Annotated in this window: 49 protein-coding genes and 1 pseudogene (1 of these 50 running past the window's edge); 31 read left to right on the forward strand and 19 right to left on the reverse strand. The window is 57.8% G+C overall.

Translation table 11 applies throughout. The features are described from left to right. Positions 1-96: 96 nt before the first annotated feature. From recC to ACM6IV_RS01000, 6 genes are all read left to right on the forward strand, one after another. Positions 97-3,549 carry an exodeoxyribonuclease V subunit gamma gene (recC, locus tag ACM6IV_RS00975; protein ID WP_414868369.1) on the forward strand — a complete coding sequence of 1,151 codons (3,453 nt, stop codon included), beginning with the start codon at positions 97-99 and terminating at the stop codon, positions 3,547-3,549. Then, positions 3,546-7,235 carry an exodeoxyribonuclease V subunit beta gene (recB, locus tag ACM6IV_RS00980; protein ID WP_414868370.1) on the forward strand — a complete coding sequence of 1,230 codons (3,690 nt, stop codon included), beginning with the start codon at positions 3,546-3,548 and terminating at the stop codon, positions 7,233-7,235. Before recC ends, recB begins: the two co-directional genes overlap by 4 nt. Beyond that, complete coding sequence (gene recD, locus ACM6IV_RS00985) at positions 7,232-9,340, forward strand: exodeoxyribonuclease V subunit alpha (protein WP_414868371.1); 2,109 nt, start codon at positions 7,232-7,234, stop codon at positions 9,338-9,340. The genes recB and recD overlap by 4 nt, the downstream gene beginning before the upstream one ends. Positions 9,341-9,459: 119 nt before the next feature. After that, positions 9,460-10,035 (forward strand): YfiR family protein, encoded by a 576-nt coding sequence (locus tag ACM6IV_RS00990; protein ID WP_414868372.1) that lies wholly within the window; start codon positions 9,460-9,462, stop codon positions 10,033-10,035. Continuing rightward, positions 10,032-11,300, forward strand: coding sequence for a diguanylate cyclase domain-containing protein (locus tag ACM6IV_RS00995; RefSeq protein ID WP_414868373.1), 1,269 nt, complete (start codon positions 10,032-10,034; stop codon positions 11,298-11,300). Before ACM6IV_RS00990 ends, ACM6IV_RS00995 begins: the two co-directional genes overlap by 4 nt. Before the next feature lie 47 nt (positions 11,301-11,347). Continuing rightward, a complete protein-coding gene (locus tag ACM6IV_RS01000; RefSeq protein WP_414868457.1) occupies positions 11,348-11,800 on the forward strand; it encodes an OmpA family protein in 453 nt (150 codons plus the stop codon). Here the strand turns inward: ACM6IV_RS01000 and ACM6IV_RS01005 are convergent. After that, entirely contained in the window at positions 11,797-12,744 is a 948-nt protein-coding gene (locus ACM6IV_RS01005; RefSeq protein WP_320414507.1) for a LysR family transcriptional regulator, read from the reverse strand. The genes ACM6IV_RS01000 and ACM6IV_RS01005 overlap by 4 nt on opposite strands. A gap of 149 nt (positions 12,745-12,893) precedes the next feature. Between ACM6IV_RS01005 and ACM6IV_RS01010 the strand changes: the two genes are divergently transcribed. Continuing rightward, positions 12,894-14,420: a CoA-acylating methylmalonate-semialdehyde dehydrogenase gene (locus tag ACM6IV_RS01010; RefSeq protein ID WP_414868374.1), complete on the forward strand. Its 1,527-nt coding sequence runs from the start codon at positions 12,894-12,896 to the stop codon at positions 14,418-14,420. Positions 14,421-14,429: 9 nt separating this feature from the next. Continuing rightward, positions 14,430-15,332: a 3-hydroxyisobutyrate dehydrogenase gene (gene mmsB / locus ACM6IV_RS01015; RefSeq protein WP_414868375.1), complete on the forward strand. Its 903-nt coding sequence runs from the start codon at positions 14,430-14,432 to the stop codon at positions 15,330-15,332. Positions 15,333-15,493: 161 nt separating this feature from the next. Here mmsB and ACM6IV_RS01020 read toward each other — a convergent pair whose 3' ends face one another. Together ACM6IV_RS01020 and ACM6IV_RS01025 are read right to left on the reverse strand one after the other, a co-directional pair. After that, entirely contained in the window at positions 15,494-15,844 is a 351-nt protein-coding gene (locus ACM6IV_RS01020) for a cupin domain-containing protein (protein WP_103303269.1), read from the reverse strand. Between the two features lie 165 nt (positions 15,845-16,009). Next, complete coding sequence (locus ACM6IV_RS01025) at positions 16,010-16,891, reverse strand: LysR substrate-binding domain-containing protein (RefSeq protein WP_414868376.1); 882 nt, start codon at positions 16,889-16,891, stop codon at positions 16,010-16,012. Between the two features lie 213 nt (positions 16,892-17,104). On the opposite strand from ACM6IV_RS01025, the gene ACM6IV_RS01030 reads away from it, so the two are divergent. After that, positions 17,105-17,869: a sulfite exporter TauE/SafE family protein gene (locus ACM6IV_RS01030; RefSeq protein WP_414868377.1), complete on the forward strand. Its 765-nt coding sequence runs from the start codon at positions 17,105-17,107 to the stop codon at positions 17,867-17,869. Here ACM6IV_RS01030 and ACM6IV_RS01035 read toward each other — a convergent pair. Further along, entirely contained in the window at positions 17,859-18,173 is a 315-nt protein-coding gene (locus tag ACM6IV_RS01035) for a putative quinol monooxygenase (protein ID WP_414868378.1), read from the reverse strand. The two genes, ACM6IV_RS01030 and ACM6IV_RS01035, sit on opposite strands and share 11 nt — an antisense overlap. A gap of 183 nt (positions 18,174-18,356) precedes the next feature. Here ACM6IV_RS01035 and ACM6IV_RS01040 point away from each other — a divergent pair, with 183 nt between their 5' ends. From ACM6IV_RS01040 to ACM6IV_RS01070, 7 genes are all read left to right on the forward strand, one after another. Beyond that, the gene (locus ACM6IV_RS01040; protein ID WP_095119572.1) at positions 18,357-18,947 is read left to right on the forward strand and encodes an NAD(P)H-dependent oxidoreductase; all 591 of its coding nucleotides are present in this window, start codon (positions 18,357-18,359) and stop codon (positions 18,945-18,947) included. A gap of 60 nt (positions 18,948-19,007) precedes the next feature. Then, positions 19,008-19,919: a LysR substrate-binding domain-containing protein gene (locus ACM6IV_RS01045; RefSeq protein WP_414868379.1), complete on the forward strand. Its 912-nt coding sequence runs from the start codon at positions 19,008-19,010 to the stop codon at positions 19,917-19,919. Positions 19,920-20,022: 103 nt separating this feature from the next. After that, positions 20,023-20,916, forward strand: coding sequence for an NAD-dependent epimerase/dehydratase family protein (locus tag ACM6IV_RS01050; RefSeq protein ID WP_414868380.1), 894 nt, complete (start codon positions 20,023-20,025; stop codon positions 20,914-20,916). A 340-nt stretch (positions 20,917-21,256) separates the two neighbouring features. Beyond that, positions 21,257-22,606, forward strand: coding sequence for a GntP family permease (locus ACM6IV_RS01055; protein ID WP_414868381.1), 1,350 nt, complete (start codon positions 21,257-21,259; stop codon positions 22,604-22,606). Positions 22,607-22,621: 15 nt separating this feature from the next. After that, positions 22,622-23,482 (forward strand): MurR/RpiR family transcriptional regulator, encoded by an 861-nt coding sequence (locus ACM6IV_RS01060; protein WP_414868382.1) that lies wholly within the window; start codon positions 22,622-22,624, stop codon positions 23,480-23,482. 1 nt (position 23,483) lies between these two features. Further along, positions 23,484-24,941, forward strand: a complete 1,458-nt coding sequence (locus ACM6IV_RS01065) for a D-aminoacylase (RefSeq protein WP_414868383.1) — start codon at positions 23,484-23,486, stop codon at positions 24,939-24,941. Between the two features lie 151 nt (positions 24,942-25,092). Then, positions 25,093-25,461: a glyoxalase superfamily protein gene (locus tag ACM6IV_RS01070; protein WP_095051026.1), complete on the forward strand. Its 369-nt coding sequence runs from the start codon at positions 25,093-25,095 to the stop codon at positions 25,459-25,461. Positions 25,462-25,712: 251 nt separating this feature from the next. Here ACM6IV_RS01070 and ACM6IV_RS01075 read toward each other — a convergent pair whose 3' ends face one another. The 4 genes and pseudogenes from ACM6IV_RS01075 to ACM6IV_RS01090 form a co-directional block, all read right to left on the reverse strand. Further along, positions 25,713-26,078, reverse strand: a complete 366-nt coding sequence (locus ACM6IV_RS01075) for a DUF6124 family protein (RefSeq protein WP_414868384.1) — start codon at positions 26,076-26,078, stop codon at positions 25,713-25,715. A 513-nt stretch (positions 26,079-26,591) separates the two neighbouring features. Continuing rightward, a complete protein-coding gene (locus tag ACM6IV_RS01080) occupies positions 26,592-27,608 on the reverse strand; it encodes an AraC family transcriptional regulator ligand-binding domain-containing protein (protein ID WP_414868385.1) in 1,017 nt (338 codons plus the stop codon). Between the two features lie 374 nt (positions 27,609-27,982). Beyond that, positions 27,983-28,846, reverse strand: a complete 864-nt coding sequence (locus ACM6IV_RS01085; protein WP_370593494.1) for a methyl-accepting chemotaxis protein — start codon at positions 28,844-28,846, stop codon at positions 27,983-27,985. Continuing rightward, a pseudogene (locus ACM6IV_RS01090) lies at positions 28,841-29,902 on the reverse strand (methyl-accepting chemotaxis protein); the annotation flags it as partial. The gene ACM6IV_RS01085 and the pseudogene ACM6IV_RS01090, both read right to left, overlap by 6 nt. A 247-nt stretch (positions 29,903-30,149) precedes the next feature. On the opposite strand from ACM6IV_RS01090, the gene ACM6IV_RS01095 reads away from it, so the two are divergent. Further along, entirely contained in the window at positions 30,150-30,821 is a 672-nt protein-coding gene (locus ACM6IV_RS01095; RefSeq protein ID WP_414868386.1) for a histidine phosphatase family protein, read from the forward strand. Positions 30,822-30,903: 82 nt separating this feature from the next. Here ACM6IV_RS01095 and ACM6IV_RS01100 read toward each other — a convergent pair whose 3' ends face one another. From ACM6IV_RS01100 to ACM6IV_RS01110, 3 genes are all read right to left on the reverse strand, one after another. Then, positions 30,904-32,343, reverse strand: coding sequence for an ArnT family glycosyltransferase (locus tag ACM6IV_RS01100; protein WP_414868387.1), 1,440 nt, complete (start codon positions 32,341-32,343; stop codon positions 30,904-30,906). A gap of 68 nt (positions 32,344-32,411) precedes the next feature. After that, positions 32,412-32,999: a ribosomal protein S5-alanine N-acetyltransferase gene (gene rimJ / locus ACM6IV_RS01105; RefSeq protein ID WP_414868388.1), complete on the reverse strand. Its 588-nt coding sequence runs from the start codon at positions 32,997-32,999 to the stop codon at positions 32,412-32,414. Between the two features lie 238 nt (positions 33,000-33,237). After that, positions 33,238-33,612: a DUF6124 family protein gene (locus ACM6IV_RS01110; RefSeq protein WP_414868389.1), complete on the reverse strand. Its 375-nt coding sequence runs from the start codon at positions 33,610-33,612 to the stop codon at positions 33,238-33,240. A 313-nt stretch (positions 33,613-33,925) separates the two neighbouring features. On the opposite strand from ACM6IV_RS01110, the gene ACM6IV_RS01115 reads away from it, so the two are divergent. Further along, positions 33,926-34,966 (forward strand): EamA family transporter, encoded by a 1,041-nt coding sequence (locus ACM6IV_RS01115; protein ID WP_414868390.1) that lies wholly within the window; start codon positions 33,926-33,928, stop codon positions 34,964-34,966. A gap of 266 nt (positions 34,967-35,232) precedes the next feature. On the opposite strand, the gene ACM6IV_RS01120 is transcribed toward ACM6IV_RS01115, so the two are convergent. Further along, complete coding sequence (locus tag ACM6IV_RS01120; protein ID WP_414868391.1) at positions 35,233-35,904, reverse strand: hypothetical protein; 672 nt, start codon at positions 35,902-35,904, stop codon at positions 35,233-35,235. A gap of 150 nt (positions 35,905-36,054) precedes the next feature. Here ACM6IV_RS01120 and ACM6IV_RS01125 point away from each other — a divergent pair, with 150 nt between their 5' ends. The 11 genes from ACM6IV_RS01125 (at position 36,055) to ACM6IV_RS01175 (ending at position 50,127) form a co-directional block, all read left to right on the forward strand. Further along, positions 36,055-37,422, forward strand: coding sequence for a hypothetical protein (locus ACM6IV_RS01125; protein ID WP_414868392.1), 1,368 nt, complete (start codon positions 36,055-36,057; stop codon positions 37,420-37,422). Between the two features lie 61 nt (positions 37,423-37,483). After that, positions 37,484-37,687 carry a helix-turn-helix transcriptional regulator gene (locus ACM6IV_RS01130; protein WP_414868393.1) on the forward strand — a complete coding sequence of 68 codons (204 nt, stop codon included), beginning with the start codon at positions 37,484-37,486 and terminating at the stop codon, positions 37,685-37,687. 48 nt (positions 37,688-37,735) lie between these two features. After that, positions 37,736-37,909: a hypothetical protein gene (locus ACM6IV_RS01135; protein WP_414868394.1), complete on the forward strand. Its 174-nt coding sequence runs from the start codon at positions 37,736-37,738 to the stop codon at positions 37,907-37,909. Positions 37,910-38,055: 146 nt separating this feature from the next. Then, on the forward strand, positions 38,056-39,045 hold the full coding sequence (locus ACM6IV_RS01140) for an inovirus-type Gp2 protein (RefSeq protein ID WP_414868395.1): 990 nt from the start codon (positions 38,056-38,058) through the stop codon (positions 39,043-39,045). Between the two features lie 204 nt (positions 39,046-39,249). Next, complete coding sequence (locus ACM6IV_RS01145) at positions 39,250-39,498, forward strand: hypothetical protein (RefSeq protein WP_414868396.1); 249 nt, start codon at positions 39,250-39,252, stop codon at positions 39,496-39,498. A gap of 207 nt (positions 39,499-39,705) precedes the next feature. Further along, the gene (locus ACM6IV_RS01150) at positions 39,706-39,909 is read left to right on the forward strand and encodes a helix-turn-helix domain-containing protein (protein WP_414868397.1); all 204 of its coding nucleotides are present in this window, start codon (positions 39,706-39,708) and stop codon (positions 39,907-39,909) included. Continuing rightward, positions 39,906-42,638 (forward strand): DEAD/DEAH box helicase family protein, encoded by a 2,733-nt coding sequence (locus tag ACM6IV_RS01155; RefSeq protein ID WP_414868398.1) that lies wholly within the window; start codon positions 39,906-39,908, stop codon positions 42,636-42,638. Before ACM6IV_RS01150 ends, ACM6IV_RS01155 begins: the two co-directional genes overlap by 4 nt. Before the next feature lie 20 nt (positions 42,639-42,658). Next, positions 42,659-45,112, forward strand: a complete 2,454-nt coding sequence (locus tag ACM6IV_RS01160; protein ID WP_414868399.1) for a type I restriction-modification system subunit M — start codon at positions 42,659-42,661, stop codon at positions 45,110-45,112. Continuing rightward, positions 45,109-47,034 carry a restriction endonuclease subunit S gene (locus ACM6IV_RS01165; protein ID WP_414868400.1) on the forward strand — a complete coding sequence of 642 codons (1,926 nt, stop codon included), beginning with the start codon at positions 45,109-45,111 and terminating at the stop codon, positions 47,032-47,034. Before ACM6IV_RS01160 ends, ACM6IV_RS01165 begins: the two co-directional genes overlap by 4 nt. Next, positions 47,034-49,040: a hypothetical protein gene (locus ACM6IV_RS01170; protein ID WP_414868401.1), complete on the forward strand. Its 2,007-nt coding sequence runs from the start codon at positions 47,034-47,036 to the stop codon at positions 49,038-49,040. The genes ACM6IV_RS01165 and ACM6IV_RS01170 overlap by 1 nt, the downstream gene beginning before the upstream one ends. Continuing rightward, positions 49,030-50,127 carry a hypothetical protein gene (locus ACM6IV_RS01175; RefSeq protein WP_414868402.1) on the forward strand — a complete coding sequence of 366 codons (1,098 nt, stop codon included), beginning with the start codon at positions 49,030-49,032 and terminating at the stop codon, positions 50,125-50,127. Before ACM6IV_RS01170 ends, ACM6IV_RS01175 begins: the two co-directional genes overlap by 11 nt. Before the next feature lie 185 nt (positions 50,128-50,312). Here ACM6IV_RS01175 and ACM6IV_RS01180 read toward each other — a convergent pair whose 3' ends face one another. The 3 genes from ACM6IV_RS01180 to ACM6IV_RS01190 all read right to left on the reverse strand — a co-directional run bounded on the left by ACM6IV_RS01180 (position 50,313) and on the right by ACM6IV_RS01190 (position 52,284). Next, the gene (locus tag ACM6IV_RS01180) at positions 50,313-51,008 is read right to left on the reverse strand and encodes a hypothetical protein (RefSeq protein ID WP_414868403.1); all 696 of its coding nucleotides are present in this window, start codon (positions 51,006-51,008) and stop codon (positions 50,313-50,315) included. A gap of 197 nt (positions 51,009-51,205) precedes the next feature. Next, positions 51,206-51,835: a histidine phosphatase family protein gene (locus tag ACM6IV_RS01185; RefSeq protein ID WP_414868404.1), complete on the reverse strand. Its 630-nt coding sequence runs from the start codon at positions 51,833-51,835 to the stop codon at positions 51,206-51,208. 95 nt (positions 51,836-51,930) lie between these two features. Beyond that, positions 51,931-52,284 (reverse strand): hypothetical protein, encoded by a 354-nt coding sequence (locus ACM6IV_RS01190; protein WP_248161622.1) that lies wholly within the window; start codon positions 52,282-52,284, stop codon positions 51,931-51,933. Between the two features lie 138 nt (positions 52,285-52,422). On the opposite strand from ACM6IV_RS01190, the gene ACM6IV_RS01195 reads away from it, so the two are divergent. Further along, complete coding sequence (locus tag ACM6IV_RS01195) at positions 52,423-52,770, forward strand: helix-turn-helix domain-containing protein (RefSeq protein ID WP_032803722.1); 348 nt, start codon at positions 52,423-52,425, stop codon at positions 52,768-52,770. Between the two features lie 621 nt (positions 52,771-53,391). On the opposite strand, the gene ACM6IV_RS01200 is transcribed toward ACM6IV_RS01195, so the two are convergent. The 4 genes from ACM6IV_RS01200 to ACM6IV_RS01215 form a co-directional block, all read right to left on the reverse strand. After that, a complete protein-coding gene (locus ACM6IV_RS01200) occupies positions 53,392-54,285 on the reverse strand; it encodes a hydrolase or metal-binding protein (RefSeq protein WP_414868405.1) in 894 nt (297 codons plus the stop codon). A gap of 74 nt (positions 54,286-54,359) precedes the next feature. Beyond that, positions 54,360-55,364 carry a YqaJ viral recombinase family protein gene (locus tag ACM6IV_RS01205; protein WP_414868406.1) on the reverse strand — a complete coding sequence of 335 codons (1,005 nt, stop codon included), beginning with the start codon at positions 55,362-55,364 and terminating at the stop codon, positions 54,360-54,362. A gap of 79 nt (positions 55,365-55,443) precedes the next feature. After that, complete coding sequence (locus tag ACM6IV_RS01210) at positions 55,444-56,412, reverse strand: DUF932 domain-containing protein (protein WP_414868407.1); 969 nt, start codon at positions 56,410-56,412, stop codon at positions 55,444-55,446. 92 nt (positions 56,413-56,504) lie between these two features. Further along, entirely contained in the window at positions 56,505-56,777 is a 273-nt protein-coding gene (locus tag ACM6IV_RS01215; protein WP_405649015.1) for a hypothetical protein, read from the reverse strand. A 452-nt stretch (positions 56,778-57,229) separates the two neighbouring features. Between ACM6IV_RS01215 and ACM6IV_RS01220 the strand changes: the two genes are divergently transcribed. Next, positions 57,230-57,671, forward strand: the beginning of a protein-coding gene (locus ACM6IV_RS01220; RefSeq protein ID WP_414868408.1) for a DEAD/DEAH box helicase. It continues 2,498 nt past the right edge of the window; the window shows 442 of its 2,940 coding nt (coding positions 1-442); its start codon is at positions 57,230-57,232; its stop codon lies beyond the right edge, outside the window.

Below are 57,671 nucleotides of genomic sequence, written 5' to 3' on the forward strand. Positions count from 1 at the left end.
GTTCGTACAGCATTCGCGGACGCCGTCCGGCTGTCATACCCTGCCGACAATGCTAAGGTTCTGCCCTGGCTTTTGTACTTTTCCAAGGAAACCTTTATGCCGGACGCCCAGTCCCTCAACGCTGCATTCATGGTGGTCCAGAGCAATAGCCTGGACGAACTGCGCAGCCTTGTGATCAGCATAATGCGGCGCTATCCACTGGCCCCCCTGGAAAACGAAATCGCTCTGGTGCAGAGCAACGGTATCGCCCAGTGGCTCAAATTGGCTTTGGCAGAAGATCCAGAGGATGACGACCTCGGAGGTTGCGGCATCGCGGCAGCAATTGATGTGCAACTGCCGGGCAGTTTCATGTGGCAGCTTTACCGCATGGTATTGGGTCGAGATGAAATTCCTCCCAAGTCCCTGCTCGATAAAGCCCCGCTGACCTGGCGCCTAATGCGTCTGCTCCCTCAAGTCATTGATCGTCCGCATTTCGAGCCGTTGCAACGCTTCCTTACCCACGACACTGACCTGCGCAAGCGCTATCAATTGTCCGAACGCTTGGCGGATCTGTTCGACCAATATCAGGTGTACCGGGCCGACTGGCTTGAAGACTGGGCCGAAGGCCGGCATCAATTACGCAACGTCAGGGGAGAAATAAAGCCACTGCCCCCGGCCAGTTGCTGGCAGGCAGAACTGTGGCGTGCGCTGCTGGATGACGTGGGCGAGCAAGGTATGGCGCAGAGTCGTGCCGGCGTTCACCAACGGTTTATCGAGCGCATCAACAATCTCACCGAAGCGCCTGCGGGATTGCCTTCGCGAGTAATCGTTTTCGGGATTTCTTCGCTGCCAGCCCAAGTGCTTGAGGCGCTAGCCGGGCTTGCGCGTTTCAGTCAGGTCCTGCTGTGTGTACACAACCCGTGCCGGCACCACTGGGCCGATATTGTTGCCGACAAAGATCTGCTGCGGCATCAATACAAGCGCCAATCGCGCAAGGCCGGGATGCCCGCAGTGCTGGACCCTGAAGCGCTGCATCAACACGCCCATCCACTTTTGGCTGCATGGGGTAAACAAGGCCGAGACTACATCAATCTGCTCGACAGTTATGACGATCCCAATAGCTATCGGGCGGCTTTCCGAGACGGTCGCATAGACCTATTCAGCGAAACTCAGCCACACAACCTGCTCAATCAATTGCAGGACGATATCCTGGAGTTGCGCCCACTCAATGAAACCCGTGCGCACTGGCCTGCTGTCGATCTGGCGCAGGACGAGTCGATCCGTTTTCACATTGCCCATAGCGCTCAACGTGAAGTCGAAATACTGCATGACCAGCTCCTGGCGCGTTTCAGTGCCAATCCGGATCTGCGTCCCCGCGATGTAATTGTGATGGTGCCTGACGTCGATAGCTACGCGCCGCATATCCGCGCGGTATTTGGTCAGCTTGAGCGCCATGATTCACGGTTTATCCCCTTCACATTGGCGGATCAGGGGCAACGTGGCCGTGATCCGCTGCTGATCGCGGTTGAACACCTGCTCAAGCTTCCTGACAGTCGTTTCCCGGTCAGTGAAATCCTTGATCTACTCGATGTTCCCGCACTTCGCGCACGCTTTGGTGTGGAGGAACGCGATCTGCCAACGCTGCACCGCTGGATCGAAGGCGCGGGCGTGCGCTGGGGTATGAATGCCGAGCAACGCGCGGGCTTGGGATTGCCCCAAGAACTTGAGCAAAACAGTTGGCATTTCGGTCTGCGTCGCATGCTTCTGGGCTACGCCGTCGGCAGTGCCAACGCGTGTGAAGGTATTGAGCCCTACGATGAAATCGGTGGACTCGACGCCGCTCTGATCGGGCCGTTGGTGGCTCTGCTCGATGCCCTGGAACTCGCTCACCAACAACTCACCCAACCCGCTCAACCCCAGGAATGGGGCTACCGGTTGCAGGCGCTGATGCAACTGTTCTTCAAGGCCAGCAACGAGCATGACGACTACTTGTTGACCCAACTCGAAGAGCTGCGCGAAACCTGGCTGGAAACGTGTGGGGCGGTGGGCCTGGCGGATGAGCTACCACTGACAGTGGTTCGCGAAGCCTGGCTCGCTGGTCTGGACCAAGGGCGATTGTCTCAGCGTTTTTTGGCCGGTGCCGTAAATTTTTGTACGCTGATGCCCATGCGTGCGATTCCATTCAAACTGGTCTGCCTGCTGGGAATGAACGACGGCGACTATCCCCGCGCACAGCCGCCGCTGGACTTCGATCTCATGGGCAGCGACTACCGCCCGGGAGATCGATCGCGGCGTGAAGACGACCGTTATCTTTTGCTCGAGGCACTGTTGTCGGCACGCAATCAGCTCTATATCAGTTGGGTTGGTCGCAGCATTCGCGACAACAGCGAGCGACCGGCTTCCGTGTTGATCGGCCAGTTGCGCGATCACATCGCCAGCGGTTGGCGATTGCTCGATGAAAATGGCGATCTGCTGAGTGCCATGACGCAGGAGCATCCGCTGCAACCGTTCAGTGCACGCTATTTTCATGAGGGCGATCAACTGTTCAGCTATGCCAGCGAATGGCAGGTTTTGCATCAACAACATGAGCCTCAAAACGAAGCGCAGTTACTCACTCCCTATGTACAAGAAGAGCCATTGAGCCTGGCATTGTTGCAGGACTTTTTGCGCAATCCGGTCCGGCACTTTTTCACCCAACGTCTGAAGGTGTATTTCGAGGCCGCCGACGCACCGCTGGCCGACGAAGAGCCCTTCGTATTGGATGCATTGCAGCGTTACACGCTCAGCGACAGCCTGCTCGAAGCCGCTCTCAGGCAACCGGACAATGTCGAGCAGGCGCTGACTGCCCAGGCCCGGCGTCTGCAGAACAGCGGCCTGTTGCCAATGGCCGGGTTTGGCGAGTGCCTGCAACGAGAGCTGATCGAGCCCCTTCCGGATCTGCTGCAGCGTTATCAACAACTGCTGACACTGTGGCCGACCCCGTTGACCAGTGCGTTGCCGGTCAACCTTGAATTGCAGGGCTTGCGACTTGACGGCTGGCTCGCCGGTTTGCATCAGCGGACCGACGGTGGCCTGTTGTCGGTCACGACCATTCCCAACAGCATTGGCTCGATCAAAAGTCGTAAATGGCATCGTCTGACCAAACCTTGGGTCAATCATCTGGTGGCCTGCGCCAGCGGACTTTCCCTGAGCACCGCGTTGGTGGCCAGCGATGACACGCTGTTGCTTGAACCGACGGAGCCAGATCGAGCGATACGTTTCCTCGGTGATTTGCTCCTCGCCTGGCAGGCCGGAATGCGCCAACCATTGCCGGTCGCAGTAAAAACCGCCTTCGCGTGGCTCTCTCAGAGCGACCCGCTGAAGGCCGATGCGGCCGCGCGTAAAGTCTATGAAGGTGACGGGCAGACCAGCGAAGGTGAGCGGCGTGAGAGCCCGGCGTTGTCACGGCAATTTGCCGACTTCGAGGCATTGCTCGCCGACGAGACGTTCTCCGGTTGGTGTGACGCCTTGTATCGCCCGCTGTTTGAAGCGCCTTGGCGTTCGCTGTCCACCGAAGGGGCTCGGGCATGAGTACAAAGACACCCCTTGCACTGGCCTTTCCGCTTCAGGGCAGCCAGTTGATCGAAGCCAGTGCCGGTACCGGTAAAACCTTCACCATCTCGGCTTTGTATCTACGGCTTATCCTCGGTCATGGTGACGAAGCAAGCGGGTTCGGCCGTGAATTGCTGCCACCACAGATTCTCGTGGTGACCTTCACCGATGCCGCGACCAAGGAACTGCGTGAGCGCATACGCACGCGTCTGGCTGAGGCCGCTCGATTCTTTCGTGACGAAACGCCTGCGCCCGACGCATTGATCACCGAATTGCGTGACCAGTTCGACCCTCAACAATGGCCCGGTTGTGCCAACCGCCTCGATGTCGCCGCGCAATGGATGGACGAAGCCGCCGTTTCGACCATCCACAGTTGGTGTCAACGCATGCTGCGCGAGCATGCGTTCGACAGCGGCAGCTTGTTCACTCAATCCCTGGAAACCGACCACAGCGATTTGCTCGGCGAAGTGCTGCGCGATTACTGGCGGCTGTTCTGTTACCCGATGCAGGGCGATGCCTTGAATTGGGTTCGCAGCAACTGGGGTGGACCTGCAGCGTTGTTGCCCCGCGTGCGCGGCCTGTTCGCCAGTGAGCGTGACAGCGATGAGGGCAAGGCGCCTGCGGAGTTGATCGATGAGTGCTTGCAAGAACGCCGTGCGGCGTTGATCGAACTGAAAATGCCTTGGCGCCAGTGGGCAGACGAGTTGCTTGCCATCTGCCAACAAGGCGTTGCGAGCAAAGCCGTCGACGGGCGCAAGATGCAGGCGCGGTACTTCGAACCGTGGTTCGAAAAGCTCAAGGCATGGGCAGAAGACGAGACCCTGGAGCAACTGGATATCGGCACCGGTTTCACCCGACTGACTCCCGACGGCATGGCCGAGGCCTGGAAGGGACAATCCCCAAGCCATCCGGGCCTGGACGCCATGCCGCAGCTCAAGTCGAGCCTCGATGCATTGCCGACCCCCGATGCTGCTGTGCTGCAACATGCCGCCAAATGGGTGGGTGCACGCTTTGAAGAAGAGAAGCGGCGTCGTGCCGAGATGGGCTTCGACGACATGTTGTTGCGCCTGGATGCCGCTCTGCAATCCGAGGGTGGCGAACGTCTTGCGACGTTGATTCGCGAGCAGTTCCCGGTCGCGCTGATCGACGAGTTCCAGGATACCGACCCGGTGCAGTACCGGATCTTCGAAAGTATCTATCGCATCGAAGACAACAGTCCTGAGACCGGCCTGTTTCTGATCGGTGATCCGAAGCAGGCGATCTACGCCTTCCGCGGCGCAGATATCTACACCTACCTGCGTGCGCGTCAGGCCACCACCGGCCGGCTGCATACGCTGGGCACCAACTTCCGTTCCAGCCACGGCATGGTCAGCGCGGTCAATCATGTGTTCGCCCGCGCCGAGTCCCGAGAGCTGGGCCGCGGTGCGTTCTTGTTCCGCGAGAAAAACGGCGACAACCCGGTGCCGTTCCTCCCCGTCGAATCTCAGGGTCGCAAGGAACAGCTGCAAGTTGCCGGGCAAGCTGTCGCGGCGTTGAATGTCTGGCATTTGTCCACCGACCAGCCGCTGTCGGGCGCGGTTTATCGTCAGCAGTTGGCAGCCGCGTGCGCGAGCGAAATCACCGCGTTGCTCAACGGCGGGCAAAATGCTAGCGCAGGGTTCACTCAGGACGGCAAAAACTTCAGGGGCCTGAGGCCGTCCGACATCGCGATTCTCGTGCGTGATGGTAAAGAGGCCCAGGCTGTACGCGGTGAGCTCGCTGCGCGCGGTGTGCGCAGCGTTTATCTGTCGGACAAGGATTCGGTATTCGCGGCGCAAGAGGCCCACGACTTGCTGTCCTGGCTCAAGGCTTGTGCCGAGCCGGATGTCGAACGCTCCCTGAAAGCCGCATTAGCGTGTATCACCCTGAACCTGCCATTGGCTGAACTGGAGCGTCTGAACCAGGACGAACTGGTCTGGGAAACCCGGGTCATGCAGTTCCGTGGCTATCGCGAGCTATGGCGCAAGCAAGGCGTGCTGCCGATGTTGCGCCGCCTGCTGCACGACTTTCATCTGCCGCAAACCTTGATGACACGCACGGATGGCGAGCGTGTCCTGACCAACCTTTTGCACCTGTCGGAATTGATGCAGCAAGCAGCAGCGGAGCTGGACGGTGAACAAGCGCTGATCCGCCATTTGGCCGAACTGCTGGCAGTGTCCGGCCAAGCCGGCGAAGAGCAGATTCTGCGTCTGGAAAGTGATGAGCAACTGGTCAAGGTCGTGACCATCCACAAGTCCAAAGGCCTGGAATATCCCTTGGTGTTCTTGCCGTTCATTTGTTCGGCAAAACCCGTGGATGGCAGTCGCTTGCCACTGCATTACCACGATGCCGAGGGCAAGGCTCAGGTGAGCCTGAAACCAACCGCCGAGCTGATTGCGCAAGCGGACGATGAGCGTCTGGCCGAAGACTTGCGCTTGCTCTATGTGGCGCTGACCCGCGCGCAGCATGCCTGTTGGCTGGGTGTGACGGATCTCAAACGAGGCAATAACAACAGCTCGGTGCTGCACCTTTCGGCGCTGGGTTATCTGCTCGGTGGCGGCGCATCGCTGGGGGAGTCCAGCGAATTGAAACGCTGGCTGCAAGATCTGCAACAAGACTGCCCGGCCATCCATATCGATGAAATGCCCCAACCCACCGACGAGCATTACCAGCCTCCGCATAATGACGCCGTGCTGAGTGCCACGCTGCTGCCCAAGCGCAAGGCCAGCGAAAACTGGTGGATCGCCTCCTACAGCGCTCTGCGCATCAGCGACGTGTTGAGTGTCGGCAGCGATGAAGCACCAGACAGCCCGCAAGCACAAAAGCTGTTTGATGACGAACGCCTCGACCCCGATGCACCGCGGGAGATCATGGCCGGCGGTGCCGACATTCACCGTTTCCCACGTGGTCCCAATCCGGGAACGTTTCTCCACGGGTTGCTGGAGTGGGCCGGTGATGATGGCTTTGCCGTTTCCCGCGAGGCGCTGGAAGACGCCATTGCCCGGCGCTGCAACCTGCGCGGCTGGGAAGGCTGGATTACCACCTTGAGTGACTGGTTGCAGCATCTGCTCAAATCGCCACTGCCGATTGCAGGTGGACAGCCGCCGGTTGTTCTCGAACAACTGAAGCAGTATCGGGTCGAGATGGAGTTCTGGTTCGCCAGCCATAAAGTCGATGTAGTCAAACTCGACGAACTGGTGCGGCAGCACACCCACCGGGGCGTGGCCCGCGTGGCAGCCGAACCGGTGCAACTCAACGGTATGTTCAAAGGCTTCATCGATCTGACGTTTGAGCACGATGGCCGTTATTACGTGGCGGACTACAAATCCAACTGGCTCGGTGAGGATGATCAGGCGTATACCGAGCAGGCCATGGAACAGTCGATCCTCGACAACCGCTATGACCTGCAATACGTGTTGTACCTGCTGGCATTGCATCGCCAGCTCAAGGCGCGGCTGCCTGATTACGATTACGATCGCCATGTCGGCGGCGCGTTATATCTGTTCCTGCGTGGCACGCGTGCTGACAGTCGTGGTGTGTATTTCGCCCGTCCACCGCGTGAACTGATCGAGCGTCTCGACCGTATGTTCCAAGGAAAACCCGAACCCAAGTCCGAACCCGCCTGGGAACAGGGAGTCCTGCTATGAGCCGCACCTTTGCCGATCTGCTCCCTACGCCGCTGGCGGCCGATAGTCTGTCGAGGCTTGCGCCACTGACCAGCGCCGATGACCTGTTGATCTTGCTAACGCGTTGGGTCGAGCGTGGCTGGCTGCGCGCGCTGGACAAAGCATTCGTTGCGTTGCTGCACGAACTTGAACGCGACACAGATCCGCTGGTGTTGCTCGCTGCCGCCCTGACCAGCCATCAACTTGGCCATGGTCATGTCTGTCTTGATCTATACGAAACTTTGAAAGCGCCCGATTTCGCGCTGTCGCTGCCCCCCGAAGGTGACGTGCAAGGGGGTGTGTTGTTGCTTCCTTCGCAATTGCTCGAGGCGCTCGACGGTGCTCACTGGTGCAAGGTTTTGGCCGGCAGCTCGTTGGTCGCACTGGCGGCGGACTCCAGTGATTTCGCACAGCAACGCCCACTGGTGTTGTCGGGCAAACGCTTGTATCTGCGACGCTACTGGGCCTACGAACGGCGCATTGATGCGGCGTTGCGCCAGCGCCTGCAGCAGGTCGAACCGACACCGCAAGATCTGCCGCAGCGTTTGAACGAGTTATTCGGCTCAACCAGAACCGGTGAGGTGATCGACTGGCAGAAACTCGCCTGTGCCCTTGCCACTCGCGGCGCCTTCAGCATTGTCACCGGTGGTCCGGGCACTGGCAAAACCACCACCGTGGTGCGTTTGCTGGCCCTGCTGCAAGCACCTGCCGTCGCCATTGGTCATCCGCTGCGAATTCGTCTGGCGGCACCGACAGGCAAGGCCGCGGCGCGGTTGACCGAGTCCATCAGCCAGCAAGTGCAGTCGCTGGAAGTCACCGAAGAGGTGCGGGCGAAAATTCCTTGCGACGTCACCACCGTGCATCGTCTGCTGGGTAGCCGTCCAGGCACCCGCCATTTCCGCCACCACGCCGGCAATCGCTTGCCACTGGATGTGCTGGTGGTCGACGAAGCTTCGATGATCGACCTGGAAATGATGGCCAATCTGCTCGATGCCTTGCCAGCCCATGCACGCCTAGTCTTGCTCGGTGACAAGGATCAATTGGCCTCTGTGGAAGCCGGTGCAGTGCTGGGGGATTTGTGCCGTGACGCCGAGGGTGGCTGGTACAGCCCGCAGACCCGACAATGGCTGGAGTGGGTCAGCGGCGAATCGTTGCAAGACAGCGGCTTGCATGAGGACGTCGAGGGCGCTCACCCACTGGCGCAGCAAGTGGTAATGCTGCGCCACTCCCGGCGTTTCGGTGAGGGCAGCGGGATCGGTCAGCTTGCGCGTCGGGTCAACCAGCAGTTGCCGGATGAAGCACGGCAGTTGCTCGCAACCGGGCAATACGACGATGTGTATTCGCTGCCGCTCAAGGGCGAACAGGATCACAAACTGGAGCGACTGTTGCTGGAAGGGCATGGCGATGGCCCGCAAGGTTACCGCCATTATCTGAGTGTGCTGCGTGATCGGCGTCCACCCTCGGGCCAGCCACTCGAACATCCGGACTGGGTCATTTGGGCCCGCGAAGTCTTGCAAGCCTTCGACACCTTCCAGTTACTGTGTGCCGTGCGCAAAGGGCCGTGGGGTGTCGAAGGTCTGAATCAACGCATCACCGCCGCATTGCTCAAAGCACGTCTGATCGAAAACGATCAGCAATGGTACGAAGGCCGTCCGGTCCTGATGACTCGCAACGACTATGGTCTGGGCTTGATGAACGGCGACATCGGGATCGCCCTCAAACTGCCTGAACGCGAAGGGGCGGACGCGGGCAAACCGGTGTTGCGCGTGGCGTTCCCGCGCAACGACGGTCAGGGCGGCGTGCGCTTCATATTGCCAAGCCGCCTCAACGACGTCGAAACCGTCTACGCCATGACAGTGCACAAGTCCCAAGGCTCGGAGTTTGCCCACACGGCGCTGCTCCTGCCGGATGCCTTGAACCCGGTACTGACCAAAGAATTGATCTACACCGGCATCACCCGGGCCAAACACTGGTTCACCCTGATCGAATCCCGACCTGGGGTGTTCGAGGAGGCGGTGCAGCGTAAGGTCAAACGTCTGAGCGGGCTGATGCTGGAACTGGAGGAGGGGAGCGTGCCTGCGAGGTGAGAGTCACGACGATTGGCGGCGATTACTGACCGACCGGTCAGAGGTCGCTGTCTCGCTGGCGTTTCAGCGCTGTGCTATCGTTGCGGCATCATTTCGGTACGATCCAAGAGAATCCCTGCATGAAGGTGTCTGTCTGGGCGACGGGGCGCGTAGTTGTCTGCAAGCACGTGTTGCTTGTCGCTCTGCTCTGGTTGTTGACGGGGGCGGCGGTCGCGCAGGTGCAAGTGCCGACGGGCATGGCCGAACAACGAGCCAAATCTGTCACGCAGGTCGTTCTTGGTATTCTCAGCTACGCGCGCTGGCCGGTGGAACCGGCGCAATTGCGCCTGTGCATCGTCGGCCCCACCGAATACACCGACGATCTGGTCAAAGGCACCACTCAAGCCACGGGCCGCCCGGTCACCGTACGTCGCCTGCTGGCCGATAATCCGGCCATCGCCAGCGAATGCGATGCGGTGTACATCGGCAAACTCACGGCGGATGAACGCACTCGCTTGTTCGCTTCGCTGATCGGTCATCCGGTGCTGAGCATCAGCGAAGGTGGCGATCAGTGCACCGTTGGCAGTCTGTTCTGTCTGCGCGTCGGTGATGAACAGGTGTCCTTCGAGGTCAACCTCGACTCCGTTGCCCGCAGCGGCGTGCGTATTCACCCGAGCGTGCTGCAATTGTCGCGTCGCAAACCGGCGGCGCCATGAAACTGTTCCGAGCGAAAAACCGCCCAACCCTGGGTTCGGTCATTGGCCGAGGGCATTTGACGGTCGCGCTGGTGGGCGTGGCAATGGCCAGTGTGTCCCTGACATTACTGGGTGTACTGGCGCTACGGGTGTATGCCGATCACAACCTGCATTTGATCGCTCGTTCGATCAGCTACACCGTGGAAGCGGCGGTGGTGTTCAACGACAAGACGGCCGCCACCGAAGCGCTGGCCCTGATTGCTTCTACCGAAGAAGTTGCGCAAGCCCAGGTGCTGGACAGCCAGGGACAACTGCTGGCGCACTGGCAGCGCCCGGAAAACGGCTTGTTCTCTGAGCTGCAAATGCAGGTCACAAGCGCAATTCTGGAAAAACCCATCAGCCTGCCGATCGAGCACCAGAACCGCGAAATCGGCCGTGTGTTGCTCACCGGCCATGGCGGCAGCCTGATGCGTTTTCTGCTCAGCGGTCTGGCGGGGATCATCCTCTGTACCGCGATCAGCGCCTGGGTCGCGCTCTATCTGGCGCGGCGCCAGTTACGCGGCATCACCGGTCCCCTGCGCAGCCTTGCCGCCGTGGCCCACGCCGCGCGCAGCGAACGAGCACTGGACCGCCGCGTGCCGCCGGCGCAAATCGCGGAACTCGACAACCTCGGCAATGACTTCAATGCCCTGCTTGACGAACTGGAGTCATGGCAGACCCATCTGCAAAACGAAAACGAAACGCTGGCGCACCAGGCGACTCACGACAGCCTGACCGGTCTGCCAAATCGCGCCTTTTTTGAAGGCCGGTTGATCCGCGCGTTGCGCAATGCCGGCAAACACGATGAGCGCGTGGCCGTGTTGTTTCTCGACAGTGACCGCTTCAAAGGCATCAACGACAACTTTGGCCACGCCGCCGGTGATGCGGTGCTGGTGGCGGTGGCCAATCGCGTTCGTGCGCAGTTGCGCGAAGAGGATCTGGTGGCGCGGCTGGGCGGTGACGAGTTCGCTGTTCTGCTCACCCCGTTGTATGAGGTCGAAGATGCCGAGCGCATCGCTGACAAGATCCTTACCAGCATGGACATGCCCATCGCGCTGCCCGGCGACACCAGTGTCGTGACCTCGCTCAGTATCGGCATTGCGGTTTTTCCCGATCATGGGGTCACGCCGGGGGCCTTGCTCGAAGCTGCCGACGCGGCGATGTATCAGGCCAAGCGTCTGTCGCGCGGCGCCCAATTCACGGCCGGGACGGAGCACCCGGTCGATTCCGTTCAAACCAGGAGCTGACTCTCGTGTCCACACTGTCCTTTCGATCTTTTTACGCTGTGCTGTTGATGGCCGTCCTGGCCCTGACCGGTTGCCAGACCGCGCCGCAAAAAGGCCTGAGCCCGGCGCAAGTCGCGGTCCTCAAGCAACAGGGCTTTGAACTGACCGATGAAGGCTGGGAGTTTGGCCTGTCCGGCAAAGTGCTGTTTGGCAGCGACGTCGAAAGCCTGAACCAGCAAAGCACCGAGATCGTTGAACGCATCGGCAAGGCATTGCTGGGTGTCGGCATCGAGCGGGTGCGGGTCGATGGCCACACCGACGCATCGGGCAAGGAAACCTACAACCAGCAACTGTCGTTGCGCCGCGCGAAAAGTGTCGCCAACGTACTGGGCACGGTCGGCATGAAACAAGAGAACATCCAGTTGCAGGGCCTGGGCAGCCAAGAGCCGGTGGCGTCCAACGATACGGCGGCCGGCCGCACGGAAAACCGCCGGGTGTCGATAGTGGTCAGTGCCGACTAATCGGCGAACTGCATGTCGCGGGTCTGCCCCATCAACAGACCCTGATTACGCTCAGTCACCTCACGGATGTAATCCCACAACAACGTAATCCGCTTCAACTTGCGCAGATCTTCCCGGCAGTACATCCAGAACTGCCGAGTGATGTCGATGTCCTCCGGTAATACCGGCAGCAGGCGTGGATCCTGCGCGGCCAGGAAGCACGGCAGAATCGCCAATGAACGCCCTTGCTGCGCCGCGACGAATTGCGCAATCACGCTGGTACTGCGCAGATGCGCGCTGGCGCCGGGCAGCACGTTCGCCAGGTACAGCAGCTCCGAGCTGAACGCCAGGTCGTCTACATAACTGATGAATTGATGCTTGCTCAAATCCGCCGGGCGGCGGATCGGTGGGTGTTGGTCCAGATAGTCCTGGGTTGCGTAGAGCTGCAAGCGGTAGTCGCACAGTTTGCAGCATACGTACGGCCCGTGCTCCGGGCGCTCCAACGCAATGACGATGTCGGCCTCACGCTTGGACAGGCTGATGAAGTGCGGCAGCGGCAGGATGTCCACCGAGATCGCCGGGTAGGCGTCGACGAAATGGCTCAACTGCGGGGTGATGAAAAAACTGCCGAAGCCTTCGGTGCAGCCCATGCGCACATGCCCGGACAGCGCCACGCCAGAGCCGGACACCTGCTCGCAGGCCATGTGCAATGTGCTTTCGATCGACTCGGCATAACCGAGCAGGCGCTGGCCTTCGGTGGTCAGAACAAAGCCGCTGGTGCGCGACTTCTCGAACAGCAAAGTCCCCAATGCCGCTTCCAGCGAACTGATCCGTCGCGACACCGTGGTGTAGTCGACAGCCAGCCGTTTGGCGGCGGTGCTGGCCTTGCGGGTGCGGGCGACTTCGAGGAAAAACTTGAGGTCGTCCCAGTTCAGCGAGCCTAGAGAGGTGATGTTTTTTTGCATGATGGACGGGCTTATATGTGCGTTCTTATTAGAAGTTTGCACATCTATACTCCAAAAACAGTCCGACAACCAATTCGTGACACACGCCTCATCTCAAGGCGAACCTTTCGCCTTGGCTCCTACGATAAAAACAAGTTCTGGAGACCAGCATGAACGCATCGCTTACGCCCAACGACACCACGCTGCAAAAGGTCAAACTGCTGATCGACGGCGAATGGGTCGAATCGCAAACCACCGAGTGGCACGACATCGTCAACCCGGCGACCCAGCAAGTGCTGGCCAAAGTGCCGTTTGCCACCGCCGCTGAAGTCGATGCCGCCGTTAGCGCCGCCCAGCGTGCTTTCCAGACCTGGAAGCTGACCCCGATCGGCGCGCGGATGCGCATCATGCTCAAGCTGCAGGCGTTGATCCGCGAGCACTCCAAACGCATCGCCGTCGTCCTGAGCGCCGAGCAGGGCAAGACCATTGCCGACGCCGAAGGCGATATTTTCCGGGGCCTGGAAGTGGTCGAGCACGCTTGCTCGATTGGCACCCTGCAAATGGGTGAGTTCGCCGAGAACGTCGCCGGCGGCGTCGATACCTACACCCTGCGTCAGCCGATCGGTGTGTGTGCCGGCATCACCCCGTTCAACTTCCCGGCGATGATTCCGCTGTGGATGTTCCCGATGGCTATCGCCTGCGGCAACACCTTTGTCCTGAAGCCTTCGGAGCAGGATCCGCTGTCGACCATGCTGCTGGTGGAACTGGCCATCGAGGCTGGCGTTCCGGCCGGTGTGCTGAACGTGGTTCACGGCGGTAAAGACGTGGTCGATGGCCTGTGCACGCACAAGGACATCAAAGCGGTGTCGTTCGTCGGTTCGACCGCAGTCGGCACTCACGTTTACGACTTGGCTGGTAAACACGGAAAACGCGTGCAATCGATGATGGGCGCGAAAAACCACGCCGTGGTGCTGCCGGACGCCAATCGCGAGCAAGCGCTGAATGCCTTGGTCGGCGCCGGTTTCGGTGCGGCCGGGCAGCGTTGCATGGCCACCTCGGTGGTGGTGCTGGTCGGTGCCGCGAAGCAGTGGCTGCCGGATCTGAAAGCGCTGGCGCAGAAACTCACCGTCAACGCCGGCAGCGAGCCGGGCACCGATGTCGGCCCGGTGATCTCGAAGAAAGCCAAGGCACGCATTCTCGAGCTGATCGAAAGCGGCATCAAGGAAGGCGCCAAGCTGGAGCTGGACGGTCGCGACATCAAGGTACCGGGCTACGAGCAAGGCAACTTTGTTGGCCCGACCCTGTTCTCGGGCGTGACCACCGACATGCAGATCTACACCCAGGAAATCTTCGGTCCGGTGCTGGTGGTGCTGGAAGTCGACACCCTTGATCAAGCGATTGCGCTGGTCAACGCCAACCCGTTCGGTAACGGCACCGGCCTGTTCACCCAGAGCGGCGCGGCGGCGCGTAAATTCCAGACGGAAATCGACGTCGGCCAGGTCGGCATCAACATCCCGATTCCAGTGCCGGTACCGTTCTTCAGCTTCACCGGTTCGCGCGGTTCGAAACTCGGCGACCTCGGTCCGTACGGCAAGCAAGTGGTGCAGTTCTATACGCAGACCAAAACGGTCACGGCGCGCTGGTTCGATGACGACAGCGTCAACGACGGCGTGAACACCACTATCAACCTGCGCTGAGGAATCGCCATGAAAATCGCATTTATCGGTCTGGGCAACATGGGCGCACCGATGGCGCGCAACCTGATCAAGGCTGGCCATTCGCTGAACCTGGTCGACCTGAACACAACCGTGCTGGCGGAACTGGAACAACTGGGTGGCAGTATTCGGGCCTCGGCCCGTGAAGCAGCCGAAGACGCCGAGCTGGTGATCACCATGCTGCCGGCGGCGGTGCATGTGCGCAGCGTCTGGCTGGGTGAGGATGGTGTGTTGGCAGGCATTCGCCAAGGTGTGCCGGCGGTGGATTGCAGCACCATCGATCCGCAGACGGCCCGCGATGTAGCAGCGGCAGCGGCCAAACAAGGCGTGGCCATGGCCGATGCGCCAGTGTCCGGTGGTACGGGCGGTGCGACTGCCGGAACGTTGACCTTCATGGTCGGCGCCACCCCGGAACTGTTCGCCACGCTGCAGCCGGTGCTGGCGCAGATGGGCCGCAACATCGTGCATTGCGGTGAAGTCGGCACCGGGCAGATCGCCAAAATCTGCAACAACCTGCTGTTGGCGATCTCGATGGTCGGCGTCAGCGAAGCGATGGCGCTGGGCGATGCGCTGGGCATCGACACCTCGGTGCTGGCCGGGATCATCAACAGCTCGACCGGGCGCTGCTGGAGTTCGGAGATGTACAACCCGTGGCCGGGCATCGTCGAAACGGCGCCGGCCTCGCGTGGTTACACCGGTGGCTTTGGGGCGGAGTTGATGCTCAAGGATCTGGGGCTGGCGACAGAGGCGGCGCGTCAGGCGCACCAACCGGTGGTGCTCGGCGCGGTGGCGCAGCAGTTGTATCAGGCGATGAGTCAGCGTGGGGACGGCGGGAAAGATTTCTCGGCGATCATCAACAGCTATCGCAAGCCAGCAATAGAAGGACAGCGCTGAACGAATTGTAGAAGCGAGTCTGGTAGCGATGGCTGAGTGTCAGGCAACCTTTCTTTGCCAGATCCACCGCAATCGCTAACAGGCTAGCTCCCACAGGGATTTGAGTGAATCCGGGACATTTGCCGGGAAATCACGTCGGGTGATCTCCCGGCTTTTTTGCATCAGGCAAACACGAAATATTTGCGCACGGTTTCGACCACTTCCCACGTGCCCTTCATGCCCGGCTCAATCACGAAGATATCGCCGGCACGCAAATGGATCGGCGCCATGCCGTCCGGGGTGATCACGCAGTAGCCTTCCTGGAAGTGGCAGTACTCCCACTTCACGTATTCGACGCGCCACTTGCCCGGGGTGCAGATCCACGTGCCCATGATCTTGCTGCCGTCTTCGCTGGTGTAGGCGTTGAGGTTGACGGTGTGCGGGTCGCCTTCGAGTTTTTCCCATTTGCAGGCGTCGAGTACCGGCAGCGGGTGGGTGTCGCGCAGAACGGTGATAGGGGCGGTCGCGGTCATGAGGACTCCGGGCAGTGGACGAGAGGAATGAAGTCGCACCGTATACCGCCCGGTCGGTGCTCAGATGTCTGGGGTCGACATCAAGCTGCTCAGAAACGCGCGCAGGTGGCCGAGCATCAGCAGAATGCGTTTGCCTGAAGAAAAGCCGAGGATGAAGTTGGCCCCTCAGGGGAGGGTCAAGGCGTGCAGCAGCGCTTTGGCGTAACCCGGCAAAGCCGTGAAGTCTTTCGCGCAGAGCAACAAGGTGCGGCGTGCCCACGGTTCATTCAATGTCACGCTGTTGAATGAGCCTGGCGCCGCGCGTTCGACGGCGGCCAGCGGCACGATGGCGAGCCCGGCGCCACGCCCCACCATACGAATCACGCCGTCGAAACCGTCGGCGCGGATACGCACCTGCATCCGTGCGCCGCTGTGCAAGGCTTGCTCTTCCAGATAAATCGCCAGAGCGCTGTCGGCACTGAGCCCTACAAAGTCATGGTGCAAAGCGTCGCTGAAACTGACCTCGGTGGCGTCAGACAATGGGTGGTCGAGCGGCAGAATCAGCACCAGCGGATCGTCATGAAATGGCTGGGTCTGCAGGTCGCTGGTGTCCACGGCGTCAGACACAATGCCGAGATCCGCCGCGCCTTGGCGCAAGGCGTGAGTGATGCGAGCGCTGGGCAGTTCCTGCAGATCAATGTCGAGATTGGGATGATCGCGCAGAAAGTCCGCCAGCGCTTCCGGCAGGTATTCGGTGATCGCCGTGGTGTTGCACAGCAGTCGCACCTGACCTTTGACGCCTTGGGCGTATTCGGCCAGATCCTGCTGCAGGCGCTCGGCTTGTTGCAGGAGGATGCGTGCGTGTTGGGCCAGCGCTCTACCGGCCGGTGTCGGGGTGACGCCACGACGGCCACGCTCGAGAAAATCGGTGCCGAGCGAGGCTTCCATGGCGCGGATTCTGGCGCTGGCAGCGGCCAGGGATAAATGGCTGCGGGCGGCGCCGGCGGTGATGTTGCCGGTGTCGAGGATGTGCAGGTAGAGGCGCAGGTCGGTGAGGTCAAAGTGCATGGGCAGCCTCTGAAAGCTCTGGTGTCTGGACTGGCCTCATCGCGAGCAGGCTCACTCCTACATGGGATCAGAGGCGAACGCAAAACCTGTAGGAGTGAGCCTGCTCGCGATGAGGCCAGAGGCTTCAAAGAAAGATCAGCCTCTTGTATGGAGAGAGGCAGCCTCAGTATATGGCAGATTTTCGGCCAGCCTCCACAGGCGCACAGTAGCGCCATGAACACACTCACAGACTTTTACCACCACCTCGGTCTGGCCCTGTCTCTGCTGGTCATGATGACTTTCATTCTGGCCGGCCTGATCAAAGGTGTGATCGGCCTCGGCCTGCCCACCGTCGCCATGGGGTTGCTCGGTCTGGCTATGGCACCGTCGCAGGCAGCCGCTTTGCTGATCATCCCGGCGACCCTGACCAATGTCTGGCAACTGGCTTTCGGCGGGCATTTACGAGGGTTGGTCAAACGCCTGTGGCCGATGCTGCTGATGATCTTCCTTGGTACCGCTATCGGCACGTTGTCGATCGGCATGGCAGGCGGGCACTGGGTGGTGCGCGGACTTGGCGCGGCGCTATTGCTCTATGCATTGAGTGGTTTGTTTCTGCCAACGCTGAGCGTGAACCCGCGCCATGAAGGCTGGTTGGGTCCGGCGTGCGGCTTGATCACTGGCGTCATCACTTCAGCCACCGGCGTGTTCGTGATCCCAGCTGTGCCGTACCTGCAAGCCCTGGGCTTGAATCGCGATCAACTGGTGCAGGCGCTGGGCCTGTCATTCACCGTTTCAACGCTGGCATTGGCCGCAGGATTACTCTGGCGGGGCGCCCTCGGTGGCGGCGAACTCGGTGCCTCGCTGCTGGCGCTGATCCCGGCCATTCTTGGGATGTTGCTTGGCCAATGGCTGCGGCAACGCATCAGCGCCGTGCTGTTCAAGCGGGTGTTCTTTGTCGGTATGGCCGCGCTTGGCAGCCACTTGTTGATCAGCGGTTAGCCGAGGCTTCGCTGAGCATGTCGATCTGGCGGATATCAAAATCGCGCTCCAGATAGTCCATGCGTTGTGCAAAGAATGCCTTCATGTGCGGCAGATTCGAATGCACATCCAGGTGCTCTTGCGACGCCCAGATCTCGTAGAAGATAAACAGCGACGGATCTTCCTTGTCGCGCAGCATGTGGTACTCGATGCAGCCTGGCTCTGCGCGGCTCGGCTCTACGTAAGCACGAAACAACGCCTCGAAGGCCTCGGCTTTTTCCGGGCGGGTCTTGGCGTGCAGGATAAAACCCTGGCGTTCACTCATCGCAGCAACTCCTCAAATTTTGATGGCCGCAAATGCTATGGCAACAATCGGCATTCGATTCGTGCTTTTTGATCAAATGTATTTTGCGCAAATTCGGCTTATTCCGCGCGAGGCGGATCGTTAATCTGCCGCCATTCCAGTTTCCCTTCTCTATCCAGCCAGTGGCTGCGCCGAGGCTTTCTCATGAAAAAAGTGCTGTTGCTCAATGGCGGTAAAAAATTCGCCCACTCCGACGGTCGTTACAACACCACCCTGCACGAAGCCGCACTGAGCGTGCTCGATCGCGGCGGTGTCGACGTCAAGACCACCTTCATCGACGAGGGCTATGACGTTGCTGAAGAAGTCGCCAAATTCCTCTGGGCCGACGTGATCATTTATCAGATGCCCGGCTGGTGGATGGGCGCGCCATGGACGGTGAAAAAGTACCTCGACGAAGTCTTCACCGAAGGCCACGGCAGCCTCTACGCCAGTGATGGCCGCACCCGTTCCGATGCATCGCAGAAGTACGGCAGCGGCGGTCTGATTCAGGGCAAGCAGTACATGCTGTCGCTGACCTGGAACGCACCGCAGCAGGCCTTCGATGACCCGACGGATTTCTTTGAGGCCAAAGGCGTGGATGCGGTGTACTTCCCGTTTCATAAGGCCAACGAGTTTCTCGGTATGACCGGTTTGCCCACGTTCCTCTGTGTCGACGTGATGAAGCGGCCGAATATCGAGGCTGATGTGGCGCGTTATGAGCAGCATTTGACCGAGGTGTTTGGTCTCAAGGGCTGATGCTCGGCTACTATCGAAGGCCTGAGCCTGCGGGGCAGGCCAATCGATTTGAGGACACCCGTGAAAGCCAGATCCGATGAGTTGCAGATTTTCGTCTGCGTGATCGAGTGCGGTTCCATCTCCGCCGCTGCCGAGCAAGTCGGCCAGACGCCGTCAGCCGTCAGCCGCACATTGTCGAAGCTGGAAGCCAAGCTCGACACTACGCTGATCAATCGCACCACGCGGCGCATGGACCTGACCGAAGAGGGCAAGTATTTCTTCGAACAGGCCAAGCTGATTCTCGATCAGATGGATCAACTCGAAGAACGCCTGTCCTCGCGTCAGCAGACTCCGTCCGGACGCTTGCGGATCAACGCCGCGTCACCGTTCATGCTCCACGCGGTGGTCCCGTACATTGACGAATTCCGCCGGCTCTATCCGGACATCCAGCTTGAACTCAACAGCAATGACCTGATCATTGACCTGCTGGAACAAAGCACTGACGTCGCCATCCGCATCGGCAATCTCGCGGACTCGACACTGCATGCGCGCTCGCTCGGTTGCAGTCCGCTGCTGATCGTCGCCAGCCCTGCGTATCTGGAAAAGCACGGCGCGCCACAACAAGTCGCCGATCTGAGCGACCACACCTTGCTCGGCTTCACCCAGAACGAAGGCCTCAACCAATGGCCGCTGCGCTATGTGCACGGTGACCGCTGGCCGATTACCCCGGCAATCAGCGCTTCCAGCGGCGAGACCGTACGCCATCTGGCGCTGGAGGGGCAGGGCATTGCCTGCCTGTCGCACTTCATGACCATCGATGACATTCGAGCCGGGCGCCTGAAAGTGCTGCTGGGCGAATTCAACAGTGGCTATCGCCAACCGATCAACGCGGTGTACTACCGGAACTCGCAACTGGCGCTGCGCATTCAATGCTTCCTCGATTTCATCCAGAGCAAACTCGCGGCTTACGCCAGCGCCGATTTCAAGGGCTGATTCGTGACCTCTGCGCAAGAGTGAATTGGCCGGGGGCGGGTTTTTCCCTCCGACCCACAGGTCGATACTCGTCCCATCACTTACTCACGCAGGGAGTTACTCCATGAACGTATTCGTCACCGGCGCTGCCGGTTTTATCGGCGGCTCGATTGCTACCGGTCTGGTTCAGGCCGGTCATAAAGTCACCGGTTTGGTGCGCAGCGCCGAACAGGCTGAAGAGCTGAAAGCCATCGGGATCACCCCGGTCATCGGCACTCTCGACGACAACACACTGCTCGCCGAACAGGCCCGTGCTGCCGATGCCGTGATCAATGCCGCCAGCAGCGACCATCGCGGCGCGGTTGAAGCGTTGCTCGATGCTTTGCGCGGTTCCAACAAAGTCTTCCTGCACACCAGCGGTTCGAGCATTGTCGGCGATGCGTCGGGCGGCAAATCCAGCGACGTCATCTACTACGAAGACAACCTGCCGGAACCGACCGTCGACAAAGCTGCGCGCGTGGCGATCGACAACCTGATCCTCGCGGCGGCGAAGGACGGCGTGAACTCGGCGGTGATCTGCAACACGCTGATCTACGGCCACAGCCTGGGCGTCAACCGCGACAGCGTGCAATTGCCGCGACTGCTCAAGCAGGCGCGTAAAAGCGGCGTGGTGCGCCATGTCGGCACAGGCCAGAACATCTGGTCCAACGTGCACATCGAAGACGTCGTCGCCCTGTATCTGCTGGCGCTGACCAGGAACGTGCCGGGTACTTTCTACTTCGTTGAAAGCGGCGAAGCGTCGTTCATCGACATGACCACGGCCATGGCCGAAGCGCTGAACCTGGGCCAACCGCAAGACTGGCCGTTGAAAGACGCCGAAGCCGAATGGGGCTACGAGATGGCCAACTACGGCCTCGGCTCCAACAGCCGCGTACGCGGCAAACACGCCCGCGAACTGCTGGGCTGGGCACCGAAACGCACGTCGGTGGTTGAATGGATTCGTAACCAAATGGTGTGAGTCGTCCACCAGCTCCCACAGGTTTTGCGCATTTCTGTCTGGAGGAATGCGATCAAAACTGTGGGAGCGAGCTTGCTCGCGAAAGCGGTGGATCAGTCGGCAGAGATGTTGGATGTGAAGCCGTTTTCGCGAGCAAGCTCGCTCCCACAGGGTTTTGCGTTGTATGCATAAGTATGTAAATCCCGCCCCGTGATTTTCATTAATCACGACAAGACGTATCCGTCAGCGACACATCTTGCCTCTCAACGAAAATTACTTTCATGCGGTTTGAAATCTCGATCTCGAAATGATTTATGAGTTTCACAACCCATTCGAACGTGACCCTTTCGAGGAGTACCGCATGACGCCTTCCTTCGGCTATTGGCTGCTGGTCTATGCCGCCGTTGCCATCATTGCGTTGATCGTGTTGATCGCCCGTTACCGGCTCAATCCGTTCATTGTCATCACCCTGATTTCCATCGGCCTGGCACTGGTGGCCGGGATGCCGCCGTCGGGCGTGGTGGGGGCGTATGAGGCCGGGGTGGGCAAGACGCTGGGGCATATTGCGCTGGTGGTGGCGCTGGGGACGATGCTCGGCAAGATGATGGCCGAGTCCGGTGGCGCCGAGCAGATGGCGCGCACGCTGATCGACAAGTTCGGCGAGAACAACGCGCATTGGGCGATGGTCTGCATCGCGTTTCTGGTCGGCTTGCCGCTGTTCTTCGAAGTCGGTTTTGTACTGTTGGTGCCGATCGCTTTCACCGTGGCACGGCGCGTCGGCGTGTCGATTCTGATGGTCGGTTTGCCAATGGTCGCCGGCCTGTCGGTGGTGCATGCGCTGGTGCCGCCGCACCCGGCGGCGATGCTCGCGGTGCAGGCCTATCAGGCCTCGGTGGGGCAGACCTTGCTTTATGCGATCGCCATCGGCATTCCGACCGCGATCATTGCTGGGCCGCTGTATGCCAAATTCATCGTGCCGCGCATTCAGTTGCCGGCGGATAACCCGCTGGAAAAACAATTTCTCGAGCGCGAACCGCGCGACAAACTGCCGGGGTTCGGCATTACCATGGCGACCATTCTGTTACCGGTTGTGCTGATGCTGATCGGCGGTTGGGCCAACCTGATTTCCACGCCGGGCAGCGGCTTCAACCAGTTTCTGTTGTTCATTGGCAACTCAGTGATTGCCTTGCTGCTGGCGACCTTGCTGAGTTTCTGGACGCTCGGCATCGCCCAGGGTTTCAACCGTGAATCGATACTGAAATTCACCAACGAATGCCTGGCGCCGACCGCCAGCATCACGTTGCTGGTCGGCGCTGGCGGTGGTCTCAACCGCATTCTGGTCGACGCAGGTGTCACCGATCAGATCGTCGGTCTGGCCCATGAATTCCACCTGTCACCGCTGCTCATGGGCTGGCTGTTCGCTGCGTTGATGCGCATCGCCACCGGCTCCGCGACCGTGGCCATGACCACTGCGTCCGGCGTGGTCGCGCCAGTGGCCATTGGTCTGGGTTATCCACACCCTGAGCTGCTAGTGCTGGCGACCGGCGCTGGCTCGGTTATCTTTTCCCACGTCAACGACGGCGGCTTCTGGTTGATCAAGGAATACTTCAACATGACGGTCGCGCAGACGTTCAAGACCTGGACCGTGCTCGAGACGCTGATCTCGGTAGTCGCGTTCGGTCTGACCGTCGGCCTTTCTTACCTGCTGTAACCGGAGCCCGCCGACATGGACATCCTTTATCAGATCCGCTCCCGCCAGGATTCCTTCAGCGCCGGCGAGGGCCGCATCGCCCGGCTGATGCTCGACGACGTCGGTTTTGCCGCCAGCGCCAGCCTCGAAGACCTCGCGCAACGCGCCGAAGTCAGCACCGCCACGCTGTCGCGTTTTGCCCGCACGGTGGGCTGTCGCGACCTGCGTGATCTGCGCCTGCAACTGGCCCAGGCCAGCGGCGTTGGCAGCCGCTTTCTCGACCCGGCGGGCACGCCTGAGCAATCGGCGTTCTACGGGCAGATCGTCGGCGATATCGAAACCACGCTGCGTCAGCACCTGGCCGGATTCGACGAATCACGTTTTGCCGACGCGGTGAAAATGCTCGGCCAGGCGCGGATGATTCACGCGTTCGGCATGGGCGGTTGCTCGACCCTGTGCAGCGACGAATTGCAGGTACGCCTGGTGCGCCTCGGTTATCCGATTGCGGTGTGTCACGACGCGGTGATGATGCGCGTCACCGCCGCCAGCCTGAACGCCGAACACGTGGTCATTGTCTGTTCGCTGACCGGCATCACCCCGGAATTGCTCGAGACCGTCGAACTGGCGCGCAACTACGGCGCGCGCATTCTGGCGATCACCCGCGCCGATTCACCCTTGGCAGAACTGGCAGACATCGTCTTGCCGCTGCAAGGCGCGGAAACCTCGTTCATCTACAAACCGACGGCGGCGCGCTACGGCATGCTGCTCGCCATCGACGTGCTCGCCACCGAACTGGCGCTGGCCAATCCTGAAGACAATCAAGAACGTCTGCGGCGGATCAAACTCGCCCTCGACGAATACCGTGGCGGCGACGATCACCTGCCGCTGGGAGACTGACATGCTCTACGACACTCTGATTCGCAATGCCCTAGTCATTGATGGCAGCAACGTGCCCGGTTACACGGCCGATGTGGCGATTCGAGCGGGCCGCATCGAGCGTATTGGCGACTTGCATGGCATCAGCGCCACCGAGGAAATCGACGCCGCCGGCCGCGTGCTGGCGCCGGGTTTCATCGACGTGCACACTCACGACGACACCGTGGTCATTCGCCAACCGGAGATGCTGCCAAAACTCAGCCAGGGCGTGACCACGGTAATTGTCGGCAACTGCGGAATCAGCGCTTCGCCGGTGACATTGAAGGGCAATCCGCCGGATCCGATGAACCTGCTCGGCACCGCGGCGGCATTCGTTTACCCACGTTTCAGCGATTACCGCGCGGCGGTCGAAGCGGCCAACACCACGTTGAACGTCGCAGCACTGGTGGGTCATACGGCGTTGCGCAGCAATCACCTCGATGACCTGTTCCGCACCGCGACGCCGGACGAAATCGCCGCGATGCGTACGCAACTGCGCGAAAGCCTTGAACACGGCGCATTGGGTTTATCCACAGGCCTGGCGTATGCGAGCGCCTTCAACGCCTCCACCGATGAAGTGAAGCAACTCACCGAAGAACTGACCGGGTTCGGCGCGGTGTACACCACGCACCTGCGCAGTGAATTCGAACCGGTGCTGGAGGCGATGGATGAAGCGTTCAGCATCGGCCGTCACTCACGTTCGCCGGTGATTATTTCCCACCTCAAATGTGCCGGTGTCGGCAACTGGGGGCGCAGTCCGCAGCTGCTCGCGTCGCTGGAGGAAGCGGCGAAAACCCAGCACGTCGGCTGCGACTGCTATCCCTATGCGGCGAGTTCTTCGACGCTGGATCTCAAGCAAGTCACCGACGCCCACTGCATTACCATCACCTGGTCGACGCCGCACCCGGAAGTCAGCGGTCGCGACCTCATTGATATCGCCGCCGAATGGAATCTGCCGCTGCTCGATGCCGCGAAACGCCTACAACCGGCAGGCGCGGTGTACTACGGCATGGACGAGGCGGATGTACGAAGAATCCTCGCCCATCCGTTATCAATGGTCGGGTCTGACGGACTGCCGGAAGACCCGTTCCCGCATCCGCGTCTGTGGGGTGCTTTCCCACGAGTGCTCGGACATTTCAGTCGCGACGTCGGGCTGTTTCCGCTGCATACCGCTGTGCACAAGATGACCGGTCTGTCGGCAGCGCGATTTGGTTTGAAGGAACGCGGCGAAATTCGTGAAGGCTACTGGGCGGATCTGGTGTTGTTCGATCCGGCGACGGTGCGAGATGTGGCGGACTTCAATGATCCGCAACGTGCCGCACAGGGTATCGACGGCGTGTGGATCAACGGTGTTTTGAGCTATTGCGATGGGCAGGCGAATGGGCGCAGGGAAGGGCGATTCCTCGCGCGGGAAGGAGATTTGCGCAAAGGTTTCAAGTGACCACGAAGCCCCTGTAGGAGCTGCCGAAGGCCGCGATCTTTTGAACTGTGTCGCATAGTGGCACTGTGAGATTAAAGAAAGCCATCAACAGGCCGAATTGCTGACATCCACCCCGTCTACACTGTGGGGCCAATCAGTCAGGGAGCACCCCATGAGCTTCGGCAAAACCACCCCGATCCTGCGGATCTTCGATGAAGCCAAAGCTGTCGAGTTCTACGTCGATTTTCTCGGTTTCAAGATCGACTGGCAGCATCGCTTCGAGGCGAATTTTCCGTTGTATCTGCAGGTGTCGCGGGGCGAGTGTGTGCTGCATCTGTCCGAGCATCATGGCGATGCGACGCCGGGTTCGGCGCTGCGCATCGAGACCGATGAGCTGGAGGCGTTTCAGCAGCAGTTGGTGGCCAAGGATTACAAGTTTTCGCACCCGGGTATTCAGGCGATGCCTTGGGGCAGTCAGGACATGACGATCGTCGATCCGTTTGGCAATCGGCTGGTGTTTACCAACGCGATTTGTCTCTGAAGCGAAAAGCCCCTCACCCTAGCCCTCTCCCGGAGGGAGAGGGGACTGACCCGGGGATGCTTGAGAGATACACCGACCTGAACCTGCTCGGTCGAATCCATAGTCGACTCGATCATTCAGGTCGATGTATAGCGTCAGCCACCTCGGTCGGCCCCCTCTCCCTTGGGAGAGGGCTGGGGTGAGGGGAAATGGCACACCGCAAAGAGAAGCCCGCCACCTAACCATCACAGTTGGAGTCGCGGGCTTTTTCGTTACTCGGTCGGCACGAATTTATCCAGTACCTGATTAACCGCCATCTCCGCCACCATCACCACTTGCGCGATGCCTTGCAGGGTCTTGCGATGCGGGCCTTCGAGCACGGCGGCGAAGTCGTTGAGCATCACCGAGGCCGAGCCCAGGGTTTCGCAGGCGTCGACCAGCAGGGGTTCGGTCGCCGATGCCGGGTTGGCCATGTAGAGGCGGTTGGGTTGGTAAGGCGTGGCCATGATCTGCGCGGTGGGTGGGGCGAGATAGTGGTCGAGGGCGCGCTCGGCGGCTTCGTGGAATTTCTTCGAATCGGCGGATTCGTAGGGGGAGGCCGGGTCGGTGACCGGCGGGTTTGGCGTTACTTTGAACATTAGCTGTGTTCCCTTCATTGAGCGCCAACCCTTTGCTACTAAACGAAGGGGTGGCAGCTGTACGCAGGTTAGTAGACCGGGGAACTCAGCTTAAGCCGGCGCGCCGAAGCGCCCTACATACAGCCACCATCAAGCTCAGGTAGGAACACCTGTGATGAATGCACGACCAGCAGAATTACCACGGGCTACTAAACCCGATCACTGGGAATCAGTGACCGAATCAAGTTACGCAGCCTGCTCAGGGCGCACAAGCCGGCGGATTCTGGCGCAGGCGTAGGCAGCGGCGCAAGGATTTGTGGGGTGTTTCCCGTAACGCTGAGTGTCCTTAAACACCTTTGGTTAGCGGTGTTTAGTGTGCGATGAAACAGGCGATTTATCTGTCGGACTGAGGTGCTGTGACTGACGTCTTCGCGAGCAGGCTCGCTCCCACATTGGGTCGGCGGTGAACATCAACTTTGTGAACAACGGAGATCAACTGTGGGAGCGAGCCTGCTCGCGAATAGGCCCGAACAATCACCCACGATGCCTCTGCCGAAACTCCCCCGGCGGCATCCCTCGCCGAGCCTTGAAAGCGCGATGAAACGACCTCGGTTCGGTAAACCCCAGATACTGCGCAATGTCCTGAATCGGCAGCGTGCTGTTGAGCAAATAATGCTCAGCCAGCTCCTGACGCAAATCATCGAGAATCTGCTGATACGACGTTCCCGCCTGCTGTAACTGACGCTGCAACGTCCGCACCGACACCGCGAGCCGTTCGGCCACTTGCTCCTTGCGCGGCAGCCCCTCCTTGAGCAACTGACGCAGGATGCTTTTGACCCGCTGCTCCAGCGATGCATCCTCCAGTGTCGCCATCAGGCCCATTGCGTGTTCTTCCAGCGTGCGCAGCAGTTGCGCATCGGCCTGGCGTAACGGCAACTGCAGATACGCCAGCGGCACGATCAACGCCGAATAAGGCTGATCGAACAAAACCGGACAATTGAAGAACTGCTCGTACTGCGCCAACGTGGTGTCCGCCGGGCGCGAATGTTCCAGCCAGACAGCGGCGGGCGAGAGCTGTGTATCGGCAATCCAGCGCGCATAGTGCAGCCACGAACCGAGTACGTTTTCCACCAAATGCCGACGAATCCGCGGGCGCTGATAACGGCAGGTCCAGATCAGGTGCACCTGGCCGTCCAGCACTTCGGCGCGGCTGACGCCCATGTCTCCGACCAGTTTTTCGAACGGCATGATCCGGCTCATGGCATCACCCAGCGTCGCGCAATTCATGGTGATGTAACCGAGCACACTCCACGAATTGGGCAGGACGAAAGTCGCCGCATTGAGCCCGAACAACGGATCGCCCGAGTGCTCGCAGAAATAATCCAGCAGCTTTTCATGGGCCTCACCCGGCAACCGCAGGGTGTTGTCACTCAACTGCTGCGCCTGCAAACCCGCCGCCGCCAACGCCGGCTCGATGGCCATGCCCAGTTGTTCGGCGTGTCGCAGGTACTTGAGCAGGGGCGGAACCGAGGTGAAGCCGAGCGATTGCATGATCCCTTCCTCTGATCGACGGCCGCGTGGGCGGATGAAGGCCTGAAAGGTAATTTGAAAAGGCGGCTAAAGTAAATCGCTGACGCTTGCGCGACGCATGACTGTGGATGCAGTTGACGAGCACGCTTGAGTACCTTCAAATCCACGGCGGTTGGGGGAGTCGGATCCATGAACGGTTTAGTTGCGCTGGCGGAGCTGATCTGGATTTGCCTTCGCGCGAAATGACCAAACATCAGTAGTGCTTGTCAGAACGTAATCGCGGGCAAGCCCGCTCCCACAGTTAACGAGTCGAACACACCCTCTGTGAACGACGCAAAAACCTGTGGGAGCGGGCTTGCCCGCGAATCGATCTTTAATTTACCGCAGGGTGAAGGTCAAACGCGGAAGTGGCTGACCATCTGCTGCAACTGGCCACCCAGACGCGCCAGTTCAACGCTCGACGCGGCGGTCTCATCACTCGCTGCTGCGGTCTGTTCCGAGACGTCGCGCACGTTGATGATGCTGCGGCTGATCTCTTCGGCCACGGCGCTCTGCTGTTCGGCAGCGGCGGCGATTTGCTGGTTCATCGACTGGATGTTCGACACCGTGCGGGTGATGTTTTCCAGGGATGCGCCGGCCTTGCGGGTCAGGGCCACACTGCTGTCGGTCAGGGCGCGGCTGTTGTTCATCACGGCCGAGACTTGCTGGGTGCCGTTCTGCAGACCGGCGACCAGGCCTTCAATTTCTTCGGTGGATTTCTGTGTGCGCTGAGCCAGACCACGCACTTCATCGGCGACCACGGCAAAGCCACGACCGGCCTCACCGGCACGTGCCGCTTCGATCGCCGCGTTGAGGGCCAGCAGGTTGGTCTGTTCGGCCACGGCTTTGATCACGTCCATGACGCTGCCGATCTTGTCGCTTTCCTGTTGCAGCACGCTCATGGCTTCGGTCGAGCGCACCACTTCGCTGGCCAGACGCTCGATCTGGGCGATGGCTTCGTTGACCACTTTGTCGCCTTCACGGGCTTCGCCGTCAGCGGCCGCGGCGGCTTGCGAAGCTTCTTCGGCGTTGCGCGCGACTTCCTGCACGGTGGCGGTCATCTCGTGCATCGCGGTGGCGACCTGATCGGTCTCGACCTTCTGACTGTTCACACCGGCGCTGGTCTGCTCGGTTACGGCCGACAGCTCTTCGGCGGCGCTGGCGATCTGGGTGACGCCGTCGCGGATGCCGCTGATCAAGTCGCGCAAGGTCACGCCCATACGCGCGATGCCTTGTTGCAGCACGCCGAGTTCGTCGCGGCGGGTAACGGTGACGTTCTGGGTCAGGTCGCCGCTGGCGATGCGCTCGACCACGGCCAGGGTTTCCTGCAGCGGACGGGTGATCTGACGGGTGATGATCACCGCAGCAATCACGCCAACCAGCAGGGCAAGCAGGGTGCTGATCAGCTGGAAGGTACGCGCCTGGGCGCTTTCCGCGTCACGGCGATCGAGCTGGATCTGATACAGCTGCTCGCTCAGGGCGACGATAGTGGTGCCCTGGTCGGTCATTTCCTTACGCGCCTGCACGGCATCGGTGTTGGCATTCTTGTACGCCATCAGCGCACCGCGGTAGCTGGTCAACGCGGATTCCAATTGGCGCAAGACATCCTGTTGAGTCGCCGCAAATTGCGCATTCAATGACTTGAGGCTGGCGATGGCCGCGTCGATCTGGCCGACGGCTTTCTGTTCGGTTTCGGCGTTGGTGGTGGCGGTGTAGCCGCGCACTTCGTAACGCGCGAGGATGAACGCTTCCTTGGCGGCGGTGATTGCCTGGAACTGCTCGAAACGCTGTTCGCTCATGTCCATCTGCTGCACGCGTTTGCTGATCGATTCGATCAGGTTGTACGCGGTCTCGGCGTTGGCGCTCATGGTGTCGCGCGCGCTGTTGCCGGTGCGATAGGCGTTGCGCATTTTGTTCAGCGACGTCTGGTACTCAGCGATGGTCGCGGCCTGCTCCTTGAGCAGTTTGACGTTTTCCGGGCTCTTGAAGCTGTTGATCAGCTTCTGCTGTTGCGCGGCGAAGCTTTCAAGGGTGGTCTGCACATTCTGCGCGGCGGTTTCATCGCCGTTGGTCAGCATGTATTGCAGGCGCACCACGCGCAATTTGGTCAGGCCGGCATTGAGCTGGGTGATGTCGCTCATCCAGTTGCTGCGGTCGATCAGGCCACCGAGGCTGGTCCAGCCTGTCAGGGCCAGCACGCAGGTCAGGGCCAGCACGAGGCCGAAGCCCAGGCCCAATTTCATGTTCACGCTGATGTTGCCGAACCAGCTATTCATCACAATTCCTCCAGAAACGTTGGGTTTCTTGTCGTCGGTTAGGCTGGAAGATTGTTGTTTTTTTGAGCCAGCAAGGGTGTTAGCAGGTTTGTATCGGCCGCATTTCCCAGAGCTGAAAGGATTTTGTCCTACGGAATTTGTAATCGCGGATCCCAAGACTTTTTTCACATGGGTTTCACCGGCTGCCCACGCGTAACTCTGTACCTTCGCCGCATCGAATGTGATGCAAAGTGGCGAGGCGGTTTTTGTGGAGTTGAGACTGAGTCTGTTCGGCGCCAAGCGCTCGATTGATCTGAGCGCTCTGGCGCGTTTTCGCAACACCTGGGTGGTGCTGGCAGCATCGATATTGGTGATTCCCCTGACTCTGTGGTTGCTGGCGCCGACAGCGGTGCCGGACCTGGCCCACGGCAATGTCGCCGGTGCGCAAGCGTTGGCGGCGGGGTGGGCGAGGGGCGAGATGATCGTGCTGGTGCGTCATGTTGAGCGTTGCGATCACTCAAGGGCTGCGTGCCTGAGTGGAAACGACGGCATCACCGATCGCTCGCGCAGTGTCGCGGTGGCGGTCGGTGCGCGCTTCGAGCAACTGGGCCTGAACAACGCCGACATCTATAACAGCCCGTCGATGCGCACAGTTCAAACCGCCGGTTACATGTTCAACCATGCCAGCAGTGGCGAAGACTGGTTGATCAACTGCCGGGGGCGCATGTTGCAGGATGCGCTGGCCCACAAAATCCCGGGGCGCAACCTGATTCTGGTGACCCACAGCGAGTGCATGGCACAAATCGAGAAAGACCTCGACGTACCGACTTCAAACACGGGTTACGGCTCGTCGTTGTTCGTCTCCGCTGCCGTCCCGGCGGCTCCAAAGACGCTTGGCTTTATCGAAGCTTCCGACTGGCGCAGGGTGAGCAGCCGATGAAATCGCGTTTCTACGGGCCGGAATCTTCGTCTGGCTGGCCTGTTTGCTGACGGCGTTGGCCTTCCACTATTGCGCGCCCGATTCAGTAGCTGGTGAAGTAATACGCCTGCCGCCCGACCCTCAAGGTTTTCAGCACTTTAAGCGGAGCGACGGGAGCGCTGTCGCCGGCCATCACCACGACGTGGGCTGGTGAAGCGGCGAGGAAGTCCCGTAACTGCGCGTCGGTATCCAAGCCTTTGAGCACTTGCCGGGTATAGAAGACCGTGGCGCCACCGACCCGCTCGTTGGCCTGAAACAGCGCGACTTGATGGCCAGCGGTTTGCAACTTCTGAATCTCGGTGCTCAACGGCAGGAACGAAAGATTTTTGTCGGCATGAGGCAGTGCCCACTGCGCAGCGGCGAGATAACTGCCGATCACTAGCGTGAGTACGCCGACTGCAAGAGTCTGACGCTGCCGGGCGATTCGGCCTACGAATGGATTGTCGGATTCGTACTGCTTAAATCGCTCGAACAGCACGCCCGCATACTCTGCCGCGATCACCGCTGCGGCCGGTGTCATCGACATCAGGTACACCGTGCGTTTGCTCGACGCCAACGTCAGCATGAGGAGCTGCGCCACGAGCCACAGGCTGAAAAACAGCAGGTAACGGTTGGCCTTCAATTGTTTGCGGAAATGCCAGAGCCCCAGATACACCAGAATGTTCCACGGCAGAAAAGCTTCCGGCAGCTTGGCCAGGTAGTAATAAAACGGTTCGTAGTGTCCGGCCTCGACGAACGATCCGCTGAAGCGTCCTACGCTGTTGGTCAGCAGCACCTCTTTAACGGCCTGTGCGCCGCCATGCTGGAAGAGAATGACGAGCCAGATCAGCAGCGGGATCAAACCGATCATGGTGAGTAAACCGGGGCGCAACCAGTCAGCGAATTTCAGGCGCTTGTCCATCAGGTTGTCAGCCAACAGGTAAGCAAAAATCACCACCCCCGGCATGGCCAGCCCCAGTACACCTTTGCTCAACGTGGCGATGGCGATGCCGACGACAAACAACAGCGAGTTGCCCGGCGTAGAGGCCCGCTGCGCCTGGAAAAAGGCGAGCAGCGCCGTGGTCACTCCGAGTGCGAGCAGCGCATCCTCGCCGACGCCGCGCACGTTGCTCCAGTAACTGGCCATGGTCGCGAGCAGAATGCCTGCGGTCCAGGCAATCATTTTCGGCCGTTCGAAGCGCCGCAACATGCCGTACAGCAGCATCACGCTGAGCAAGCCTGCCACCGCCGACGCCAGGCGCACGGCCCACGGTGAAACGCCAAACACGCGCATGGCGCCAGCATCCAGCCACAGGCTCAACGGTGGTTTTTCCAGAAGCGGTTCGCCGAACAGGCGCGGCGTCACCCAGTCGTCATCCAGGTGCATCTCCATGGCGATCCCGGCGACGCGGGCCTCGGTGGAGCCTTGCAATTGATGCCCGCCCAGCGCGAAGAAAAACAGCAGGGTGGCCAGCAGAAACAGCGAAGTGACGGCACGCGACATGGGCTTCAGGCAACCGGAAGGGGCGGGAGGCCTGAGCATACGTCGGCAATCCTGAACAAATCGTGAAGCTAGGCCAGTTGTCGTGACCAGCGCTTGTCCGGGGTTTCGAACAGCGGATTGACCAGCGCTGTCAGCACATGATCCTGCCAGCGCCCGGCGATGTTCAGGTACGCCTTGGCGTAACCCTCACGTTCGAAGCCCAGGCGCTCCAGCAAACGTGCACTGCGCTCGTTAGTGGGAATGTAGTTGGCCATGATCCGGTGCAGGTTCTGGGTGTCGAACATGTAGCCGATGCCAGCCTCCAGCGCCTCCTGCATCAGGCCCTGTCCCTGCCGGGCCTCGTCGATGTGATAACCCAGATAACACGCCTGAAAGGCGCCGCGAATAATCCCGCTGAAGTTGCACGCGCCGATCATCTGCCGGCCATCCGGGGTCAACAGCGCGAAATGCATGGCCAGCCCGGCCTCGAATGCGCTGCCCTGGATGTCGAGGCGCCGACGAATCTGCTCGGTGGAAAAGTATTCGGTCGTGCGGATCGGTGACCACGGCGCGAGGTGGCGCTGGTTGCGTTGGTAAAACTCGCTTTCAAGGTCGGCCTGATCCGGAGCGAGTATCGCCAGCGTCAGGCGTTGGCAGGGCAGGGTCAACAGCGGCATCGGGCGCTCCGGAATGGGGAATCTTCCGGAAGAGTCGCGCAATCCGCCGGGTTACGGCAAGTCACGGCGGAGCAGGGACTTTGTTTCAGGCAAAAAAAAGCCCGCAGGAGCGCGGGCGAACCGTAGTTTCTTGAATGAGCGAGCGGACTGTACAAGGGTTGGCCGCGCCGCTGCAGTGAAGAAAAATTCATCTCGATGGGCGGCTCCGACGCGCAACCGAGCGCCGGTCCTTCGCCCGTCAATGGCGGGTTTCAGGTCCGGTGGAAGTCTTTGGGCCCTGCGGATCAAGATTGTCCCGTGCCCGGCAGACCAGAATCTCGGCCAGTGCGGTGAGTTGCCTCATTGCCACCGCTACATGGCGTTTCGAGCCGTCGAACTCGTCGGCAAAGTTTGCGCTGATGGCGGTAAGGGATTCGAGGATTTCGCTGGCGTGGGTGAGCAGGGTCAGAGTGTCGACATCGTCGCGCACTCTGATGAGCTGGTTGAGAGGGATGCTCCGCCGCCGGTTTTGCGCTTCGCTGCGTGCGGTAGTGTTCAATTGGGATTGAATGCTGGACGTTGGCGCATCGGAAGGTGCCGGGCCAACCAGCGAAAGGCGGGTGATTTTCTTCATGACGTAGCTCCGTGGAGTGAACATTCCCTGCAATTGCGGCTGCCAACCGTCCGCTGGATGGCAGTGGTCGTGGAGGGTAACGCCCTGAGGAAGTGTCCACCAGTTCATCAAAGTCGACGCGTGTTGCAGGAATTTTCCTAGGACGGTCGATGTGGGAAGTAGGGCGCGGCGACAAAAGCAAACGCCAGTCGCATGTTCACGGATAGTCATTTCAAGGTATGTGGTCAGCGGGCGGAACTGTTCACATAATGCTCACCTGAGTTCTGCCATGATTGTCGCTGGTATTTCATCGGCCCTCGCGAGTGATCCCGTCATGAATGTGAGCGTTCTCTACGCTTTGGTTGCGGCAGCGTTGTTCGGCGCGAGTACGCCACTCGCCAAGCTCTTGGGCGTACAGATTTCGCCGATTCTATTGGCCGGGTTGCTTTATCTGGGCAGCGGTCTGGGTTTGACCGTCCTGCGTTTTGCCCGCGATCGAGGCTGGCAGCGTTCCGGACTCGGCACCGGCGAATGGCCGTGGCTGGTCGGAGCCATCGGCTTCGGCGGTGTGCTGGCGCCGGTGGCGTTGATGTTCGGTTTGACCAGAACGTCCGGCGCAAGCGCGTCACTGATGCTCAATCTGGAATCCGTGCTCACGGCACTGCTGGCATGGCTCGTGTTCAAGGAAAATGCCGACCGGCGAATCGTGATCGGCATGCTCTCCATCGTGGCCGGCGGCGTCGTGTTGGCCTGGCCACAAGAGACCATGTCGGCGCAAGACTGGACAGGACCGCTGGCCGTCGCCTTCGCCTGCTTTTGCTGGGCCATCGACAACAACCTGACGCGTAAGGTGTCTGCCTCGGATGCATTGTTCATCGCGGGCAGCAAAGGTCTTGTGGCGGGAGTGGTCAACTGCGGCCTCGCCTTGCTCATCGGCAAACAACTGCCCGCAGCCACCTCACTGGTGCCCATCCTGCTGGTCGGGTTTCTCGGTTACGGCGTCAGCCTGGTGATGTTCGTCCTCGCCCTGCGCGGACTGGGCAGTGCACGCACCGGCGCGTACTTTTCCACCGCGCCATTTCTGGGCGCCGCTATCGCGATTCTGCTGCTGGGCGAGTCGATATCGCTGATGTTCCTGCTTGCTGCGGCGTTAATGGCCGTGGGGGTATGGATTCACCTGATGGAAAACCATACTCATGAGCATCAGCACGAACGGCTCGAGCACGATCATCGTCATACACATGACGAGCATCACCAGCATACGCACGGGTTTGAATGGGATGGGACGGAGCCGCATAGTCATCCGCATGTGCATACGCCGATGTGTCACCGGCATGCGCATTTTCCGGATGTGCATCATCGGCATGGGCATTGAGGTGTGTGGGGAGGGATTGTTTTTTGGCGGTAGGGACTGGATGGGACGGCCAGATGCGACAAAGCCCGCACTTGGCGGGCTTTGTCGTGGAGAGTTGGTCGCCGGGGTAATCTGAACGGAACTGATAACGCTATGATTTATAAATGTATTTTCGGTTTTGAATTTTCTTTGGAATACTTTTTGGAATACCGGATGATGATCTGTCCTTAGTAAGGGAGTCTGAAGCTATGACGGTACTGGCCTTGGCATAAGCGCGTTGGTAAAAATTATGGTGACACTCCATCTCTGGGCGTCGCAATGTCCAGTTTCAGGATTGCTTTCTGAATGTCCCGCCTTACCTGATCCAACTTCTTCTTTGTTAACCTATCTGCTTCTGCTTCATCCCCATTGAATGGAGGCAGGGCTTCCGCCATAGACAGTTCCCATTTCGCCAGTCCGTTCAAGCATTGCTCCAGGTGTCGTGTGGTGATCTCCAATTGCGTTTTATAGCGGGCCGACTTTAGTCGCTCGTTGCGAAGTGCTGCTTTTTCCTTAATGGCCTGCTGCCGAACATCCTCCTGCATTTTGCGGCGTCCTTCATCCGCATTCTCGATCAGAGCAATGAGTTGGGCCGTATTGCTCTGGCCGTCGTTGTTCTTCGCTAGTAGTGAAAGGGCTTTTATCGCAGTGCTTGGAAGTGAAAACGTTCGCGCTTGTCTGCCGTTGTCAGCGCTGCGGTACTGCTTCTGGCGCCATGCATTTTTCATGGCGTTGAGTGTGATCAGTCCGCTAGGTGAGCTTTCAAGTACTTTGCCCGCTTCTAATAAATCGTTGTGGGTCACCGTTCCAAGGCCGAAGAGGCTATTAACGCCGCGGCGCCTTAGGTATTCAGTGGCCCATATGAGCTGGGCTTTATCGCGATGATTCAGCCAGTCTAGTCCGGTTTTTTTCATAGCCATTTAGGTACACCTCTCAGAGCTGGTTTATACACAGAATAGAGGATTTTTGTAACCAGTTATGCGTTACGTTATGCGTTTTTATTACTGTCAGCACGAAAGCATTCATATAGGGTATATTAACGGTCATAAATTAATGATTGAGAGAGCGAGTTGAGCTACTACCTTGGCGTTTTAGCTATGCCACTCAAGCACGTCGAGCCGGAGGTGAAGTTTGTCTTGGTGGCGTTTGTGCAGCGTTACGGACTGGCCGAAGGAGGCCCGTGCAGTGGTGAGGTGCGGGCGAGTCAACTCGGTCTTCCGCTTCGCGTTGTTGCATCGGCTTTAGCGCAGCTCGTTGATTCCGGGTGGCTTGTTAAACTGCCGGTGTCAACGCCTGGGTCTTCCGGAAGGCCCAATCACACTTATAAGGTTCAAGCCGCCCTTGCGGTCGCGCTCGAGAAGGCTGTGGTGCCGACCGTCATCCACGAGCGACTCATCAAGCGCCTGATCGCTGGCCCGGTCATTCGTGCGGTGGGGCCTGATGAGGGCGGTGATGGTGCGGAAGTAGTCCAGTCCTTGAAGTCGGTTAATGAGTTCGGTAAACCGGTTCCGCCGGGACGCCGGGGCAACCTCAGTCTGGCTAACCGACTGTTGCTCGCTACCCTCTTGAGCTACGCAGATGCTTTTGGGGTGGTCAGTCAGCTTGGGAGCGTGAAGCTGGTTCAGTTGACGGGGCTGGCGCCCGCCAGTTTGAGGCAAAGGATCCGTAGGCTGATGGATCTGGGTTTTATTCGTAGCTACGTACCCGGAGTGTCTTCGTCGATTTTTGCCAGGAAGGCCATGAGTATCTATTTTCTCAACTTGGGTCATCGTCAACTGACTCAAACGACGGATGTTCAGGTGTTGAGTCATTGGACCCACGAATCGAGTGATCGGTGGTTTCAGCATCATGGCGATAGGCTTCGCAATGACGTCAGCGCGGCTAAAAAGTCATTGGGTAACGCAAGCACGACCCCTAGGCCTGTAGTCCGCTTTCTTTGGCGGCAGCGCCCACAAGTCTTTGCAGTCTTGCAGTTGCTACTGTCACGGTACGCCTCGTACCTACTATCGCATCACTGGTCTGCTCTCGGAGCACACGCAGGCCACGTCGATGATGAGCTGCGAAAAAGGATCTCTAGGGATTTGCGCAAGCCTGCCCCGTCATCACCGCTGGATGCTGAGCTGGGAGAGAGTGGCTGGGAGGTGATCATTGAGCACTTCCGTGAGTTGGCGGTGGAGCTGGCGAAGGAGTACCGCTCACGATTCCAGGAGACGTCTGAAGTTTTCTTCGACTGGTTAGAGTTGTGCGTCATCCCTGTGCCTGCTGAGCGAGGCTATGAAGCTATTACTCTGTTGGCTCTGGAGGCTACTGAACAGGGCTGTTTAATCCTTGGATATGAGGCCGTGGGGAGTGTAGCGGCGTTCAAGCGTGAGGCGGATATTCCTCTGGAGCAGCGCTATGCGTTGGGACTGCTTACCGCGCCACGGCTCAGGCCGTAGAGGGACCGGTCATTTTTTATAAGGCTTCCCCATCCTCTGAACCAATCAGAGGGCTGCGGCCATGAAAAAATTGCTCCGTAAGAAAGACGTGCTGGCGGCTACAGGCTTTAAGAACTCGACGCTGTACAAATACATCGCGGAAGGACGCTTTCCAAAACCAGTATCGCTGGGCGAAGGTGCACGGGCGGTTGCCTGGGTCGAGGGGGAGGTCGCGGCTTGGATTGAAGCGCGGATCAGTGCGCGTGATTTGGCGGAAGGGATGTAGGCCTGCGACCACGATGACGGTCTGAGTATCGATTACCCATGATGCGCCATGATCGGTTCACTGCCGATCATGGCGTTTATGCCGGATGGTGTAGATGATTCTCAACTAACCTCCTCAAACCGCAGTTTGGCAAATCTCTTGGCTATCAAGGCAATTTTGCTCTCCATTTCCTTGCTAGGCCTGGATGGCGACCTGGGCTCGGTTCGGGATCTAGTTATATAACTCTTGAACTATCAATCCATAATCAATTAACAGGCTGAACACTGAGAGCTATACAGCCACTACCACCCAATTGATGCGACAGACCATCGATTAAATAAATCCTCATCACGCACCTGATATGCCAACAACTAATCAGGTGCATCACGATGACTGACCGAACCAGCTACACCTACCGCTCACAGTCCGATAACGCTATCCGGATTGAGCGACTGATCAACGCCATTCAACGTACAGATGGCCAAGCCTTTCGAATTACATACTCGAAGCACCGGGATGAGCAGGTCAATGCAACCAAGCTGTCAAAGTACTTCGATGGGATCGAGCAGATGGTCGATCTGTTCGAATGTGACGAGGAGTATCAGTACAGCTGGCATTTGAACCTTTTCCTAGAGGCTTGCCATGCTATTGGGGTTGAGCGCAGTCCATTTGGCATTACCTGCTTGGGTGAGTGTGAAACACGCTATCTGAGCGCCAGCGAGACGTTGAACGAACTGACCAAGCAGGTTCGAACGTTTCTCACCAAAAAGAGATACAGTCGCAGGGGACACGATCAGCGTTACCAAGCGATTAAGCAGGAGATCGAAGTTGGTCGCTACGTTGACGCAGTACATGATCGTTACGCCCGCACTTGCGTGATTCGGGTTGATCTGTATTACCGTAAAGAGGCACAAGCTAGGTTGCGTGTGGAGCACGTATTTGACGACCTCAGTCGGCTAATTTCTGAGCGTGAACGTAACCTGATTTTCGATCATGAAATCGGCTACATATGCAGCGTTGAGCAGGGCGAAGATCGGGGGTATCACATCCATGCTGCCTTTTTCTTCAATGGTGCTGAAGTGAGTGCAGATATCTACAGGGCGCAACGGATCGGTGAGCTGTGGGAGCGTATTACCCGTGGTCAGGGCTACTTCAACAACTGCAACCTCGAAAAAGAAAAATACCAAGACAGGCTGGGAGTTGGCCTAATCCACAGAAGTGATCTGAGTGCGCGGGCTAATGTGCATTACGCCATGCGTTACCTGGTCAAGAATGATCAGCATCTGCGGCTCAAGCCGACAGGCGCTCGCTGCTTGCGTAAGGGGCAGGCAAAGACGCTTTCCGGGACGACTAATCGATCTATTGTCCGGCGAGCGTAATACATCAGGCAGCCCAGGTTGGTAGTTCATACCCTCGCTGCGAATTGCCGATGGGTTCCATCGTGCCGGTTGCTTGCGCAGTACCTGCGGAATTCTGGGCGGTCGATGGTTTAGGCTCTGTCCAGGAATCTAAGGCCGGTGTGAGTGCTGTGGGCTGACAGAAAAGGATCGCGATGCCGGCAGCTATGCCCCAGACATCCTCAGATGGTCTGTTCGTTACTCGAAGCTGTTGAGCTTACTGATTCGCCGCTATGGCTTGCGCTTCATGCAACGCTCGCAGGGGACGAGTGGCAAGTATTCTTCGGTGTCTGTGACCGTTTGCTTGTTCAGCTTAAGCCCTTGGATGAGCTGATTACCACCGCTGAAGAACAGCTTGAGCACGTACCCCTGCTGGGGTTGTTTGATGAAGATGATCAGGGCTCATTGTTCTTGGGTGGGTTTACTGCTGACTGATTCGTTAGGTGGCCGAGTCAGGGAAGCTGTGGCGCAACATTCGCTAGCGGCAGAGCTCGCCATGGATTCAATGCCCTGCGGGCCTCGATATTCGTATTGTCGCATCTGGTAAATTCTATCCTTCTATCACTGCACGGTATCCCTCGTGCTGGTAGACTTCAGCCGACTTTAAACGACTATGACTGCTTAAGCTTGAGCGTAACCATCATGAGCACTGAACCTTGGGTCACTGCCGAACAGGTTTCCCTTCACTTGGGGGTGGCCAAAGACACGGTGTATCGCTGGCGCGAGCATAAGGCTTTGCCCGCGCACAAAGTTGGTCGTCTATGGAAGTTTCAGCTATCTGAGGTTGATGAGTGGGTGCGTGCGGGTGGCGCAGACGAGAACCAGAACTCAGGGAGTGAGCAGTGACTAATCCGAGTCGCAATGAAGCGCAAACAAGAGCTCAGGTCATCGACTCTCAGCTTGCTCATGCTGGCTGGTCTCAAAGTCGGCGGACACTTGTCGAAGAGTTTTTGCTAGAGACAGCCGAGCCTGCCGGCAACTATGGCAACGAGCAATTTGCTGACTATGTCCTTCTTGGTTCAGATGGCAATCCGATTGCAGTAGTCGAGGCCAAGCGGTCATCACGTGATGAGCTTGCCGGAAAACGTCAGGCAGCGGACTACGCAGATTCAATCAACGCCAAATTCGGCAACGACCCTTTCATTTTTCTCACTGACGGCAAAGAGATTCTATTCTGGGATCGTGAACGCTATGCGCCACGAAAAATCTCGGGGTTTTACACGCGAGACGACTTAGAGCGGCTGCGCCATCAGCGGCAGTTTGCTCAGCCCCTGTGCGGTGTCACCATCAGCGCTGCTATCGCAGGTCGCGACTATCAGAACGAAGCTATTCGGCGTGTCACTGAAGGGGTAGATGCGGCCAAGCGCAAGTTCTTGTTGGTGATGGCTACAGGTTCGGGTAAGACTCGAACGACCATCGCTCTTGTTGATACTTTGCTGCGATCAAAGCGCGTGCAGCGAGTCCTATTCCTGGCCGACCGCCGCGAACTAGTACGCCAAGCTATGTCGGAGTTCAAGTCCCACTTACCCAACGAGAGTTTGGCTCGCATCGAGTCCGGTGAAACCTCCGGCGCACGCATTCAGTTCTCGACCTACCCCAGCATGATGCAGGTTTATTCGCGCCTTTCGGTGGGTTACTACGATCTGATCGTGGCCGATGAAAGCCACCGCTCTATCTACCAACGGTATAAGGCCGTCTTCGATCACTTCGACGCCATCCAGCTTGGGCTGACCGCGACCCCCACCGACTACATCGATCACAACACATTCGAGCTGTTTGATTGCGGCGACGGCGCGCCCAGCTACTACTACAGCTACGAGCAAGCGATTGCCGACCAGAACCTGGTCAACTACCGCGTGCTGGATGCACAAACCAATTTTCAACTTCAGGGCATCATGGGTGACGCACTACCCGAGCCCTTGAAACAGATGGCCCGCGATCAAGGCGTGGAGCTTGATGAGCTGAACTTCGATGGCAGTGACATCGAAAAGGGAATCATCAACCAAGGCACCAACGATGCCATGGTGCGAGAGTTTATGGATAAGAGCCGCAAAGACGTGCGCGGTCTACCGCACAAGTCCATCATCTTCGCCGTCAGCCACGCCCATGCAAAGAGGCTCTACGAAGGATTTAACCGTCTGTATCCTGAGCTGCAGCGCCAAGGCATGGCTGAAATTATTGACAGCCACATGGAGCGTGCTGACGCGACGCTGGATGATTTCAAGTACCGCACCATGCCGCGTGTGGCTATTTCGGTGGACATGCTCGACACCGGCGTAGACGTCCCCGCCATCCAGAACCTGGTTTTCGCCAAGCCCGTATTCAGCAGGGTTAAGTTCTGGCAGATGATCGGGCGCGGCACGCGGCTGCATACCGACAAGGCCACCGGAGAGATCAAGAAGGATTTCTTGATCATTGATCACTGGAAAAACTTCGCGTATTTCAAGCTTAACCCCGACGGAGAAGTCGACCATCCCAGCGAACCGCTACCGGTTCGCCTGTTCCGACTGCAGCTTGAAAAGTGGCAACTCCTGGAAGCACAACAGCAAGACACACAAGCCACCGTTGCCGATCTGCAGGCGATGCTGCAGGCATTGCCCCGTCACAGCATCAATGTACGTCCGCACTGGGACGAGCTCGACACGTTGGCATTGCAATGGCCGAAGCCCAGCCAAAGCGCAATTGAACACCTGTCGCAAGCCATCGCACCTTTGATGCGATTAGCCCCTTTGGCTGGCCTGGATGAACTTCAATTTCGCATCTGGTGCGAGCGTCTCTCAGTGGCTTGGCTTAAAGGTGATGCAAGCGAACAGGCCAAAGTGCGTGAGCGCATTCACGAGGCGATAAATAGTCTGGCCGAAAATATCCCTCAGGTGCAGCATGTAGCCGAACAACGTGCCTGGGTTCAGTCGGCCGGCTTCTGGCAGCACTTGGATATGGCGCGTTTGATCACCCTACAAACCGTGTTCGCCCCGCTGATGCGCTACCGCACCAGCACACCCAGCCGCACGATTGAAATCAACCTGCCAGACAGTATCACCCAGCGCAGTTGGATCATCTACGGCCCCACGGGTGAAGGTGCTTTTGCAGAAAGCTATCGCGAACAGGTAGAGGCACTGGTGCGCCGACTGGCTGACCAGCTTCCTGAGTTGGCTAAGCTCAAGCAAGGCGAGCATGTAGGTGATGACGAGCTGGAGCGAATCAGTAACACGCTGAACAAGGCCGATCTGTTTGTCACCGAAGACACCTTGCGCAAAGCCTTCGAAGCCCCCTCCGCATCCTTGGCCGACTTCCTGCGACACATACTTTGCGAAGGCGCGCACCTGCCTAACCGTGAGCAGCGCATCAGTGCCGCATTCGATGCGTTCATTGCCGCACACGGCTATTTGCGCGCCAACCAACTCAACTTCCTGCGGGCCGTAAAAACTGCTGTGCTACGCCACGGGCGCATTACCCGGGCTGCACTCAGCGAACCTCCGCTGTCGCGTGTAGGGCGCGTGGAAACGCTATTTCCGTCACAAGACATCGACGAACTCATCAACCTCACCAACCAGTTGTTGGATGAGGCAGCCTGAACAATCAAGGACAACACTGAATGCTCGCCCCTCATATTAAGAAAAAAGTTGACGAACTCTGGAATCGCTTCTGGGCTGCCGGTCTCACCAACCCCTTGGTTGCGGTCGAGCAAATTACCTACCTGTTGTTTCTCAAACGTCTGGAAGACATTGATCTCAAGCGCCAGCAGCGTGGTTTTCCTTCTATTTATGAAGGGTTCGAAAACTGCAAGTGGAGCTACATTCGGCAGGACAAAACCAACCCCGCTCACTTGATTGAGGTGGTGTTTCCCTGGCTGCGCGAGCTCGACAAACACTTCACCGGAGCCAGCGCCGACGGTACCGAGCTCGCTAGTCTGAACAATCGTATGGCCGATGCGTACTTTCAGCTCGACCCCAATAAGGGCAAGGTGCTGAGCGATGCCATCGACAAAATCGACGAGCTGTTTGCCCGTGCTGGTGAAGGTTCGGCCGCACAGGACGTCATGGGTGACACTTTCGAGTACCTGCTCAGTGAAATGGCCACGGCCGGAAAGAATGGCCAATTCCGTACCCCGCGCCACCTGATCCGCTTTATGGTTGAGTTGCTAGACCCCGAGCCCGGCCAGCGCGTCATCGACCCTGCCGCCGGCACGGGTGGCTTCCTGTTCAGCACCCAGCAGCACCTGATGCGCAAATACTCAGCGCAAGAAAACCTCGTGCTGGAGTGGGACGGCACTCCACATCGCACCGATGGTGCTGCTGCCACACCTGAGCAATACGCCGCCATCCACAACGGCGCCAACTTCGTCGGCCTGGACAATGACCGTACCATGGCCCGCATCGGCTGGATGAACTTGGTTTTGCACGACGTCACCGACCCGCATCTGCTGCAGGGCGATTCACTCAGCAAGCGCGAAGGAAAAGCCAAACTCAAGGAGCTGCTGGAGCCTGGCAGCTACCAGTTCGTATTGGCCAACCCGCCCTTTACCGGTACGGTCGACAGCGGTGATCTAGAGCCCGACACCTTACTTTTTCCACGTGTCGGCGGTGGCGGCAAGAAAAAAGACGAGTCGATCACTAATAAGAGCGAACTACTCTTTCTGTGGTTGATGCTCGACTTGCTGGATATTGGTGGTCGCTGCGCAGTGATCATTCCTGAGGGTGTTCTGTTCGGCAATACCGATGCTCACGTGCGCCTGCGCCGAGAACTTCTTGTCGAGCACGTGGTGGAAGGCGTCATCTCTCTTCCAGGCGGGGTCTTTCAGCCCTATACCGGCGTCAAGACCTCCGTCTTGATCTTTAGAAAAGTCACACGCCGTGACAACAAACAAAACTTGCCCAGCAACGTGGCACCGCTCAGTGAACACGTCTGGTTCTACGAGGTGGAGGAAGACGGCTACACGAAAGATGCCAGGCGCAATGCCCGCCCAGGCCAACAGAACGACCTTTGGGATGCGCTTGAAAAGTTTAAAGCCTGGATTTCGCAGGGCCGCTCTGGCGCGCAGCGCAATGAAAGAACTCTGTTGCAACCTAGCTTTCACACTGAGCGTTGGCGCCAGGCCCTGCTGCGCGATACCGCCGACAAGCTCACGCCTGCTGGAGAGGCATTTTCAGCTTTAGCCGACACCAGCATGTGGGATGGTCAGGTGTGGGGTATGCACGAGCTGTTCCCTGAGCTTCCTGCCAATCCCAAAGAGGCTGAAGAGAAGGTGCGATCAGCGTCTGGGAGTGTGTTGATTGAATTGGCTATTCAGGCACTCACTCCAGCGGCACAAAAGGCGTGGGATGCAACACTTAAAGCACGCCTTGCCGAAAAAATCACCGATTCCGAACTTATAGAAGCTTGGAAAAAAGCAGCCAAGCCCGTTGAGGCGGAATTCAAGAAATTGGCCCGTGAAATGGAAGCCCTTTTCGAAAAAGAAGATTCTTCAGCGCTCTCGGTCTGGAAAGACTTGCTTAAGACAGCTCTCGCTGAAGCTCAAGGCGACGTTTATGTGCTGGGCCTATTGCAAGGAAGTCAGCCGCCCAAGACCATGACGACGTATGACATCGGACAGAAGCTGACTGAAGTGGCCCGCGAAGTTGCCAAACTCGACGGCTTCGACGTCATTCTGCGCAGCCTGGTCATTGATCAGGCCAGTGAGCTCGACGCGGCTAAGCATTGGGTTGTTCCTGTGCGTGACTGGGTGCGTAACGACGAATGGCAAAGTGAAGATGGTAAGCTCATCGGCTCACACGATGTCGATGGCTTGGTGCGCCCGACTTATGTGCAAGCTATTCTGGCCGATGGGCTCTACGACGAGAAGGGCGTGCTCAAAGGCGGCTTGCTCGACCCCGACTGTATTGAAGCACGTGACTGGAACCTGTCCGCCGGGCAATACAAGCCATTTGACTTTACTCAGCTCAAGAGCGACCAAAGCGTGGCCGAGCTGATCGGCACACTCAAGACCGCAGAGCAAGACATTATCACAGGCTTGGACAAGCTGTTGGCAATGGTGGAGGGGCGGGAATGAGTTTTCCTGAATCATGGGTTGAAGCACGTCTTGGTGACGTACTTTCACGCGTGGATACCAAAGTTGACCCCCAAACATCGCAGGCGAACAGCCACTTCTATGTTGGCCTTGAACATATCGAATCTCACACCGGCCGGTTGCTCCGTGATGTGGATGAAGTAACTGAAGGCAGCGACATCCTCAGTATTAAAACAGCCTTCAATACAGGTGACATTCTGTATGGGAAGTTGCGCCCAAATTTAAACAAGGTCCATTTGGCGACTCAAGATGGCATCTGCAGCACAGATATCTGGGCTCTGAGAGCATCTGAGGTTTTACTACCAGAATTCGCTCTTCGCTATTTGCGGTCACCTGCGATTTATGTGCGTGCCACGCAATTAGCTGCAGGTGCCAATCTTCCTCGTATTTCGGCCAGTGCGTTTGATCGCCTTTCAATTCCGCTCCCCACTCTCCCCGAACAGCAGCGGATCGTCGATTTATTGCGGCAGGCAGAGGTGGTGGCCAAGGCCAAGAAATCCATCAGTGATCAAATTGATCACCTCCTTCGGACCGCTTACTGGGAGCACTTTGGTGCATGGTTCACAGCGGATGGCTTGGTTGACCCAGTTCGAATTAGCGATTGTGTTGCGGATTCTCAGTACGGAGTATCCGAAGCTATGGGCGAGACCGGAACGCACGCGGTGTTGCGTATGAATAGCATCACCACCAGTGGCTGGTTGGAGCTGTCTGACCTGAAGTACGCGAGCCTGTCGAAAAAAGACATCAACTCTACGGAGTTGCAGGACGGAGACCTGCTGTTCAATCGGACAAATTCCAAGGAGCTGGTCGGTAAGTGTGCAGTTTGGCGCCATGTCGCAGGCACATACAGCTTTGCGTCTTACCTCGTACGCTTTCGCTTGAAGCCAGAAAAAATGCTGCCTGAATACCTCTGGGCGACGTTAAACAGTGCCTACGGGAAATATCGCCTTTTGAATTCAGCCAAACAGGCTGTAAGCATGGCAAATGTCAGCCCGACAGGCTTGGGGCGAATTACAGTGCCGCTTCCGCCGTTGCCGCTTCAAGAAACGTTCGCTAAGTTCGTGCGTGAAATTGAGTTAGTGCGAGCACAGATGCTTAGCAAGTTGGAGCTGTATTCTGAATTGCAGGAGATCATTAGCCAGCGAGCCTTGATCGGAGAGCTGACTACCCAATGGCGAGAGCTTCATACGGACGAAATCGCCGAGGCAGGCAAGGTTCGTGATCCGCTACTACGCAAACACGGAACAAAGTTCTCACTGACTGGCGCCGCCAAAACCAGCTTCACTAAACAAGCCGATCTCACGGTGCCCACCGCGCGCCATAGGCTCCTTGCCGAACTCAGTGAGTTTCAGCGCCAGGTACTGACCGTCTTCATTGAGTATTGCCAGCAAAGCGGGCAGCCCTTGCTCGTGGAAGATCCTGAAGTATTTTCCCGTTTCTGCGACGACTCAGTCGTGGCTGATCGCCTGCAAGCCTTTGGCCGATTCCACGGCAACCGCATTCGCCGCTCCTTGAGCCAACTAGCAGCGCTGGGCCTGATCGCCAAAATTACTTTGCCCAAGCAAGACCAGGACAGCGGTGAGTACGACTACCTCAAGGCCTTTCGCCCCCTGCGCCCTGAAGAGTTCACGCGCATGGTCGATGTGCAGGCGTTGCGGGAAGCGTCGTCGACCGGCATTGACCAGCAGCTATATTACTTTGAAGTCCAGTTGGATTATGAGACTTCTGAGCATGCTGGTGCGAGCGGGATGTTCCAGGTGACTTCGGTCGCAGACGAGGACGGCAAGGATTTCATCCACCTAGTAGATCAGGGCCAACATTACGCCTCACTAGATGATCTCAAGGAGGACATCGCCCGTGGTCTCAAGGTAGAGGCGCGGCAAGTCGATCTGGAGGCCGTCTAATGCGCTTGCGCTACCTGCACCTGCAGAACTACCCACCAATCGCGGACATCAAAGTGTGTTTTGCCAGTGGCTCACCGCTTACGCGTGAATGCGCCATTCGTTTTGTTGTGGGCGTAAACGGCAGCGGAAAATCGAATTTTCTACGTGCAGTGGCCGAGGTGTTCCTAGCTCTGGCCGATCTGCGCGTTCCGGCATTTCCGGTGAGTTTGGTGTACGAGTTGGGTGTGCGCGGTTCCACAAACCACCGTACCTTGCTGCTGCACTGCCCGGGCAATCGCCAGCAAGCTAGCTTATGGCTGCACGAGCGCTTTGCCTTTGACGATAAGAACGGACAAGAGGTGTTCGACACCTGCATCGAACACCTTAACCTCAATGGCTTGCCGTCGGTGCTCGGCTTCTCGGCGCTCATTGAGCCTGGCACCTGGCCGCTGCGCGATAGCTCGCCGCCACAGATCGCATTGCCGTCGGCCGTGCTGGCCTACACGACAGGCGACCTGCGCCCCTGGCGCTCGGTGTGGAACCGTAACCAGAGCGCTGATGGTGTGCTGGAGGGCGAAGTCAGCATGCAAAGTGACGAACGTCCAGCAGGTTGGACCGCCGCTCAGGAAAATGCCTTGCAAGCGGTACGGCAACACGATAGTGATAGTCCCCGGCAGGCCATGGGCCCAGGCACCACTGGGTCTGATCTCTTCCGCCGCCCCGTACTGTTGGACGCCACGCTGTTGAAGTGCGCACTGCTGGCGGTGACGTTGCCCCTGGCGTTTGTTGAAGCGACAAACTATCCGCCGCACGCTGAAATTGATGCCGCGATGGCCAGACTGCGCAGCCGCGACGACGATAAGAACTCGCTGCAAGAGCTGCTGAAGCTCGGCGGTTGGCATCATCTAGTTTCGGTCGCATTCCGCTCGCGCCTGCAACCGGCTCAATGGGACCAGAAGCTTTGCGAAACCGCTCACGATTGGTGGCTGTGCGCGAGTGAGGTGATTGCCGAGCCTCACCCGGTGGAGTTAAGTCGCACTGTATGGTTTGACCTTGAAGGGCCATTCGACGGTCAAGGGCAATTTTTCTTATCGGTCGCCCGTGATGAACTGGAAAATTGCCGTAGTCAAGGCGAAGCCTTGTGGGTTTTGCTAGGCGGAGCCAAGGATGCCAGCAGCTTTGACCTATTTACCCGCCTTGTGGAGCTGAGTCAGAAGGGACTGTTTGATGACGTACTGCTGCGGTTGCGTCGGCATGCCATACCAACTGCCACGCCCGATGCTGTAAGGCGCGATATTGGCGTAATGCGCTACGAAGAGCTGTCGGACGGGGAGCAGATGTTTATGGGGAGAATGGCTCTGCTGCATTTGTTGAGCGGACGTCAGGACTCTCTATTGTTGCTGGATGAACCCGAAACTCACTTCAACGATCTTTGGAAGCGAGACGTGGTCTCGGTGGTTGATGATGCTTTGGCACACACATCAGTCGACGTCCTGATTGCAACCCATGCCGCCTTGATGCTGACCGATGCGCTTAAAGATGAATTGATCGTACTAGAGCGTACAACCGCCGAAGGCGATTCTGGCCCCAGAGAATCTGGTGTTCGCACATTGGACGCTCAAACATACACATTTGGTGCAACCGGAGATCATCCGTTGCGGGATATTTTTGGGGCCTCGGATACGGTCGGAAGGCGGGCGAGCCGCTTGCTCGAAGTGCTTCTAGCGACAGCGCAGTTTGGTTTCGAAGTTGAACGGTGCTGGCATGAAAATGAAGCATTAGGGGCTGACCTCATAAGTCGCATCCTAGATTTAGCGCAACAAACGGAGAGCGGCCTGACCCGTAGCCACGTGATTGATTGCCTCGAAAGCTTTGAACGCTTTGCTCTGTATTTCGACTTAGTTAAGCCTTTAACTATGAAGGCGCTGCTCGAGGCATTCATTCGCCAGACGGGCCCTGGTTATTTCCAAGTTGAACTCAAACGAGCGTGGCGTTGCGCATTGGAGGGGGGCGTTCATGCTTCATGAACGGCGCTTGCCGAATGACTTAGTGCAGAATCTAGGGAAGGTTTATTCAGTTAAATTACGTTTGATTGATTGGTTACTGCGCACGCCTCCTCAAGAGCTAGACGACAATACCCTTCTTGTAGCGCAGTTCGGCGAGCCACTCGGCAAGTGGTTTTGGGTCAGGATTCGTAGGGCTAAAACTCGCACGACGTTTGGGAAAGCAGTCATGGCGCTGGCAGCCCAGGCACGGGCGAACCCTGCTCAAGCCGTCTTGGTGGCTGAGGCGATTGATCATGATGCTCAGTTTCACACTTGGTGGGATCTTGTTAGCAGCGAGCTTCGCTTCCCGCGTCTGTTTCCGGGGTGGTTAGATGGCATCAAGGATATAGCCATTCCGTTCTATGACTGGCTAGCCGGTAGTGGTTTCGATCCAAAACCGTTCGCGCTGACGGGTGGCCGGATTGATCGAGCTGCTGTGATGGAGGCGTTTCGCTCACAGTCACCAGTCGTGTGCGGTTACTGCGATGGACCATTGGGAGAAAAAGGTAGCCAGCATGAAGCCAATGATTGCGACCACTTCTTCCCAAAATCTCAATGGCCTCACTTCGCAATTCACCCTGCTAACCTTTTCTCTGCCTGCAAGGGATGTAACTCAACTTGGAAGCTTGCCAGGGCCCCTATGGGGGAGGCAGATGCTTCAGGTTTGAATGGCACCTATCACCCGATGCTGAGGCCCGGCGCACCATCGGTTGTGGTGACTGCAATTACATCTCCAACCAATTCGCGTCAGGTAAAGATCAATATTACAGATCCGACTATCCCTCGCAGAGCCGAAACACTTGTCGCGACACTGGATTTGGAAAGTAGATGGACCAACTCAGCTAATGGCTTTTTGGACAGAGGGATTTCAGTGCTTGTTGCAAAGTCAGCGCGAGACAAAGGCTATGGTTGGCAGCCGGACGCTGATTCGGTTCGATTACTAATTGAGGATGATATCGCATGGAAGCGAGAACAGCTGGGCAAAGAAGAGCGCTGCATGCGCCTTATTGCGGTGTTGGAGTGCATGCTTAGCGATCTTCTCCATGAGGTAGTCGCTGATCTGGCATAATGAGCTTTGTAGGCCTGGCGAGGATCACTATTGTGATGAGGGATTTTTCGTTGGGGTCTCTTGGCCAGATGTTTCGAGTTGCAGTTTGGGCAAGGAGTAAGAAAACGAGCGTATGAACTACAACTGCTGCAGCCGCTAATATTTGCCAACAAAAAAATAGGCACGGATGGGAACCGTGCTTTATGTTAGTTAATTCCGACCGGTTTATCATTTTTGTCATAGCAAATCGGGTATTCGCAGCGTCCGCCTGCATTGAGTACTTCTAGTTCGTAGACAGCTGGCAGGTATTGCTTAAGCTCCGCCTTGGGCACTTTTTTGCCATTGATGGTGCATTCATCGTCTGCGCGCGGGTTGCACCAGGCTTCCTTTACGTCGATGGTCTGTGTTGGTTTTGTCATGGGTGTCTTTTCGGTCTGTGGTTCGTCATCCACTGACGAATCATTCGTTGCGTGCGCATCCAATGAGTAGGCGGCAATAGCGTCTTTTGCGCTCATTTTGATGATGCCGTGATCGAGCAAGAAGTCCTGAAGCGTCGTACGGGCTTGAGAGTAAGTAACCTCTTTCCCCTTCTTGTTTGGCCCACCATCCATGCGATAGGCAATCGGATAACCATCCTCACTTTCATAGATGTAGTAGTAAATGGACAGACTAAAGCTGAGGTCCTGGCCGTACATTCCATAGATACCTGACCCATTGGATGCACGGCAAGTGCCTCGCACGCATTTTCCGCTGATGTGGTTGCTGAAGGTGACGTTGCGCTGCTGTTGTGCATTCCACTGAGTAATGTTCCTAGGCAGCGTGTACCAAGTGCAACGGTAGAATTTTGCCCCGTACTGGTTTTTGGCCTCTGCGCACGGAATGGCATAAGGTAAATCGTTCATATTTTGTTCATTGGGTAGCATGGGCGGATACATGTACCCGTAGTCAACTTCTGCGTGTGCGTTCAATGAAAGTGCAAGCACCAAGCAGCCTGCTGCTTTGAGTGCAACTGATTTTATATTCACTGTCTTAAACTCAGGGTGGGAGGAAGGAATCGGTTGGATTCTTTTGTAAGGTTCTTTGTGAATGTCTTTTGGTTTTAAATCGGTGATGGGTATTTAGGGATGTCGTCAGCATTTAACGTGCCGACAATCTGTATTTCATTTTCGTTTGTTGTTTTTGCAAATAGGAGGCTTCCATATTCGGGGCTCCATGAATGCTGGTGTCCGCTGGATCTTATTAAATCTTTCATGCAGGTGTTGTGGGTCATCACTATAAGATTTCTGCCGGAGTTCTTGTGTTCGAGTAGCTTATCCACGATGTCGTTTCCGCAAATGGCCTCTCTATCGGATAGCAGGCTCGCTTTGCCTAGCATGAGGTCGGATGTTTGAACTGTTCTAGTCATTGGGCTGGTGAAAATAACAGCATCGTCAAAATCAAAGTGTGCTTTTAAATGAATGCCTGTTTCTTTTGCTCTCTCGCTTCCAAGAGCCGTGATTCCTTCGTCTGGGCCTAAGCAGGGGTTGTTTGAGCGATCACAGCGCTCTTCGTGCCTTATTAACAAAATAACGTTCCCACTTTTCCAGTGTTCAGAAAGTCCAGAGTTGATTGGTTTTTTATGTGAGTCTAAATTTTCTACAGTGTTTCTTGTAAAAGTCTCGTAAGCAAAAAATGTTGCGGTTATAAATCCAGTGCTTAGTAGTATTTTTGGTAGGCTGATATTTACCATTTGGAATGTCCAATATTTTATATTCTTATTGGTTGCGGTCGGTATTCATAGGCTTTTTGAGCGTGAGTGCGAGCGCGGGCTGACTGTGTTGATTGCTATTTTTTGTAGATGACTTTCAGTTTTTTATTAACGTAGTCTTTTATTATTTCGTAGTCGGGGTTGTAGGTGGCTAGAGTATGGCCAGTACTGGCGACGGTAGCCGCAGCGGCTAAGACGACCCCAACAGGCAGAGATGCAGCTCCAATTACAGCGCCCAATATACCGCCTTGAGCGATAGCGCCTTTCACGTCGCTTTTGATTCGACACTTCAGTCCTTGGCTTTCAATCTTGGTTTCGACAAGTTTGATACCTGGCATGAATTTACCTCTGAGGCCATGGATCTCGAAGGACGTTTTGCTTCTCACGAGGTCTTCAATCTGCGATTCGTTCAGGCCTGTTATGACATTCATGGTTTTTCTGAGCTCCTTGCAAGAGGTGGTAGTTAAAGGATGGATCGGATATCAACCTTTAGGGGTGAGTTTCGGCTTGTAAGGTCCTTCATGTCAACGGGTTGATGGTCAACCATCCAGGTTGGACTGGAGGGTGGCATGTCAAAAACCAAATCGAAGCAGCTGGCAGAACTCGTTGGGCAGGCGATTGCCCGCCAGCGCGTTCGTTGCAAACTGAACCAGGAGCAGGTTGCGGAAAAGCTTGGAATTGGAAGCGAGGCTGTATCCCGTATCGAGCGCGGAATCGTCATGCCTAACATCGAACGCTTGGTTGAGTTGGCGGCAGTTTTTGGTTGTGAAACCGCTGACTTGCTGACTGAAGGGAGTTCTCGCCCAGAGGACCAGGCGCGCAGGCTTTATGGTTTACTCTCCAGACTTGGGGCGCATGACCGCGACTTTGTCCTGGATATGGTGGAGCGTCTTGTCACCAGACTTGATCGCGGCTGATTGACCCCGTCATAAGAGTTGATTTGTGGTTTCTGAGGTCTCGTCGAACAGTGCACCGCAGCGCAGACACAAGCAGTTGAATCCTGAGAAGTGATATTTGGCAACATCATCGGCTACCTGCTGTGTCGGTGGATAGGCAGGATATATGGCGGCCAGCCCCCTGAAGATCGGATGGCTCTCTGGAGCTTGGGCATTTTCATTCGCTTTCTGTGCGCCTTGCAGTGCGCTGTCAGCCAGACTGACCAGCAGTGCGATACCCTTGGCTACTTCCTTCGTCAGGATGGCTTTGGAGTCGCAGATTAAGCAGTGTCGGAGGATGATTTATTCTCCTGGGAAAGTGGCCGTGTGCACGGACGCTGACAGTGATTTTGAGTATTTTAGGTAGGATTGATCGGTCCAGGCGATAGCCGTCTGAGCAAGCGGCGCAGGATCCAGCAGGCAGGACCACCGCCAGCAACAGCGGCGGGAAGCGCAGAACGAGTAAAGTGCTCAGTACCAGCCCTCCGGCGGCGGTCAGCGCGCCAGCGAAGATGAACAAGCAGAGCAAGAATCGCAGGACAGGCATGGCGGATCTCCCAGAGCTCTTGCCTCGCCGATGTCCTCAGCACAGGTGGGTTTGATTTATTTGGCCCGCGAAGCGAGAGATTCCAACTTGTCCGCAAGGGTGTTGGCCGTTGGCAGCGACTCATCTTGGCTATTGGTGCTAGCGGCCTCCGTGTTTCCAAAGAACTCCTCGATTACGACGTGACTGTCCTCCTCGCTGTCTTCGAAGGCGCCATTGCCGAAACCCCGGCGAGCGGCGTCATCCAGAGCCGTCTGGTCGAAACCAACTGCTATGCGCTGTGTATCAAGTTCGCTCGCCTTCTGTAGTGCTTCGGTCATGTCCATGCCACTACGTACCGTGAGGTCGACGTAGAAAATCGGCGTACCGTGGCTCTGGCGGGTCGACTTGCCACGTAGACGCAGCTCCAGCGGTATGCAGGCCAGTCGACGGCCTGAGATTGCTTGGAAGTAATGTAGACGAGCGGCCAGGGTACGAATGCTATTGAAACCGGTGGTGCGGAACACAAAGCTACCCAGCGAATCCTCATCACCAATGATCACATTCAGTCGGCCATAAGGCTTACAGGCACCTCCCTTGGCCAGTAGGCAAGCATCCGGCGAAGGGCAGGGCAGCGACTGAATGCCGTCCTGGGTCATGCGTTTGCAGGTTTCGCCGTTACCGACACATAGCGGGCGTCCGGAATGCCGGTCGAACAGGGTGTAGTCGGCCCGGAAATTCAGCTCCGGCTCGTTGAACAATAGACGTACTGGAATGCTGCGCAGCTTGTCCTCCTTACCCTGGCGCAGTTCATCGTTAAGTGGGTGCAGTAACCAGCCATCCCTGCTTTGCACTTGGGACGTGATGGTGAACTGATCATCTTTTTCCGGTAGGCGCTTACCGTTTTTCTCGACGATTTTGCCAATGGAAATACGTCCGAGCACGGGCGGTGTAATGACCAGGCCTTTGAGCATGGTGGTTCTCCTAGGAAGTGAAAATGGCCACCCGAAAACTGAATCGCGGAGGGACGGCCAGAGAGGAAAAAAGATCAGTTGATAAGGAAGCGGCGGCTGCCTTCCTTGCGCTTGCTGAAGCGCACTTGCAGATAGGGCTTCTCCTTCAGCAGGCGCTCGACATCGAGCACGGTGCTGACTTTGGAGCGCTTCCAACTGATAAAGCCATTGCTGAACTGCGCACGTGTGGCTTCGCCCATGGCTTGCAGCAGGATCTGTTTCAGTTGAGATTCGCGGCTTTCTTTTGCCGTAATGGACTGTCGAACAGCTTTGAGCTCCAAGTAGGTCGCGGCCAATCCAGCATTTGCGCTGAAGTCCACGGTTTGGCCGTTGTCCTGAGGGTAGAGGCAACGCAGTGCCGCTTCAGAAGAGGCACTCCCATCGACCGGAGGAGGGGTGTCGGTTTGTACGTAATGCCAGAACTTGCGTTCAAGTTCGATCAGGCGAGCAATCATCTGCTCGTCCCGTTCGATGCGGTAGATTTCTAAATGCTGGCCACCCAGTAGAACTGCAACATCAGCCGCCTGCTTGCCGGTGACGGCCAGCTGGTGCATGACCTGTAATTGCACATACTCGGGCACGCCTTCTTTCCAGAGGCGTGCTCCGTTTATGCCGGCAGTCTTGCATTCAAGGATTTGTACATCGTCGGCACCGTTCACTTCGCGGTCAATATTGGCGAGCATCCAGGACAGTTCTGGATCAGGGTGCTGTAGCACGGCGTTAATTCGTCGCACCTTCTTACCGGTGCGTTTGCTGTAGTGCCAGGCCACGATGGGCTCCAGCACATTGCCCCAGTAGGCAGGGCTTTCCTCATCATGAGGGTCTATTTTCGGTAACGTGGCATCCCGTCCCGTCTTTTCAAGCCACAACTCCAACTGCGATTTATAAGGGTTCAGTCCAACTGCTGCGCCTGCGTCCGAGCTGCCGATGCCTTGTTTACGCACAGCGAGCCAGTCTTCACGGGGTAGCTCCTTGGTGCCGATTAAACGAAGGGCCGGACGGATCTTGTAAGCATTTTCATTTCTAGGAATCGCTTTCATAAGGGATACCTTGCGGACATAAAAACGCCCGTTGAGCTGGATGCTGAACGGGCGTTATGGTTGAAGGGGAGAGGGCATTTCAGGCCGCGAGTTGCAGGGCCGCCTCCAATGCCCGTTGCTTGATTTGCGCCCCCTGGCCGAACCAGGCGGAGTCCATGCGGTACTCGTTGCTACGTGCTCTGCGCTCGTGATCGACATACTCGGTCACGGCGTTGAGCAGGCCCCAGGCAGTGCCTTGTGACGACTCAAGCGTTGCGCCACGTCCGCGCCCTTCGTACAGGCTTTGTACTTTGCGCAGGGCCCGTTCGTTGGGCAGGACTTCAGGTAGTTTGCTATTGGGGGTTACTTCACATAAAACGTTCATGAAGAACCCCATAGCTTCATGCCACTGAACTTTGCGCTCGGCCAGCACGCGCATGCGGTACATGAACTCATCCCATTGCGAGACGGCAACACCCAATTGCTTTTTGACGGCCCGGGCATCGAACCTGGTGCTGTGCGGCACCTTGATGGCGCGCGTGGTGCCATCTAGGGCGATGGTCAAAGTGTTGTTGCAGACCACGCGAACGGTGGTCGGTGTGGCCGTGGTGGCTAGCGTGCCGTCACAGGAGGTCGCTAGCAATAAATAGCCGTTGACCTGATCGTTGCCCTTCAAGGTGGCGTCCTGCCCGGTTCGCGCTAGCGCCCAGAACTTACGCCCTCCCTTCAGAACACCTGCTGTTTCCAGCTCATAGCCGGACACTTCAGTCAGGTCTCGGTAGAACTCCATCACCTCACGTGGCTGAACAATTTGATAGCGGTTGGAAACCACCGACAGCGGTGCTTTGGTGTCGGAGCGGTACAGCACCTTTTGTTCCGGGAACGAGTGAATGCTGCCCAAATGGCCAATAGCGTCGGCCTTGAAGTGAACCGGACTTTCCTGAATCTGCCAGTCCATACCGGCTTCACGCTGCCAGATTTCGATAGGTTGTTTTTGAGTCAGTTGACTTCCTAGGCCGTGCCACGGGGTTGCGCCAACGTAAGCCATTTGTTCGATTTGATGAGCCATGATTAAGGTTCCTTGTGGTGCAGGTCGGCATAAACGCCACGCATCGCGTGGCACTGTCCGGACGTAATAGAAAGAAAGGAGTAGAGGACGGATTAAGCTGGGAGGTTGAAGCGATGCCCGCAGATCAGGCAGAGGTTGTGAGCGAGTACATGGCGGTCAAGCTTGTCGCCGAGTTGAGCGCCTAATGCACAGCCACCAGCGCCGCCAACAAGTCCTCCTAGGATGGCGCCGGAGACGGCTCCGAGAGTGACGCCGAACGGGCCGGCGACTGCGCCGACGGTGGCACCCGCCTGACCGCCAGCCAGTGCTGCACTGACGCCGCGTGCTGCGCCGCCGACCGTACCGAGGGCAGCTGCAATTTTCATGGCTTGGTGGAAGGAAGCGATTTCGGGTGAGTTACAGCGAGGGCACTGCAATGACATGGTTTGAGGCTCCATGGTGGGGGTGTCATGGCAGTGATGTAGAGTTGAGTTTTTTTCGAATCGAATATGCGTTTTTGATGAATAATTTGACCGGTACGGTTGTAGACGGCTCAGCGCAGTCTATAGCCGAATCAATGCGCATCGGGGGCGTGGCCCGCAGCCGACTTGACATACCAGGCGTACCCAAGAGGCAGAGAAGTGAGCCAGCTTGCACTTGCGGAGGAGGCAAATAGGGCGAAACCAGAACCGAGCGGGCACTACAGTTAGGCAATCCTGCGCGCGGCTCGACTGGTTTGTCCTTATGTCTAAGTGGTTAAGGTCATGTAAGCAATAGGGGGCGTGCTACCATATCGCCACCCTCTCCCAAAAGTTTTTTCTGCCTCTAGGTTATCGCCATGGACGATGTAGTCATAACGCATTTGGATGTGTACCAGAGCTGGCAAAACCATCTCTTCAATTTCAGTCTCGACGATCCCAAGACGAACGCACCAGGGCTGCGCAAGCCGCAACTGGCTGCGCTTTATGCCACCTTGGGGCATCTGGTGGTTGATCCCTCTTCGACCGCCACCGTAGTCATGCCGACCGGTACGGGGAAGACCGACACCATGCTCGCGCTGATCATCGCTGCGAGGATGGCCAGAACCTTGATCCTGGTTCCCTCGGACGCCCTCAGGACGCAGTTGGTGGGTAAGTGCACGGAGATGAAGACGCTTCGCACCGTGGGGGCGGTATCGGACAAGGCGCGCAACCCCATTGTTGCAGCCATCGATTCGAAGCTGTCTGAGGCGCAGGTTGCAGAATTAGTTACTGCCAACATCATTGTGGCCACTCCCCAGG

This window comes from Pseudomonas sp. IT-347P (genome assembly GCF_949768005.1).
Lineage (GTDB): Bacteria > Pseudomonadota > Gammaproteobacteria > Pseudomonadales > Pseudomonadaceae > Aquipseudomonas.

Coding starts and splice junctions, on each gene's coding strand:
- recC (WP_414868369.1), top strand. CDS start 97: ATGCCGGACGCCCAGTCCCTCAACGCTGCATTCATGGTGGTCCAGAGC.
- recB (WP_414868370.1), top strand. CDS start 3,546: ATGAGTACAAAGACACCCCTTGCACTGGCCTTTCCGCTTCAGGGCAGC.
- recD (WP_414868371.1), top strand. CDS start 7,232: ATGAGCCGCACCTTTGCCGATCTGCTCCCTACGCCGCTGGCGGCCGAT.
- ACM6IV_RS00990 (WP_414868372.1), top strand. CDS start 9,460: ATGAAGGTGTCTGTCTGGGCGACGGGGCGCGTAGTTGTCTGCAAGCAC.
- ACM6IV_RS00995 (WP_414868373.1), top strand. CDS start 10,032: ATGAAACTGTTCCGAGCGAAAAACCGCCCAACCCTGGGTTCGGTCATT.
- ACM6IV_RS01000 (WP_414868457.1), top strand. CDS start 11,348: ATGGCCGTCCTGGCCCTGACCGGTTGCCAGACCGCGCCGCAAAAAGGC.
- ACM6IV_RS01005 (WP_320414507.1), bottom strand. CDS start 12,744: ATGCAAAAAAACATCACCTCTCTAGGCTCGCTGAACTGGGACGACCTC.
- ACM6IV_RS01010 (WP_414868374.1), top strand. CDS start 12,894: ATGAACGCATCGCTTACGCCCAACGACACCACGCTGCAAAAGGTCAAA.
- mmsB (WP_414868375.1), top strand. CDS start 14,430: ATGAAAATCGCATTTATCGGTCTGGGCAACATGGGCGCACCGATGGCG.
- ACM6IV_RS01020 (WP_103303269.1), bottom strand. CDS start 15,844: ATGACCGCGACCGCCCCTATCACCGTTCTGCGCGACACCCACCCGCTG.
- ACM6IV_RS01025 (WP_414868376.1), bottom strand. CDS start 16,891: ATGCACTTTGACCTCACCGACCTGCGCCTCTACCTGCACATCCTCGAC.
- ACM6IV_RS01030 (WP_414868377.1), top strand. CDS start 17,105: ATGAACACACTCACAGACTTTTACCACCACCTCGGTCTGGCCCTGTCT.
- ACM6IV_RS01035 (WP_414868378.1), bottom strand. CDS start 18,173: ATGAGTGAACGCCAGGGTTTTATCCTGCACGCCAAGACCCGCCCGGAA.
- ACM6IV_RS01040 (WP_095119572.1), top strand. CDS start 18,357: ATGAAAAAAGTGCTGTTGCTCAATGGCGGTAAAAAATTCGCCCACTCC.
- ACM6IV_RS01050 (WP_414868380.1), top strand. CDS start 20,023: ATGAACGTATTCGTCACCGGCGCTGCCGGTTTTATCGGCGGCTCGATT.
- ACM6IV_RS01055 (WP_414868381.1), top strand. CDS start 21,257: ATGACGCCTTCCTTCGGCTATTGGCTGCTGGTCTATGCCGCCGTTGCC.
- ACM6IV_RS01060 (WP_414868382.1), top strand. CDS start 22,622: ATGGACATCCTTTATCAGATCCGCTCCCGCCAGGATTCCTTCAGCGCC.
- ACM6IV_RS01065 (WP_414868383.1), top strand. CDS start 23,484: ATGCTCTACGACACTCTGATTCGCAATGCCCTAGTCATTGATGGCAGC.
- ACM6IV_RS01070 (WP_095051026.1), top strand. CDS start 25,093: ATGAGCTTCGGCAAAACCACCCCGATCCTGCGGATCTTCGATGAAGCC.
- ACM6IV_RS01075 (WP_414868384.1), bottom strand. CDS start 26,078: ATGTTCAAAGTAACGCCAAACCCGCCGGTCACCGACCCGGCCTCCCCC.
- ACM6IV_RS01080 (WP_414868385.1), bottom strand. CDS start 27,608: ATGCAATCGCTCGGCTTCACCTCGGTTCCGCCCCTGCTCAAGTACCTG.
- ACM6IV_RS01085 (WP_370593494.1), bottom strand. CDS start 28,846: ATGGGCGTGACCTTGCGCGACTTGATCAGCGGCATCCGCGACGGCGTC.
- ACM6IV_RS01100 (WP_414868387.1), bottom strand. CDS start 32,343: ATGTCGCGTGCCGTCACTTCGCTGTTTCTGCTGGCCACCCTGCTGTTT.
- rimJ (WP_414868388.1), bottom strand. CDS start 32,999: ATGCCGCTGTTGACCCTGCCCTGCCAACGCCTGACGCTGGCGATACTC.
- ACM6IV_RS01110 (WP_414868389.1), bottom strand. CDS start 33,612: ATGAAGAAAATCACCCGCCTTTCGCTGGTTGGCCCGGCACCTTCCGAT.
- ACM6IV_RS01115 (WP_414868390.1), top strand. CDS start 33,926: ATGAATGTGAGCGTTCTCTACGCTTTGGTTGCGGCAGCGTTGTTCGGC.
- ACM6IV_RS01120 (WP_414868391.1), bottom strand. CDS start 35,904: ATGGCTATGAAAAAAACCGGACTAGACTGGCTGAATCATCGCGATAAA.
- ACM6IV_RS01130 (WP_414868393.1), top strand. CDS start 37,484: ATGAAAAAATTGCTCCGTAAGAAAGACGTGCTGGCGGCTACAGGCTTT.
- ACM6IV_RS01135 (WP_414868394.1), top strand. CDS start 37,736: ATGATCGGTTCACTGCCGATCATGGCGTTTATGCCGGATGGTGTAGAT.
- ACM6IV_RS01140 (WP_414868395.1), top strand. CDS start 38,056: ATGACTGACCGAACCAGCTACACCTACCGCTCACAGTCCGATAACGCT.
- ACM6IV_RS01145 (WP_414868396.1), top strand. CDS start 39,250: ATGGTCTGTTCGTTACTCGAAGCTGTTGAGCTTACTGATTCGCCGCTA.
- ACM6IV_RS01150 (WP_414868397.1), top strand. CDS start 39,706: ATGAGCACTGAACCTTGGGTCACTGCCGAACAGGTTTCCCTTCACTTG.
- ACM6IV_RS01160 (WP_414868399.1), top strand. CDS start 42,659: ATGCTCGCCCCTCATATTAAGAAAAAAGTTGACGAACTCTGGAATCGC.
- ACM6IV_RS01165 (WP_414868400.1), top strand. CDS start 45,109: ATGAGTTTTCCTGAATCATGGGTTGAAGCACGTCTTGGTGACGTACTT.
- ACM6IV_RS01170 (WP_414868401.1), top strand. CDS start 47,034: ATGCGCTTGCGCTACCTGCACCTGCAGAACTACCCACCAATCGCGGAC.
- ACM6IV_RS01175 (WP_414868402.1), top strand. CDS start 49,030: ATGCTTCATGAACGGCGCTTGCCGAATGACTTAGTGCAGAATCTAGGG.
- ACM6IV_RS01180 (WP_414868403.1), bottom strand. CDS start 51,008: ATGAACGATTTACCTTATGCCATTCCGTGCGCAGAGGCCAAAAACCAG.
- ACM6IV_RS01185 (WP_414868404.1), bottom strand. CDS start 51,835: ATGGTAAATATCAGCCTACCAAAAATACTACTAAGCACTGGATTTATA.
- ACM6IV_RS01190 (WP_248161622.1), bottom strand. CDS start 52,284: ATGAATGTCATAACAGGCCTGAACGAATCGCAGATTGAAGACCTCGTG.
- ACM6IV_RS01195 (WP_032803722.1), top strand. CDS start 52,423: ATGTCAAAAACCAAATCGAAGCAGCTGGCAGAACTCGTTGGGCAGGCG.
- ACM6IV_RS01200 (WP_414868405.1), bottom strand. CDS start 54,285: ATGCTCAAAGGCCTGGTCATTACACCGCCCGTGCTCGGACGTATTTCC.
- ACM6IV_RS01205 (WP_414868406.1), bottom strand. CDS start 55,364: ATGAAAGCGATTCCTAGAAATGAAAATGCTTACAAGATCCGTCCGGCC.
- ACM6IV_RS01210 (WP_414868407.1), bottom strand. CDS start 56,412: ATGGCTCATCAAATCGAACAAATGGCTTACGTTGGCGCAACCCCGTGG.
- ACM6IV_RS01215 (WP_405649015.1), bottom strand. CDS start 56,777: ATGAAAATTGCAGCTGCCCTCGGTACGGTCGGCGGCGCAGCACGCGGC.